69 protein-coding genes, 1 pseudogene and 2 other annotated features (2 of these 72 cut by a window edge) are annotated in these 56,992 nt (G+C 35.7%); of the genes and pseudogenes, 64 read left to right on the forward strand and 6 right to left on the reverse strand.

The features are described 5' to 3' along the window. From BR44_RS07520 to BR44_RS07565, 11 genes and pseudogenes are all read left to right on the forward strand, one after another. A protein-coding gene (locus BR44_RS07520) for a dCTP deaminase/dUTPase family protein (RefSeq protein WP_034551648.1) crosses the window boundary here: on the forward strand, positions 1–154 show its end. The gene continues 380 nt to the left of window position 1, outside the view; 154 of the gene's 534 nt are visible here — the last part of the coding sequence; its start codon lies beyond the left edge, outside the window; its stop codon occupies positions 152–154. Between the two features lie 258 nt (positions 155–412). Continuing rightward, positions 413–1,783: a DNA repair protein RadA gene (gene radA, locus BR44_RS07525; protein ID WP_034551649.1), complete on the forward strand. Its 1,371-nt coding sequence runs from the start codon at positions 413–415 to the stop codon at positions 1,781–1,783. A gap of 88 nt (positions 1,784–1,871) precedes the next feature. Next, on the forward strand, positions 1,872–2,981 hold the full coding sequence (locus BR44_RS07530) for a PIN/TRAM domain-containing protein (protein WP_034551651.1): 1,110 nt from the start codon (positions 1,872–1,874) through the stop codon (positions 2,979–2,981). 10 nt (positions 2,982–2,991) lie between these two features. After that, positions 2,992–3,663 (forward strand): annotated as a pseudogene (ispD, locus tag BR44_RS11715) (2-C-methyl-D-erythritol 4-phosphate cytidylyltransferase); the annotation flags it as partial. A gap of 42 nt (positions 3,664–3,705) precedes the next feature. Beyond that, entirely contained in the window at positions 3,706–4,194 is a 489-nt protein-coding gene (gene ispF / locus BR44_RS11720) for a 2-C-methyl-D-erythritol 2,4-cyclodiphosphate synthase (RefSeq protein ID WP_211249894.1), read from the forward strand. A gap of 10 nt (positions 4,195–4,204) precedes the next feature. Next, a complete protein-coding gene (gene gltX, locus BR44_RS07540) occupies positions 4,205–5,674 on the forward strand; it encodes a glutamate--tRNA ligase (protein ID WP_034551653.1) in 1,470 nt (489 codons plus the stop codon). A gap of 29 nt (positions 5,675–5,703) precedes the next feature. Next, positions 5,704–5,938, forward strand: a binding site (T-box leader). 61 nt (positions 5,939–5,999) lie between these two features. After that, entirely contained in the window at positions 6,000–6,521 is a 522-nt protein-coding gene (gene epsC, locus BR44_RS07545) for a serine O-acetyltransferase EpsC (protein WP_156954919.1), read from the forward strand. A 42-nt stretch (positions 6,522–6,563) separates the two neighbouring features. Then, positions 6,564–7,970, forward strand: coding sequence for a cysteine--tRNA ligase (cysS, locus tag BR44_RS07550; RefSeq protein ID WP_034551654.1), 1,407 nt, complete (start codon positions 6,564–6,566; stop codon positions 7,968–7,970). Continuing rightward, a complete protein-coding gene (locus BR44_RS07555) occupies positions 7,933–8,391 on the forward strand; it encodes a Mini-ribonuclease 3 (RefSeq protein ID WP_051912602.1) in 459 nt (152 codons plus the stop codon). The genes cysS and BR44_RS07555 overlap by 38 nt, the downstream gene beginning before the upstream one ends. Positions 8,392–8,479: 88 nt before the next feature. After that, positions 8,480–9,232 carry a 23S rRNA (guanosine(2251)-2'-O)-methyltransferase RlmB gene (rlmB, locus tag BR44_RS07560; RefSeq protein WP_034553111.1) on the forward strand — a complete coding sequence of 251 codons (753 nt, stop codon included), beginning with the start codon at positions 8,480–8,482 and terminating at the stop codon, positions 9,230–9,232. Positions 9,233–9,268: 36 nt separating this feature from the next. After that, entirely contained in the window at positions 9,269–9,793 is a 525-nt protein-coding gene (locus BR44_RS07565; protein WP_034551656.1) for an NYN domain-containing protein, read from the forward strand. A 151-nt stretch (positions 9,794–9,944) separates the two neighbouring features. Here the strand turns inward: BR44_RS07565 and BR44_RS07570 are convergent, their stop codons facing one another. Next, positions 9,945–11,096, reverse strand: coding sequence for a site-specific integrase (locus tag BR44_RS07570; RefSeq protein WP_034551658.1), 1,152 nt, complete (start codon positions 11,094–11,096; stop codon positions 9,945–9,947). 57 nt (positions 11,097–11,153) lie between these two features. Beyond that, complete coding sequence (locus BR44_RS11135; protein ID WP_051912605.1) at positions 11,154–11,705, reverse strand: helix-turn-helix domain-containing protein; 552 nt, start codon at positions 11,703–11,705, stop codon at positions 11,154–11,156. A gap of 233 nt (positions 11,706–11,938) precedes the next feature. On the opposite strand from BR44_RS11135, the gene BR44_RS07580 reads away from it, so the two are divergent. The 18 genes from BR44_RS07580 to BR44_RS07660 all read left to right on the forward strand — a co-directional run bounded on the left by BR44_RS07580 (position 11,939) and on the right by BR44_RS07660 (position 22,436). Then, entirely contained in the window at positions 11,939–12,211 is a 273-nt protein-coding gene (locus tag BR44_RS07580) for a hypothetical protein (protein ID WP_034551661.1), read from the forward strand. A 116-nt stretch (positions 12,212–12,327) separates the two neighbouring features. Beyond that, a complete protein-coding gene (locus tag BR44_RS07585) occupies positions 12,328–12,648 on the forward strand; it encodes a hypothetical protein (protein WP_034551663.1) in 321 nt (106 codons plus the stop codon). Between the two features lie 109 nt (positions 12,649–12,757). Beyond that, complete coding sequence (locus BR44_RS11525; RefSeq protein WP_156954921.1) at positions 12,758–12,925, forward strand: hypothetical protein; 168 nt, start codon at positions 12,758–12,760, stop codon at positions 12,923–12,925. Further along, positions 12,922–13,110, forward strand: coding sequence for a hypothetical protein (locus tag BR44_RS07590; RefSeq protein ID WP_034551665.1), 189 nt, complete (start codon positions 12,922–12,924; stop codon positions 13,108–13,110). The genes BR44_RS11525 and BR44_RS07590 overlap by 4 nt, the downstream gene beginning before the upstream one ends. Further along, entirely contained in the window at positions 13,107–13,946 is an 840-nt protein-coding gene (locus tag BR44_RS07595) for a bifunctional DNA primase/polymerase (RefSeq protein WP_034551667.1), read from the forward strand. Before BR44_RS07590 ends, BR44_RS07595 begins: the two co-directional genes overlap by 4 nt. Next, the gene (locus BR44_RS07600; protein WP_051912607.1) at positions 13,943–15,481 is read left to right on the forward strand and encodes a DNA primase family protein; all 1,539 of its coding nucleotides are present in this window, start codon (positions 13,943–13,945) and stop codon (positions 15,479–15,481) included. Before BR44_RS07595 ends, BR44_RS07600 begins: the two co-directional genes overlap by 4 nt. A 306-nt stretch (positions 15,482–15,787) precedes the next feature. Continuing rightward, positions 15,788–16,120 (forward strand): hypothetical protein, encoded by a 333-nt coding sequence (locus tag BR44_RS07605; RefSeq protein WP_034551669.1) that lies wholly within the window; start codon positions 15,788–15,790, stop codon positions 16,118–16,120. Between the two features lie 5 nt (positions 16,121–16,125). After that, positions 16,126–16,380, forward strand: a complete 255-nt coding sequence (locus BR44_RS07610; RefSeq protein WP_034551670.1) for a hypothetical protein — start codon at positions 16,126–16,128, stop codon at positions 16,378–16,380. A 21-nt stretch (positions 16,381–16,401) separates the two neighbouring features. After that, on the forward strand, positions 16,402–16,872 hold the full coding sequence (locus tag BR44_RS07615) for a hypothetical protein (protein WP_034551671.1): 471 nt from the start codon (positions 16,402–16,404) through the stop codon (positions 16,870–16,872). A gap of 4 nt (positions 16,873–16,876) precedes the next feature. Next, a complete protein-coding gene (locus tag BR44_RS07620; protein WP_034551672.1) occupies positions 16,877–17,191 on the forward strand; it encodes a hypothetical protein in 315 nt (104 codons plus the stop codon). Between the two features lie 60 nt (positions 17,192–17,251). Next, positions 17,252–17,773, forward strand: coding sequence for a hypothetical protein (locus BR44_RS07625; protein ID WP_034551673.1), 522 nt, complete (start codon positions 17,252–17,254; stop codon positions 17,771–17,773). A gap of 22 nt (positions 17,774–17,795) precedes the next feature. Then, the gene (locus BR44_RS07630) at positions 17,796–18,083 is read left to right on the forward strand and encodes a hypothetical protein (RefSeq protein WP_034551674.1); all 288 of its coding nucleotides are present in this window, start codon (positions 17,796–17,798) and stop codon (positions 18,081–18,083) included. 307 nt (positions 18,084–18,390) lie between these two features. Continuing rightward, positions 18,391–19,560 (forward strand): phage major capsid protein, encoded by a 1,170-nt coding sequence (locus BR44_RS07635; protein ID WP_034551675.1) that lies wholly within the window; start codon positions 18,391–18,393, stop codon positions 19,558–19,560. 152 nt (positions 19,561–19,712) lie between these two features. Further along, a complete protein-coding gene (locus tag BR44_RS07640) occupies positions 19,713–20,267 on the forward strand; it encodes a hypothetical protein (protein WP_034551676.1) in 555 nt (184 codons plus the stop codon). Between the two features lie 39 nt (positions 20,268–20,306). Further along, positions 20,307–20,606, forward strand: coding sequence for a hypothetical protein (locus BR44_RS07645; RefSeq protein ID WP_034551677.1), 300 nt, complete (start codon positions 20,307–20,309; stop codon positions 20,604–20,606). Further along, on the forward strand, positions 20,606–21,067 hold the full coding sequence (locus BR44_RS07650) for a protein-export chaperone SecB (RefSeq protein ID WP_034551678.1): 462 nt from the start codon (positions 20,606–20,608) through the stop codon (positions 21,065–21,067). The genes BR44_RS07645 and BR44_RS07650 overlap by 1 nt, the downstream gene beginning before the upstream one ends. A gap of 143 nt (positions 21,068–21,210) precedes the next feature. Continuing rightward, positions 21,211–21,489 carry a hypothetical protein gene (locus tag BR44_RS07655; protein WP_034551679.1) on the forward strand — a complete coding sequence of 93 codons (279 nt, stop codon included), beginning with the start codon at positions 21,211–21,213 and terminating at the stop codon, positions 21,487–21,489. A 350-nt stretch (positions 21,490–21,839) separates the two neighbouring features. After that, a complete protein-coding gene (locus tag BR44_RS07660; RefSeq protein ID WP_034551680.1) occupies positions 21,840–22,436 on the forward strand; it encodes a sigma factor in 597 nt (198 codons plus the stop codon). Between the two features lie 184 nt (positions 22,437–22,620). Here BR44_RS07660 and BR44_RS07665 read toward each other — a convergent pair whose 3' ends face one another. From BR44_RS07665 to BR44_RS07675, 3 genes are all read right to left on the reverse strand, one after another. Beyond that, entirely contained in the window at positions 22,621–23,601 is a 981-nt protein-coding gene (locus tag BR44_RS07665) for a polyprenyl synthetase family protein (protein ID WP_034551681.1), read from the reverse strand. A gap of 42 nt (positions 23,602–23,643) precedes the next feature. Continuing rightward, a complete protein-coding gene (locus tag BR44_RS07670) occupies positions 23,644–24,183 on the reverse strand; it encodes a Gx transporter family protein (RefSeq protein ID WP_034551682.1) in 540 nt (179 codons plus the stop codon). Positions 24,184–24,266: 83 nt separating this feature from the next. After that, entirely contained in the window at positions 24,267–26,132 is a 1,866-nt protein-coding gene (locus BR44_RS07675) for an NAD(P)/FAD-dependent oxidoreductase (protein ID WP_034551683.1), read from the reverse strand. A gap of 635 nt (positions 26,133–26,767) precedes the next feature. Here BR44_RS07675 and BR44_RS07680 point away from each other — a divergent pair. The 14 genes from BR44_RS07680 (at position 26,768) to BR44_RS07740 (ending at position 42,845) form a co-directional block, all read left to right on the forward strand. After that, on the forward strand, positions 26,768–27,826 hold the full coding sequence (locus tag BR44_RS07680) for an FAD:protein FMN transferase (RefSeq protein WP_034551684.1): 1,059 nt from the start codon (positions 26,768–26,770) through the stop codon (positions 27,824–27,826). A 55-nt stretch (positions 27,827–27,881) separates the two neighbouring features. Continuing rightward, positions 27,882–28,826 carry a 1,4-dihydroxy-2-naphthoate polyprenyltransferase gene (menA, locus tag BR44_RS07685; protein WP_034551685.1) on the forward strand — a complete coding sequence of 315 codons (945 nt, stop codon included), beginning with the start codon at positions 27,882–27,884 and terminating at the stop codon, positions 28,824–28,826. 110 nt (positions 28,827–28,936) lie between these two features. Then, positions 28,937–29,089 (forward strand): 50S ribosomal protein L33, encoded by a 153-nt coding sequence (rpmG, locus tag BR44_RS11320; protein ID WP_084676114.1) that lies wholly within the window; start codon positions 28,937–28,939, stop codon positions 29,087–29,089. 35 nt (positions 29,090–29,124) lie between these two features. After that, positions 29,125–29,304 (forward strand): preprotein translocase subunit SecE, encoded by a 180-nt coding sequence (gene secE / locus BR44_RS07690; protein WP_034551686.1) that lies wholly within the window; start codon positions 29,125–29,127, stop codon positions 29,302–29,304. Positions 29,305–29,474: 170 nt separating this feature from the next. Beyond that, a complete protein-coding gene (gene nusG, locus BR44_RS07695; protein ID WP_034551687.1) occupies positions 29,475–30,023 on the forward strand; it encodes a transcription termination/antitermination protein NusG in 549 nt (182 codons plus the stop codon). Between the two features lie 242 nt (positions 30,024–30,265). Then, a complete protein-coding gene (locus BR44_RS07700) occupies positions 30,266–30,715 on the forward strand; it encodes a hypothetical protein (RefSeq protein WP_034551688.1) in 450 nt (149 codons plus the stop codon). A gap of 139 nt (positions 30,716–30,854) precedes the next feature. Continuing rightward, entirely contained in the window at positions 30,855–31,280 is a 426-nt protein-coding gene (gene rplK, locus BR44_RS07705) for a 50S ribosomal protein L11 (RefSeq protein ID WP_034551689.1), read from the forward strand. A gap of 97 nt (positions 31,281–31,377) precedes the next feature. Further along, positions 31,378–32,070 (forward strand): 50S ribosomal protein L1, encoded by a 693-nt coding sequence (rplA, locus tag BR44_RS07710; RefSeq protein WP_034551690.1) that lies wholly within the window; start codon positions 31,378–31,380, stop codon positions 32,068–32,070. 47 nt (positions 32,071–32,117) lie between these two features. After that, positions 32,118–32,245, forward strand: a sequence feature (ribosomal protein L10 leader region). A 58-nt stretch (positions 32,246–32,303) separates the two neighbouring features. After that, positions 32,304–32,807 carry a 50S ribosomal protein L10 gene (gene rplJ, locus BR44_RS07715; protein WP_034551691.1) on the forward strand — a complete coding sequence of 168 codons (504 nt, stop codon included), beginning with the start codon at positions 32,304–32,306 and terminating at the stop codon, positions 32,805–32,807. Between the two features lie 74 nt (positions 32,808–32,881). Beyond that, positions 32,882–33,247, forward strand: a complete 366-nt coding sequence (rplL, locus tag BR44_RS07720; protein ID WP_034551692.1) for a 50S ribosomal protein L7/L12 — start codon at positions 32,882–32,884, stop codon at positions 33,245–33,247. A gap of 89 nt (positions 33,248–33,336) precedes the next feature. Continuing rightward, positions 33,337–33,942: a class I SAM-dependent methyltransferase gene (locus tag BR44_RS07725; protein ID WP_034551693.1), complete on the forward strand. Its 606-nt coding sequence runs from the start codon at positions 33,337–33,339 to the stop codon at positions 33,940–33,942. Between the two features lie 311 nt (positions 33,943–34,253). Then, complete coding sequence (rpoB, locus tag BR44_RS07730; RefSeq protein ID WP_156954922.1) at positions 34,254–37,826, forward strand: DNA-directed RNA polymerase subunit beta; 3,573 nt, start codon at positions 34,254–34,256, stop codon at positions 37,824–37,826. A gap of 223 nt (positions 37,827–38,049) precedes the next feature. Next, positions 38,050–41,655, forward strand: coding sequence for a DNA-directed RNA polymerase subunit beta' (gene rpoC, locus BR44_RS07735; RefSeq protein WP_034551696.1), 3,606 nt, complete (start codon positions 38,050–38,052; stop codon positions 41,653–41,655). A gap of 239 nt (positions 41,656–41,894) precedes the next feature. Next, positions 41,895–42,845: an NADP-dependent oxidoreductase gene (locus tag BR44_RS07740; protein WP_051912609.1), complete on the forward strand. Its 951-nt coding sequence runs from the start codon at positions 41,895–41,897 to the stop codon at positions 42,843–42,845. Between the two features lie 64 nt (positions 42,846–42,909). On the opposite strand, the gene BR44_RS07745 is transcribed toward BR44_RS07740, so the two are convergent. After that, positions 42,910–43,668: a prepilin peptidase gene (locus BR44_RS07745; RefSeq protein ID WP_051912611.1), complete on the reverse strand. Its 759-nt coding sequence runs from the start codon at positions 43,666–43,668 to the stop codon at positions 42,910–42,912. 307 nt (positions 43,669–43,975) lie between these two features. Between BR44_RS07745 and rpsL the strand changes: the two genes are divergently transcribed. From rpsL to rpsH, 21 genes are all read left to right on the forward strand, one after another. Then, entirely contained in the window at positions 43,976–44,389 is a 414-nt protein-coding gene (gene rpsL, locus BR44_RS07750; RefSeq protein WP_034551698.1) for a 30S ribosomal protein S12, read from the forward strand. 63 nt (positions 44,390–44,452) lie between these two features. Further along, positions 44,453–44,923 (forward strand): 30S ribosomal protein S7, encoded by a 471-nt coding sequence (gene rpsG / locus BR44_RS07755; RefSeq protein WP_034551699.1) that lies wholly within the window; start codon positions 44,453–44,455, stop codon positions 44,921–44,923. 113 nt (positions 44,924–45,036) lie between these two features. Further along, on the forward strand, positions 45,037–47,121 hold the full coding sequence (gene fusA, locus BR44_RS07760; protein WP_034551700.1) for an elongation factor G: 2,085 nt from the start codon (positions 45,037–45,039) through the stop codon (positions 47,119–47,121). A 130-nt stretch (positions 47,122–47,251) separates the two neighbouring features. Then, positions 47,252–48,442, forward strand: a complete 1,191-nt coding sequence (gene tuf / locus BR44_RS07765; protein ID WP_034551702.1) for an elongation factor Tu — start codon at positions 47,252–47,254, stop codon at positions 48,440–48,442. 279 nt (positions 48,443–48,721) lie between these two features. Next, on the forward strand, positions 48,722–49,744 hold the full coding sequence (locus BR44_RS07770; RefSeq protein ID WP_034551703.1) for a branched-chain amino acid aminotransferase: 1,023 nt from the start codon (positions 48,722–48,724) through the stop codon (positions 49,742–49,744). 416 nt (positions 49,745–50,160) lie between these two features. Beyond that, positions 50,161–50,469, forward strand: a complete 309-nt coding sequence (gene rpsJ / locus BR44_RS07775) for a 30S ribosomal protein S10 (protein ID WP_034551705.1) — start codon at positions 50,161–50,163, stop codon at positions 50,467–50,469. Positions 50,470–50,497: 28 nt separating this feature from the next. Then, a complete protein-coding gene (gene rplC, locus BR44_RS07780; protein WP_034551706.1) occupies positions 50,498–51,133 on the forward strand; it encodes a 50S ribosomal protein L3 in 636 nt (211 codons plus the stop codon). Positions 51,134–51,158: 25 nt separating this feature from the next. Beyond that, the gene (gene rplD / locus BR44_RS07785; RefSeq protein ID WP_034551708.1) at positions 51,159–51,782 is read left to right on the forward strand and encodes a 50S ribosomal protein L4; all 624 of its coding nucleotides are present in this window, start codon (positions 51,159–51,161) and stop codon (positions 51,780–51,782) included. After that, on the forward strand, positions 51,782–52,066 hold the full coding sequence (gene rplW, locus BR44_RS07790; protein ID WP_034551709.1) for a 50S ribosomal protein L23: 285 nt from the start codon (positions 51,782–51,784) through the stop codon (positions 52,064–52,066). Before rplD ends, rplW begins: the two co-directional genes overlap by 1 nt. Positions 52,067–52,102: 36 nt before the next feature. Continuing rightward, positions 52,103–52,936, forward strand: a complete 834-nt coding sequence (gene rplB / locus BR44_RS07795) for a 50S ribosomal protein L2 (RefSeq protein ID WP_034551711.1) — start codon at positions 52,103–52,105, stop codon at positions 52,934–52,936. 53 nt (positions 52,937–52,989) lie between these two features. Next, on the forward strand, positions 52,990–53,268 hold the full coding sequence (gene rpsS / locus BR44_RS07800) for a 30S ribosomal protein S19 (RefSeq protein WP_034551713.1): 279 nt from the start codon (positions 52,990–52,992) through the stop codon (positions 53,266–53,268). Positions 53,269–53,289: 21 nt separating this feature from the next. Continuing rightward, entirely contained in the window at positions 53,290–53,646 is a 357-nt protein-coding gene (rplV, locus tag BR44_RS07805) for a 50S ribosomal protein L22 (RefSeq protein WP_034551714.1), read from the forward strand. Positions 53,647–53,649: 3 nt separating this feature from the next. After that, positions 53,650–54,306: a 30S ribosomal protein S3 gene (gene rpsC, locus BR44_RS07810; protein ID WP_034551716.1), complete on the forward strand. Its 657-nt coding sequence runs from the start codon at positions 53,650–53,652 to the stop codon at positions 54,304–54,306. Between the two features lie 2 nt (positions 54,307–54,308). After that, positions 54,309–54,743, forward strand: a complete 435-nt coding sequence (gene rplP, locus BR44_RS07815; RefSeq protein WP_034551717.1) for a 50S ribosomal protein L16 — start codon at positions 54,309–54,311, stop codon at positions 54,741–54,743. Continuing rightward, positions 54,733–54,927 carry a 50S ribosomal protein L29 gene (rpmC, locus tag BR44_RS07820; protein WP_034551718.1) on the forward strand — a complete coding sequence of 65 codons (195 nt, stop codon included), beginning with the start codon at positions 54,733–54,735 and terminating at the stop codon, positions 54,925–54,927. The genes rplP and rpmC overlap by 11 nt, the downstream gene beginning before the upstream one ends. 27 nt (positions 54,928–54,954) lie before the next feature. Then, positions 54,955–55,221: a 30S ribosomal protein S17 gene (gene rpsQ / locus BR44_RS07825; RefSeq protein WP_034551719.1), complete on the forward strand. Its 267-nt coding sequence runs from the start codon at positions 54,955–54,957 to the stop codon at positions 55,219–55,221. Between the two features lie 52 nt (positions 55,222–55,273). After that, positions 55,274–55,642 (forward strand): 50S ribosomal protein L14, encoded by a 369-nt coding sequence (gene rplN, locus BR44_RS07830; RefSeq protein WP_034551720.1) that lies wholly within the window; start codon positions 55,274–55,276, stop codon positions 55,640–55,642. A 36-nt stretch (positions 55,643–55,678) separates the two neighbouring features. Next, complete coding sequence (gene rplX, locus BR44_RS07835) at positions 55,679–55,990, forward strand: 50S ribosomal protein L24 (RefSeq protein WP_034551721.1); 312 nt, start codon at positions 55,679–55,681, stop codon at positions 55,988–55,990. A gap of 26 nt (positions 55,991–56,016) precedes the next feature. Next, a complete protein-coding gene (rplE, locus tag BR44_RS07840; protein ID WP_034551722.1) occupies positions 56,017–56,556 on the forward strand; it encodes a 50S ribosomal protein L5 in 540 nt (179 codons plus the stop codon). An 18-nt stretch (positions 56,557–56,574) separates the two neighbouring features. Continuing rightward, positions 56,575–56,760 (forward strand): type Z 30S ribosomal protein S14, encoded by a 186-nt coding sequence (locus tag BR44_RS07845; protein ID WP_034551723.1) that lies wholly within the window; start codon positions 56,575–56,577, stop codon positions 56,758–56,760. A 32-nt stretch (positions 56,761–56,792) separates the two neighbouring features. After that, positions 56,793–56,992, forward strand: the 5' portion of a protein-coding gene (gene rpsH / locus BR44_RS07850) for a 30S ribosomal protein S8 (protein ID WP_034551724.1). Its footprint extends 199 nt past the window's final position; the window shows 200 of its 399 coding nt (coding positions 1–200); its start codon is at positions 56,793–56,795; its stop codon lies off the right edge, out of view.

The raw sequence follows: 56,992 nt of genomic DNA on the forward strand, positions 1-56,992 counted from the left end.
TTATTTCCAATTTATTAATTATGGTATCAAAGATCATGTGATCAAAAAGGGTGATAGGATTGGACAAGGAATATTCTTACCGTTTTTGAAAGCTGATAATGAAAGGACTACTGGGGAAAATCGTCTAGGTGGGTTTGGTTCTTCTGGGAAGTAAAGAGTAAGATGTGTAATGAGACTGTAGATAAACTGAGAATATGGCATTCTTAACTTATCGACAGTTTTTTTAAGAATAAACTAAACACTATAAAACTAATTAAAAAATTTCTGTTCAAATGGCGTAAATTTATAGTAAAACAAGATAGATAATAAATAAGGTAGTACAGTTAATAAAAGGCTTTTAAACCTATTATTGTTATTTTTGTGGTAAAATATACTTGCAATCTATGTAAAAAACGAAGGGAAGGTTCGATTGGTGGCAAAAAAAATATCAACAAAGTTTGTTTGCCAAGCTTGTGGATACGAATCTCCGAAATGGATGGGACGTTGCCCAAACTGTGGTGCGTGGAACCAAATGGAAGAAGAAATTATTGCAGATAAAAATAACCGTAGAAGTCGTGTGAGTATGACTGGGAAATCTGCTAAAGCTCAAACCATCCAAGAAATTACCGTTTCAAAAATACCGAGAGTAAAAACTAAATTAGCTGAATTAAACCGCGTATTAGGCGGGGGAGTAGTACCAGGATCCTTAATTTTAATTGGAGGAGACCCCGGAATTGGTAAATCAACCTTATTGTTACAGGTTTCTGCTCAGTTAAATGATACTGGTGGCAAGGTATTATATGTGTCAGGAGAAGAAAGTGCGAGCCAACTTAAGATGAGTGCTAATCGATTAGGGGTTAAAGGGGATAATTTTTATATTTATCCTGAAACAGACATGGCAGCTATTCGTCAAACGATTGAAGAAATAAAACCGGATTTTGTTGTTATCGATTCTATCCAAACGATGAGCCAGCCAGATGTTTCAAGTGTCGTCGGAAGTGTTAGCCAAGTACGAGAAAGTACAGCAGATTTAATGAAAATAGCTAAGACTAACAATATTGCTATCTTTATCGTAGGGCATGTGACGAAAGAAGGTTCCATTGCTGGGCCTAAAATGTTAGAACACATGGTAGATACGGTTCTTTATTTTGAAGGAGACCGACACCATACTTTTCGTATTCTAAGAGCAGTCAAAAACCGATTTGGTTCAACGAATGAAATTGGGATTTTTGAAATGCGTAATGGTGGATTAGTAGAGGTCCTTAACCCTTCAGAGATGTTTCTTGAAGAACGTTTAGCTGGGGCAACAGGATCAGCTGTTGTGGCTGCAATGGAAGGAACGAGGCCAATACTTGCCGAAATCCAGTCTCTAATCACACCAACTGTTTTTGGAAATGCCAAACGAACTGTAAGTGGGTTAGATCATAATCGAGTATCATTAATTATGGCTGTTTTAGAAAAAAGAGCTGGCTTATTGTTGCAAAATCAAGATGCTTATTTAAAAGCAGCCGGTGGAGTGAAATTAGACGAACCAGCTATCGACTTGGCAATTGCGATGAGCATCACCTCTAGTTACCAAGAAAAAGAGACACGTCCAAAAGATTGTTTTATTGGAGAAATAGGGTTGACTGGAGAAGTAAGAAGAGTCAGTCGCATCGACCAACGAGTTCAAGAGGCTGCTAAATTAGGATTCATTCGAATTTTCATTCCCAAAAATAATATTGGCGGGTGGGCATTTCCTAAGGATATTGAAATTATAGGGGTGTCAACCATCACTGATAGCATTAGAAAAGCTTTTGGGTAACTATCAATATAAGAGATCAAATAGAGGGTGTAGCCTCTGTTTTAGAACCAAATCAGAGGTGCAGGACTATTGAAAAAGGAGGATTATTTTGGCTAAAAAAATTATTATGGGAGTCTTTGTGCTAGTTGGTGGAAGTATAGGAGCAAGCTTGTTACCAATGGTATGGGATATCTTTAGTGTTTCAAATCAGTTTATGAATTATGGCTTTGTGAATATTGTGATTGGTGCTATTATATTTTTATTAATTTCTCTTCCTACCACAAAGTACATTGAACAAGGTATTAAGAAAATAGAAGTATTGCTAAGCCAGCAAAGTGTGACTTATTTACTATTTGGTAGCATGGGAACCATTATCGGTATGGTTTTGGCTTGGTTGGGAAGTCTCTTTTTGATTGGTTTATCATTACCAGTTATCAGTAACATCTTGCCAATAATCATAATGGTCGTTTTTGCGTACCTTGGTTTTCGTATTGGAACGACTAGACGAGAAGAATGGAAAAAAATGTTTCAAATAAAAGCTAAAAAAACTACAGAAGAAGAAAATCAATTATTAGAAAGAAAATCAGATGAAACCTTTAGAAAGTACAAAATTTTGGATACTAGCGTAATTATTGATGGCAGAATTTATGATATCGCTAAAACAGGTTTCGTTGAAGGTGTTTTATTAATTCCTAACTTTGTTCTTCAAGAATTGCAGTATATTGCGGACTCTTCAGATAGCCTTAAACGTGTAAGGGGAAGAAGAGGATTGGATATCTTAAATGCACTACAAAAAGAAAATGATATGGATGTTGAAATGTACGATGGCGATTTTGAAGATATTACAGAAGTTGATTCGAAATTAATTAAACTTGCAAAACTTTTAGATGGAGTTGTCGTTACAAATGACTATAATTTAAATAAAGTTAGTGAATTTCAAAATGTTCCAGTCCTAAATATCAATGAACTAGCTAATGCGGTGAAACCTGTAGTGATTCCAGGGGAACAAATGACGGTTATGGTTGTTAAAATAGGAACAGAACGTAATCAGGGAGTAGCTTATTTGGATGATGGCACAATGATTGTAGTAGAAGATGGACAATACTTCATGAATAAAACAATTACTGTTGTTGTAACAAGTGCTCTTCAAACAGCTGCTGGCCGTATGATTTTTGCAAAACCAGTACATTCTCAAAAAGGAATCAAAGAAAAAGAATAGGAGCCTTGTGATGAACAAAGACTATGAGCTGATTTTATTGGCGGCCGGTCATGGAAAGCGCATGGGAACTTCGGAAAATAAAGTTTTACTGCCATTATTAGAGAAACCATTGATCGTCTATTCTTTAAGAACTTTTTTAAACGATAATAACTGCTGCCATATTATTATCGTGGCAAAAAAAGACGAAATACCTTTGCTAAAAAAATTAGTTAAAAAAGAAACAACGACCACAACTATTCTTATTACGATTGTGGAAGGTGGGGTTGAACGGCAAGATAGTGTGAGTTGTGGACTGAAAAAGTTAAAAAATCTAAACGGCTTTGTTATGATTCACGATGGGGCCCGACCTTTTGTGGATAGTCGTTCAATCAAAGCCTTAAATGACGTTGTCCATCAGACAAAAGCTGCTGTTTTAGGCGTTCCTGTAAAAGATACGATTAAAAAAGTTGAAAAAAAAATAGTGACAGAAACACTGCCACGCTCTGAGTTATGGCAAGTTCAAACACCTCAAGCGTTCAGTAGTGCTTTAATACTTAAAGCGCATCAAACAGCAAAGGCAGAAGGTTTCTTGGGAACAGATGATGCTTCACTAATTGAGCGTCTCGGTAAACAGGTCGTGATGGTACCAAGCAGTTATGATAATATTAAAATAACAACACCTGAAGATATGATTATGGGAGAAGCAATATTAAAACATCAGCAAAAAGAACAAAAGGAGGACAAGATGCAAAGAGTTGGTCAAGGGTATGATGTTCATCAACTAGTAGAAGGGCGACCTTGTATACTAGGTGGTATAAAAATACCTTTTGAAAAAGGTCTTTCTGGTCATTCTGATGCAGATGTTTTAATCCATGCGATTATTGATGCCCTGCTTGGAGCTGCGGGAAAAGGGGATATAGGACATTTATTTCCTGATACTAATCCAGTTTTTAAAGAAGTAAATTCTAGAGAATTACTAAAACAAGTTAGCGAACTATTAAGGGTTGAAAAATTTGCTATCATCAATATAGATGCGACAATTTTAGCAGAAAAACCAAAAATGCAACCGTATTTAAAAGAAATGCAGAAAAATCTAGCATTTGATTGTCAAATAGATGCAGAACGTGTTAACGTAAAAGCGACGACATCCGAGAAAATGGGTTTTGTCGGGCGTCAAGAAGGTATCGCAGCAATGGCTATTTGTCTACTTGAAAAAAATACTATTCAGAAATGAGGAAATAATCATGACAAAAAAAGTTCGTGTACGCTATGCACCAAGTCCAACAGGTAATTTACACATCGGGAATGCTCGGACAGCTTTGTTTAATTATTTATTTGCCAAACATAACAATGGAGACTTTATTATAAGAATTGAAGATACTGACCAAAAGCGCAATATCGAAAATGGTGAAAAAAGCCAATTGGAAAATTTGAAATGGTTAGGTATGGATTGGGATGAAAGTCCTGATAAACCCGGCAAATATGGTCCATATAGACAATCTGAAAGACGATCTACTTATGATCCACTGGTTGAACAATTATTATTAGGCAGTCGCGCTTACAAATGTTACTGTTCTGAAGAAGAATTAGAAGCAGAACGCGATGCACAACGTGCTCGTGGAGAAATGCCTCATTATAGTGGGAGCTGTGCTAACTTATCTTCAAAAGAGCAACAAGCTAAAGAGACTGAAGGGATCGAACCTGTTATCCGTTTCAGAGTTTCACCAGAAAATACTTATAGCTTCGAAGATATGGTGAAAGGTACGATTACTTTTGAAGCAAGTAGTGTAGGTGGAGATTTTGTTATTGCTAAACGTGATGGTATGCCAACATACAATTTCGCAGTAGCAGTAGACGATCATTATATGGAAATTACGCATGTATTACGTGGCGATGATCACATTGCTAATACGCCAAAACAATTGATGATTTATGAAGCATTTGGTTGGAAGGCGCCAACTTTTGGACACATGACGTTAATTGTTAATAGTGAAACAGGAAAGAAATTAAGTAAACGTGATGAAAGTATCCTACAATTTATTGAACAGTACCGTGATTTGGGCTATTTACCAGCAGCAATGTTTAACTTTATTGCTTTACTTGGTTGGTCACCAGTTGGCGAAGACGAAATCTTTGATCAAGAAAACTTTATAAAAATGTTTAATCCAGACCGTTTGAGCAAATCACCAGCAGCATTTGATCCTAAAAAACTAGATTGGATCAACAATCAATACATGAAACAAACTGATTTAGAAACAGTAACGAAGTTAGCTATGCCTCATTTAATCAAAGCAGGTTATGTAGAAGAAAACCTGTCAGCTGACAAGAAAGAATGGGTTCAAAGAGTCATTGGGCTGTACCATGAACAAATGAGTTATGGTGCTGAAATCACAACATTGGCTAGCTTATTCTTTACAGAAACGCCAGAATTGGACGAAGCAGCAAAAGAAATATTAGCTGGAGAAACCGTTCCTGAAGTTCTTAATGCATTTGATAAAGTCATGACGGAACTAGAAACATTTGATGCGGTTAGTATTAAAGCCGGAATTAAATCCATTCAAAAGGAAACAGGAATCAAAGGGAAAAATCTCTTCATGCCAATCAGAGTAGCAGTGACTGGACAAGTTCACGGACCTGAGTTACCTGAAACAATTGAATTGCTTGGTCGCGAAAAAACTAAAGCACATTTACAGACAGCTATTTCCCATTTATAAATAGCAAGATTAGTAAAAATAATTGAATAAAAAAAACTGTGACGAGAAAGAGTAACGTTTAAAAAATCTAAAGAGAGTCTGTGGTGGTGTAAACAGACATTTTTTTAAACGTGAAGTGCCTCTCTGAGTTGTGATATTGAAAGAAGAGTAGGTATCAACCGGTAGCAACCGTTAATTTGTCTAAAATAATTCTGTAAATAATCTGATTTTATTTATAGAGATAGAAATTAAAAAAAGTGGAACAACGCTAACAGCGTCTTTTATAAAAATAAAAGGCGCTGTTTTATTTTCAGATGTAATTTACTCGAACGAGTGGAGGGATATAGTGAAACGAATGAGAGAAGATCTTAAAACAATCAAACAAAAAGATCTTTCTGTTAAAAGTACACTTGAAATCATTTTAACTTATCCTAGCTTCTATGCCATTCTATCCCATCGTGTAGCTCATAAATTATACTTGAATCATTTCTATTTGATTGCTCGCATAATTGCTAATTTTTCCCGGTTTTTAACTGGAATTGAAATTCATCCAGGAGCTGTTATTGGCAGAAGATTGTTTATTGATCACGGGATGGGTGTGGTAGTGGGAGAAACAGCTACTATAGGCGATGATGTAGTCATGTTTCATGGCGTGACGTTAGGCGGAACAGGCAAGGATGAAGGTAAAAGGCACCCGACTATCGGAAACAATGTCTTATTGTCTGCTCATGTCCAAGTAATTGGGCCAATCACTATCGGTGATGATACTAAAATTGGTGCTTCAGCTGTAGTGTTAAAATCTATTCCAGCAGGAGTAACAGCAGTCGGGATACCAGCTGAGATAGTACGGATACACAACAAAAAATAAGATTAAATGACTTATGGTCGTTCTAAAGTGAGGAGCTTAACGGTGATAAAAATATATAATACCCTAACAAGAGAAAAAGAGATTTTTACTCCAATAGAACCCGGGAAAGTAAAAATGTATGTTTGTGGTCCAACAGTGTATAATTACATTCACATTGGCAATGCTCGTAGCACAGTTGCATTTGATACGGTAAGACGATATTTAGAATACCGAAATTATGAAGTGAATTTTGTCTCTAATTTTACGGATGTAGATGACAAAATTATTCGTGCGGCTAAAGAACTTAACATGACGGCTCCGGAAGTGGCTGATCGGTTTATTGAGGCTTATTATAATGACACGAAAGCATTAGGTGTTGGAAAAGCAACAGCTAATCCACGTGTCATGGAAAACATTCCCGAAATAGTAGATTTTATAAAAGTTCTAATTGAAAAAGGATACGCTTATGCCGTTGACGGAGATGTGTATTATAGAACGCGAAAATTCAAAAAATATGGGCAATTAAGTGGTATTTCTATTGATGAATTAGAAGTGGGAGCTAGCAACCGAACAGAATCTAGTGAGAATGAAAAGAAGGAAGATCCTTTAGATTTTGCTTTATGGAAAGCGATCAAGGCAGATGAAATTAATTGGAAATCACCGTGGGGCCCAGGCCGACCAGGTTGGCATATTGAATGTTCAGTAATGGCAACTAAATACCTAGGAGACACCATTGATATCCATGCTGGAGGACAAGATTTATCTTTTCCACATCATGAAAATGAAATAGCCCAAAGTGAGGCTAAGACAGGCCAAACATTTGCTAATTATTGGATGCATAATGGATTTGTGACAATGGATAATGAAAAAATGAGTAAATCTCTTGGGAATTTTGTCTTAGTACATGATATGATTGAGAAAGTTGACCCACAAATTCTACGATTCTTCATGGCTACTACACAATACAGACGACCTATCAGTTACAATGAAGCAACGATTGAAGATGCTAAGACAAACTTAAATAAATTAAGAAGAGCATATGAAAATAGTTCTTACCGTTTAACCGATGCGTTAGAAGAATTACCTGACGACTCAAATTATTTAAATCAACTGACAACTTTAAAAAATCAGTTCATCGAAGAAATGGATGATGATTTTAATTCAGCTAATGGCATTACGGTCATTTATGAAATAGCAAAAATAATGAATATCTATAATGAACAGAATAAAGTTTCAGGAAAAGTTTTAACAGCGATGCTTTCTCAATTTAAAGAATTGATGCAAATTTTTGGAATCACTTTTGATACGAAAGAATTAGAGGATGCTAAAATTGAAGAATTAATCGAAGAAAGAAATGCTGCACGATTGAATAAGAATTTTAAAAGAAGCGATGAAATTAGAGATCAATTAAAGACGGAAGGAATTATTTTAGATGATACCCCACAAGGAACAAGATGGCGAAGAGAATAATAAAGAAATAGTAGAAAAAGATTGGTCGCTTTTGAATGGACTAGCGTTAGCGTATGTAGGAGATGCGATTTATGAAATATATATCCGCGAGCACTTAGTTCAAATTGGGTATACACGGCCGAATCAATTGCATAAAACAGCCACTAAGTATGTCTCAGCTAAAGCACAAAATATGTTGATGCATGAGATGTTAGAAGAGGAAAATCTCTTAACCGAAAAAGAAATAGAGATGTATAAACGTGGTAGAAATGCCAAAAGCCATACTACAGCAAAAAATGCAGATATTATAACTTATCGTACCTCAACAGGATTTGAAGCGCTGATGGGTTACTTGCATTTATCAAAGCAAACAAAACGAATGGAAGAGTTAATCAGCTGGTGTATTAACACTATGGAGGTAAAAAATAATGTCCAAAGATAAGCATGCATTTAACAAACAAAAACCGAATCAAAAAAGACAGCCTAAATCTGATAGAGATCGAAGAGATGAGACTTCTCCTGCTGAACTAGTGGATAAAGAAGAACAACAACAAGACTTAGTTGCCGGTCGACTTCCAGCAATAGAAGTATTAAAATCCGAACGAGATATCAATAAAGTATTTATTCAAGAAGGTTTAAGTGGATCTAAAATGAATGAAATTCAACAACTGTCAAAAAAAAGAAATATTCAAATTTCATATGTACCTAAAACGAAATTAGATCGATTAGTAGAAGGCGTAACCCATCAAGGGGTGGTAATTGCTGCTGCTGCTTTCCAATATGCAACCATCGATGACTTATTTGATGTTGCTGCTGCAAAAGGAGAGGATCCATTTTTCATTATTTTAGATGGAGTAGAAGATCCACATAATCTCGGTTCAATTATGCGTACCGCTGATGCGAGTGGCGCACATGGGATTATTATTCCCAAAAGACGAGCTGTTGGTCTAACAGCAACAGTTGCTAAGGCTTCAACTGGAGCAATAGAACATGTTCCTGTAGCACGCGTAACTAATTTAACTCAAACAATCAACGACTTAAAAGAACGAGGAATTTGGTTCTATGGAACGGATATGGAAGGCCAAGATTACCGCAGATGGGAAACAAGCATGCCGTTAGCATTGGTAATCGGAAACGAAGGAAAAGGGATTACTCGATTGGTGAAAGAACAAATGGATGGGATGTTAACTATTCCTATGACAGGTCACGTCCAGAGTTTAAACGCCAGCGTTGCTGCTAGTTTATTGATGTATGAAGTCTTCAGAGGACGGCACAAAATTTAAATGAGAAAATAATGAGGGAGGGGGGGGCTAAATTTCATGAAAAAAGAATTGTTAATTATTGACGGATATAATATGATAGGTTCGTGGCCAGAATTAGTGAAATTAAAAGATAAAGATGAGATGGAAGACGCTAGAGAATTGCTGCTTCATGAACTATCAAATTATCAACAATATGCGGGAATTGAAATCCGTGTGATATTTGATGCCCAACTTGTCCCTGGAATCCAAAAGTCGTATAAAAAATATACATTAACCGTTGTTTTCACGAAAGAAGGAGAAACAGCGGATAGTTATATTGAACGTATAATTGGAGAAGAGAATTTATTGGTTACTCAAGTCACGGTTGCAACGAGCGATCTCGCAGAACAGTGGTTGGTCTTTCAAAAAGGAGCCTTGCGTAAGTCTGCTAATGAATTATACAAAGATTTACAATTGGCTAAAAAAGCTATTACTTCAGATGCAAAAGAATACCATTTTCAACAATATCGGCGCAATTCTCCATGGAACCGCCTTCAACTAGATGAACTGGAAAAATTGAGAGATGATTTGACTAAAAGATAAATGAGGGTGTCTCATTTTTTTAGAAACTTTCGAGAATAGTAGACTCAAGTATATATTTTAGTCAAAGACATCAATCATTGTTACTAAGCCTTTTTCACGCCATGTGTGGGCTTATTTTTTATGCTTGAATACGTAATTGAATACGTAAAATTTAAAAATTCATATACGAAGCGAATTTCTCAACGGTTTCTTCTTTTGCTTTTTCAGTAATATGAGCGTAAATATTTAATGTAGTTTGCACGTCTGAATGGCCTAATCGTTCTTGCACTTCTTTGATACTTGCTCCAGCTTCAAACAAAAGAACGCAACTTGTGTGCCTTATGCCATGAGTTGTTATTTTTTTTAGATCATAAGCTTTGATGACTTTATTTATTTGGTTAGTGGTATCAGTGGACTGGATATAGTCATTATTTTTTGTAGTGAACATAGGCTGTTTACTGTGGTTAGTATTGAAGCCTAACTTCAAATAATCAGTCGCTTGTTGACTTTTCCACTCTCTTAATACATTCATAGTCACATTATCGAGTAACAGCACACGCACGCTTGTTTTAGTCTTAGGTGGCTGAACAATGAGCTTCTTGTTTTCTCCTCTAGTTAAAGCTTTAGAAATAGATACAGTATTGTTTTTAAAGTCTATGTCGCTCCAAAGCAAGGCCAGTGCCTCACCTTTACGCATTCCAGAAAATGCCAGCAATCGAAAGAAAGTATACCATCTGCCATATAGTTCTTTTTTAGCACATTCAAGAAATAGCTGTAATTCATCTTTAGTATAAAAGTTATCAACTTTAGTCTTATTAAAATCTTCTTTACGTCTAGGAGTTGTTATGCGCTGCATGGGGTTAAACTCAACCATGCCAATATTCATAGCGTACTCTAATACTCTACTTACATAGTTTTTTAAACTACCATATTTAGTAAGTCGCTTGCTCCAATCATTCACAGTGGTTTGACAAAATTTAACAGTTATCTTATCCACTTTATGAGAACCGAAAGCGGGCAAAATATGGTTAATAAATAATTCTTTAGTTTTAACAAACGTGCTTTCTCTAACAGTATTCTTATAGGCTGAATCAAGCCAAAGTTGATAGACCTCTTCAAATGTATCAATAGAAACCTTTTTAAAGCCATTCTTTTCAATCTCGACCTCTAATCTTGCTAGAGTGAGCTTAGCTTCTTTGTAGCTAATAAAACCTCTTCTAGTAGTTCTTTTCTGTTTGCCAGTCATTGGATCAGTACCTAAATAAGTGTTAAACATCCAGGCGGTTGAACCGTCTTTTTTTGTGTATTTTTTTATTGTTGCCATGTTTTTTTCTCCTTTTATGTGGGTGCATATAAAGGATATAAAGTTTTTTAAATAATTTTAAATATTATCAATAATAAAGTTAATACGTTTATTTAGCTGTTCTTTGATTTCTTCCTTACTATATAAAGATATTTCTGAATCGTTTAGGCTATAAGCATTTAACAATGAAACTGTTGCAGCTAAAAAACGAATTAGTTTAGGATCTTCACTTCCTTTAGTTTCGTGAATTCTAGAATACAAAAGAGCTTCATCAAGTAAAGATATTGATTCTTTGTAATAAGTTTCATTAGAAGGGTTATTTAAAAAATATAATAAACTTTCTCTATAATTTTCTGATTGATTCTTAGCTACTTCTTTATTATTTTTAGTTAATTTTTCTTTATCAGCTTCTGTAAGATTATTCCAATTTACAACACTACCTTCTACTAAAAAACTTATCGTAACGTTTAGATTCTCGCTAATCTTTTTTATAGTTTCAATACTAGGGTTTCTTTTGTTCGATTCTAACTCGCTCATATATGATTTTGATATCCCTAAAACTTTTGCTAATTCTTTTTGAGTCATACCACGATTTTTTCTTAAAGTTTTGATATTATCGCCAACTGACATTATTTATCACCTCTTTTTATTATAACTATAATTAGAGTATAATATATCGATTCACTAATGTCGAATGTTTTCTAATGATATCAAAACTAATCAATAAAATTATTCACTAACGTCGAACAATCTTGTTGACTTCATTTAACACCTGTGAGATAATGAAATTAAGAAGTCGACGATAGCGATTATTTTTTTGATCTTCTTAATCGACAATAGCGAATTAAAAGGAGGTGAAGAGAATGGAAAATCAAGTTTTTGGAATGTTTTCTAAAGAACTAGAAAAACAAATTATAGATACTGTAACTAAAGTAATTATGAGCACTGCAGCAGATACTAAAGTAAACAGTGGTAAACGGTACTTTAAGAAAAAAGATTTCTGTACGGAGGTATGTATTAGCTATAACACACTTTCTGCATGGATTGATAATGGTTTAAAAGTTATACAAATTGATGGAATCTCTTTAATAGACATGCAAGACGCAGTTCAGTTTTTAAACAAGCATAAGATATAAAAAATGGTGTGGGTGCACCGCTAAAGAAGTATAAATTAAAGTAGAAGAATTCAAAAAGATTGATGCACAAAGGTAATCATTAATAAAAATAAAATATAAAAAGGGGAAATATAAAAATGAAAAATGAAAACGTGAGTATTGAAAGCCTGAGTATTCAATTATTAGATTTAGTTACGGAAGTAGAAAAAATTAAGACAGGTATCTTTTTCGTAAATGATGTTGTTGAGGGTTTAGACACACAAAACGATAATTTCAAGAAATCAAATTCATTAATTGATCTAAACATTTTGCAGCATGAAGTTTCTAGAATTTTGCCGCATATTGTTTCTTTTACGGCAAACGCAATTGTTGATTCAGAGAAAACTATTGGTAAGTTATGTAAGATTTCTGATGAAGTTGAGGACTTAGAAAGAGAACAAAAAAACAGCCTTGAGTGAGTTCATAGCTCAATCAAAGCAGAGTAAAAAAGTTGGTATTTAGTTATCTAATCTATGACTAACTATAACACAAAACCAACCTAAAAGCTACAGTAAAGGGGTTTTGACGATGGAAATGCTAAAAATAATAACAGGCCAACACAAAGAAGACACAAAAAACGTTGTCACTTTATTAAACCAGATGACAAAAACAATTAACTACCATAACATTTTGCTAGAGAAAGAACATTTAGAAACAGAAAGAACCTTGAAAGTAAAAGAGGTGGTAAATAGATGAGTGCAGCTATACAGACTATTGAAGATTTTAGAATCCTAATGAAAGAAGAAAAAGAATTATATGATCGTTTAAACGCAATCAATGAAGAAATTGCTTCTTTCAATAATAAAATTATTTTACGCAATGAAAAAACAACAGATGAAATTGTAAAAATCATGAGAAAAAAAACGGGGTGCTTTAGTTGAATGAAGAAATTAACCTGTTGAATGAAGCACTAGCAATAGCAAAATTAGGTTTCCCTGTTTTCCCATTGAGTTCTCGAAGCAAAATTCCAGTTGCAAAATCTAAAGGTTTTAAGGAATCCACGACAAATGAAGAAGAAATTTATAACATGTTTACAGAAAACGAGCAAGCAAACATAGGTTTATCAATGGCGGGTATTAACTACTTTGTACTGGATATAGATACGCATGGAAAAAACAAGCGTGAGGGCATAGAATCGCTTGAGAAGTTACTGGGTGACAATATAAGCGATTTGCAAAACGTAGTAAGCTCAAAAACAGCGAATGGCGGCTTACATTTATTCTTTTCATATCCAGATAATTATGAGGTTAAACAACGCATAGGCTTTAGAAAATCATTAGATGTTATAAAAAACTTCGTAGTTGCTCCAGGCAGCGTTGTAAAAAGAAAAGATGGATCGTTTGGAACGTATGAAATAGAAAATGGCAACTTATCAGAAATAACCGAAGCTCCAGAATGGCTACTTGATTTAATAACAGCCAAAGAACAGCCAATACAGTCTGAAATGGCTTATACAAACGATTTTAAGGGTTCAAACGAATACAAAGGTAAGTTAGTCCTATTGATAGAAGAAGTAGTACAAGGCGTTGAAAATGGAACTAGAAATCATTTTTTCGCAAGGGCGTTTGGAACGTTAATCAAGGCAAACATGAATCCTACCATTGCAGTTAATTTATGCAGGGATTGGAACGAAAACTACTGTAATCCTCCTTTAACAGATAAAGAATTATCAGACGTACTAAAAAGCATAACGAAAAGGGAGGGAGCTAAGAAATGAAAGAGGAAGAAGAAGATTTATTTAAAGACATAGCAAACGATGTTGAAAATATGAAAAAGACTAAAAAGAAAAAAGAAGTTAAAAAAACTCCGAAAACTCCAGAAGATTTAAAAAACTTATTAATAGATTTAGGCGATAAAGGAAGAGAATCAAAAGAGTATACGGTAGGAAAAGGTGAGAACGCAGAAACTAAGTACCCAAGGCTTATGCCTTTAGAAGTTGCATATGTCTTGAATGATATTTTCTTCTTTTGTTTGTTCAATATGGAGGAAGGTACAAGACTAGCAATATATATGAGGTTTGAAGGTATTTATACGCAAAACGAAACCATGATTAAACGATATATATCTTACGTTGAGCCTACTTTTACAGAAAGACAAGCCGAAGATGTAATTTACAAGATAGCTAATATCTCAGAGGTAAAAGAAAAAACTAATTCAAGGTATTTAATACCAGTAAATAATGGCGTGTTCAACTTAGAAACCAAGAAACTAGAAAAATTCACATCAGATTATGTTTTTACTTCAAAGATTGCTACAGATTACAACGATAAAGCTACTCTACCAATTTTCGAGGGTTGGAACGTTGAACAATGGCTTAAAGATTTATCTAACGGAGAAGAAGATTTAAACACACTCTTATGGCAGGTTATCAGCTCGGCAATGAACGGTAATTTTTCAAGAAAAAAATCAATATGGTTATACGGAGAGGGAAATACGGGTAAAGGAACTTTTCAAGAATTAATAACAAACATGGTAGGTAGAAATAATATCGCTACATTGAAAGTGAACCAGTTTTCGGAACGTTTTGCCCTGCCTTTACTAGAGGGTAAGACGTGCGTAATTGGAGATGATGTACCCGCTCACGTTTATATTGATGATTCTAGTAACTTCAACAGTACGGTCACAGGCGACCCTGTAAGAATTGAGCAAAAGAACAAAGCAGCATATTCAACAGTTTTTAATATGACTGTTATCCAGTCTACTAATGGTTTGCCACGGGTTCATAATACGACCGAGGGAACATATAAACGATTTTTAATTGTTCAATTTAAGCAGGCATTTAAGGGAGAGGGAGATAATTGGAGCATTAAGAACGATTATATAAAAAGAAAAGACGTGCTTGAATATGTACTTCAGAAAGCTATTAATATAGACTTTGAAAAATTTATTCTTCCTGCCAGTTCTGAACAACTTATGAACCAATACAAAATAGACAACGATCCAATTAGAGATTTCAAGGTTTCAGTTTTCGACCAATTTACAAGCACACGCATACCACTGTATCTACTTTACCAATATTATTTAGATTTTTGTGAAGAAAACAAGTACAAGTATATGACTTCAAGAAACTTTATAAACTCACTTGAAAGGGTGCTTGATACCGATTGGGAGAAGAAGAAATCTAAGGTTGGTAACTTCTTCAATGAAAAGTATCTTCCGTTACAAATGGAAAAAAACACAAAGATAGAAGCACCAGAAAAGGATAAAACGTATGCCTGCCTTGTAAATACGAGGATTGAGCTAGCTAGTTAAAAAGTTACCCAGTTACTGAACGGTTACCGAAAAAACAAGGGTAAAGTAACCGACTAACGTTGTTAAACCAACGATAATAAGCATAAGTTACTGAGTTACTGTAATATACTACTTCTTTAATAATATAATATAAAACTAATTAATTACTATATATAAAAGAAAGTGGTTTTGTTCGGTAACTCGGTAACTTTACTTGCTAACGTTGGTATTAAAGAGTTTTGAGCAACGAATACAGTAAAAACTCGGTAACTTCACGGTAACTTTTAGCAACGTAAGGTAACTGAAAAACGAAAAGGAGCTAAAACGATGACAAAAAAAGCATTTAGATCAGCACAAGCACACGACTACAACAACGCTAAAAAACAATGGATTGAGCTAGTTAAGATACTAGAAGCGAATTACTCAATTAAAGAAAAAGGTAGTCAAGAAATATTCTTGAACATACCAAACGAAAGAAAAGCAGATATAGAAATATTGTTAAGTAGCCGAATAAGTACAACTAATTATCGTGTTCAATTATGGTATTTAGACTTACCAGAAAACCGTAAGCAATTAGAAGTTGCTCAACTGAATACGCTGCAAGATGTTATAGCTCACGTTGACGAGTTACTGAATGTAATCAAACACAAAGGGGAGTAAAACAGTTGGCTAAAACAGAAATGGATCAATGGATAGATTTGGGAAATCAGACTAAGCGAGTACAAGAAGAACTGTTCATATTAATGGAGCAAATGAACGGTATTAAGTTGCCGCAACCATTCTTTAGGCATGTAAATACTTCACTAATCGCAGTGGATAAAATCAAATCGCAGGGTGAAAAAAGAATGTTTAAAGAATATCCAACTTTAGGCAACGAAGCTTTTAACGTCTTTTACAATGGTAAGTGGCTAGATTTCTAATAACTAAAAGAGGTGGAACGGGTGGCGGTTAAAGATGTGATAGGCAGTTATTTCTCCTTAGATGACCGAATAAGCAAGACGAAGAACAGAATCAGAAACAGTCGAATAAACTTCTATAATCGTTCATTAACAACAAGACTAGGCATGATAGATGACCAATTAACAACAGTCGGTTGTGACATAGAAACAGAGGTAACAAATCATGTTTCAGCAACGCAAATAGCCGAACAACATATAAGAGTGTTGAGGCTCAAAAAACACTACTTCAATGCCTTTTGGAACATGTTAGATACAAGTAGCAAGGAATATTACATTGACCGCTACAAGCATGATATGGACGTATCTAACAATGAATTGGACGAGCTTATCCTAGATGAAGTTAAAGAAATCGAACAAGCAATAAGGTATCAAAAGAAGCACTATGAGGGCGAAGAACCAACAAACAAGGAAAAGAAAGACTATGAAACGATGTTGGAGCTATTGGAGGCATAAAGTAATGAATAAAATAAGTAAACATAGCTTAATGAAGTGGCGAGCTAGAGCCGATAGAATGGAAGACCTAGACAAAAGGTTTTTAAAAGATCTATATACGAGCTTAAAACAGCTTACCGAAGATGAAAGAGAACTCTTAATGGAAAAGTATTACTATCCAGATGAACCAATTAATGATAAAGAAATGGCGGAGAAAACAGGCTTAACACTCATTCAATATCGAGTAAAACGGTCAAAAATAGAAGCAAAACTTACTGTAAGCAATCGCATTGCGGAACATGAGAAGCGTTACAACGTTAAATTTGAAGATAGTGGCTAGCTTAGTGCAGCGGTAACAGGTGAACGATACAAAAATACAAACTAAAAGGGGAACGATCAGATGAAAACAGAAAACAAAGCAATCATTATCAAAGGAATTGTTATTCCAGACTACAAAGAACCTAAAGGAGAAAGCTATTATAGTTTAATCGCACGACAAAGCAACGAGATTGCACATCTAAACGCTCAACGTTCGACAGCTCAAGAAGAAATAAACAAAATTGAAGAAGAAAAAACCGTATTAAACTTAAAACAAACTGGTAAAAGTGACCGTGCAGAAAGATATGAATTCAAACGCAAGAAGAAAGAACTAGAAAAACAGATAAAATCACTAGAAGAAGTTGCTTATATGGATGTTCAAAAGGATATTGATACGATTTTAAACAGTCCAGAACTAGAACTATTGGAAGACAAAGCAAAAAAAGAATACCTGAAACTCCACAAACAAGCAGAAATATATAACAAAGAGTTAGATAAAGCATATGCGAAAACTAAGAAAGATATTAACAGATTCTTAGCAGGCATAGATTCAGATAGCTATTACAGAATGGCAGCAGTAAGACACAACAGACTAAAAAACTAATAAGAGAATAGGGGAAAAACAAATGATACTAGATAAAGATAATGAGATACAACTTCAAGGGCGGTTCGTAGATAGCGTATACGAGGGAGACTATACACACAGTTTGTTATTCAGGGAAGATAAACTAGGTTGGATCTCTATGACAATCGTTAAAGAAACAGATGAGTATAAGAGTTTAAAATTTAATCAAAGATGCAAGGTGAAAGCTTTACTAACTAGCAAGGTAAATTATGTAGACGAAGAAATAAAATGTACTAACTTACTTTATTTAAAAAGTTATGAAGAAGTTTTATATCCAGTAAATAAATAAGTAGAAATAAATAAATAAGTAACAAGAATGTAGTCACACGAAGCCGCCCAGGGTCAGCGTTCAGAAATAGCAACTATCAAAGCCGGCGGGATTAGATTTTAACAAGTTTTGGATTTGTTACAAAAAGTTTTTTTGGACTTTTTAATCAGACTAGAAAAAGCAGTAAAGGAGTTGGTTCTATTGGTCTAGACCATTGTTAGACGTAATGAACAAACAGGCAAAAAGAACCAATCAATCCATGATTAAGAGGTGGCAATCGCTACTTATAGACAGTTAAAACAACTAAAAAAAGGGGATAAAAAAAACCATGGCTAATAAAACGATAATCGCAACAAAGTTAAAATTGAAAGAAAACAGGTTAAAAGAAATCAAGAAACAAATTGCTCCATTGAGTAAAGAATATACTGATCTATCTAGTGTGATTAATGAAATTGAGGACGAAAAAGAAAAGGAAGAAATGCAAAAAATATTAAATGATTTAAAAGTTAGTTTAGAAGAAAAGAAAGACGAGGAAAAGAAAGTAAATAAAGAAATTCAAGACTTGAAAGACGAGCTAGAAGATATTGAAGAAGCTGAAGAAGAAAAATCTGACAATAAAACTACTAAAGGAGATAATAAAATGAAAAAAAGTACACAACGTAGCATTAAAAGATTTGTTCAATCAAGAGGACTAGAAACAGGTACTCTTGAAACTGAAAACAAAGGCGTAGTAATTCCTAACGAAGCTATCACAGCACGCACGCAACAAGTTGACAAGTTAGACCTAACTAAGCACGTTCGCATTGTAAAAACAAATACACCAAGCGGTTCGTATGGCGTGTTAAAGAAGTCTAACCAAAAATTAACAGCAGTAACGGAACTAGCAACTAAAGAACTACCAACGCCCGAAATTATTAATATGGAATACGATATTAAAACATATAGAGGGCAAGTACCCGTATCAATGGAAATGGTAGAAGACGCTGATTTTGATGTTACTGAATTATTAACGGAACATTTGAATGAGTTAGATATTAACACAAAAAATAGTGAGATTATTGCTAAGATGAAAACAGCACCTAAAAAGGCTGTTACTGGTTTGGCAGGTATCAAAGAAATGCTTAATAAAGATGTTTCTACCATGTATAATGCAAAAGCTTATGTATCAACTTCTCTATTTGATGAATTGGATCTATTAAAAGATACTAGTGGCCGCTTCTTATTACAAGATGATATAACAGTTAAAACAGGTAAACGTGTCAACGGGAAAGAAGTTGTAGTTATTCCAGATGAACAAATTGGCGTATCTAGTGGCGATTTAGTTGGTTTCTTCGGAGATTTACACGAGTTTGTGACATTGTTTGACCGTAAGAAAGATGTTGTCCAGTGGGTTGATAACTTTGTTCATGGTCAAGTGTTAAACGGTTCAGTACGCTTTGATACACAGGCGGCAGATACCGAAGCAGGGTTCTATGTAACGTATACCGCAGCGGTTTAAACGATCGTTTAATAAGAATAGCCTTTAATCATTAAACTGGTTAAGGGTTTGTTTTTTTCAAGCGACATGTTGACTACTCTAAAAAAAAGATTGACTTGAGTGTAATAGAAATGTATAATTTGTTCATTGTAATGAAATGGAGAAATTAGGTTATGAAAAATTATGTAGGTTTTCACGGAACTAGTGAGACTATAGCCGAAGAAATTATAATTAATAGTTTTTTAATAGACCATATAAGCGATAGACTTCCTTGTGATTTAGGAAAAGGCGTATATATATTTGAAAATAGTGAAAAATATAATTGTCAAGCGAAAGAGCAAGCAATGAAATATGTTAAGAAGTATAAAAATGGTTATAAAAACCCTACTGTTTTAAAAGTAGACTGCCATGTAGACAGTGACAAAGAACTAGATATGAATTTGAGTGCAAATAAAAAAGTTTTTCATAATTTTATGAATGAAAATGCTGGTGAAATAGCTGAAGAACGGAAAGCTTTAATACAAGATGGAGCATATAAAAGAGGTAACTTAGATGGTTTAGTTATCGAGTTGATTCTTGAACATTACAATAAAGTAGTAGATTTAGTAATTAAAGATACTTACACTAGTTTTAATGATATACCTGGATATAAAGTTTCTAATTTTGATAACGCTAGCGAAATATGCATTCGTAATACTGATATAATACAAAATATATGCGTAATATAACTAAATATGATAACATACATATTAAGAGAGGTGAAGATCATGAGCATTATGCTAGGTGATTTCATAAGCGAAGATAATATTAAACTATCAAGAGAAGAGATAAGGAACGCACTTAATGAAATTTATTCTGTTGAAATTGCCAACAATATTGACAAAGTAAGAGATTCATTTTATAGATTTTCTGAATTAAGTGGAGAAATTCCTTCTAATACACAAGAATATAAAATAAAAGAAGATTTTAAAATCGATACCGTAAAAATAAAAAAAGAAATAAAAAATTATAAAGGTTCAGAAGAAGTGATAAAGACCTATTCTTCTTTGAATAAAAAGGTGGCATAATGGCAACTATTGAATTTAAAGACTATATAATAGATAAAATGCAATATCAAGAAAATGATAATTATGACCATGAAAGTGATTCTTTAGATGTAGGTGTTGAATTTAGTGCAAGTGTAGCATATGAAAAAAATAAAGGTATAGTTATTTTAATGGTTGCTTTGGGCGATGAAAGTAACGTTCAGTGTCCGTTTACAGTCTATACTAGTATAAAAGGTATCTTTGAATATGAGTTAGAGAATGAGGAAGAAGAAAGCGAGAAAGACGATCTTAGAGAATTAATGTCGACAAATGCTATAGCGATACTTTATCCATACTTAAGAAGTGTGGTTTCTGATATCACGCTCAGAGCTAATAACTATCCTGTTTTCGTTTTACCGGTTGTGAATGTTGTTGAAATGATGAAAAAAGAAAATTCAATCAATATAATAGATTTAGATGCTTTAGAAAACAAGGATGAGTAAATCATACCTTGTTTTTTTGTCGAAAACTAACGTTGTAAAGAAAAATACTTAAACAAGTAAACATAACAAAATGAAATGATAGCGATTGCATTTTCCGTAAAAAATATAGTATAATAATAGTTATATAGAGGGGGTGAATTGAAATGACTGAAGCTAAAAAATATTATAGTGTTAGAATAGAACTTTCTAACGGCAATAAAATTCTTAAGACTGACATAAGAGCTTTCACCGCAGATGATGCCTGGGAACGATATTATGATCCGGAAACTATTGAAACTTTATCAGTAATAGATGATAAAGATATATATCGTTTACTTACTAAGTCACACATTGTTCAAGTTGTAGTTAAGGAAACAGAATCGCCAGATTTAAGAAAAGAAGTGAAAAGTAAAAATGTTGCTGCGTTAAGTAAATTGATTTAAACTAATGGCCTCTTTTGAGTTCTTTTTTATGTAAACTATTTATAGGAGCATAAGTATAAGGTATAAGGTATAGACGAAAAAACTGGAATGAGCTTAAAAAGCGTCTGACAGACATGGTTGAACTATTTATTTATAATATGCACCCACTAGTTTTTGTAATTGAATACGTAATTGAATACGTAAAAATTTAAACCTATTGATTCTTAAATAGTAGAATATCACTATAAACGTTGATTTAACAATATTATGAACTCCTTTGATTCTAACTGAAAAGCTATTCTTGAGAATAGTAGACTCAAAAAAAGTTGTTTTTTGAATTTAACAGTTACTTATCTAAAGGAGGAAACTAGATGTTAGAGAACGATGGCCTTTTTACACAAATGAGCGATAATGAAATAATAGAAGTAATAAAAAATGGGGATGATGCTCCTTTCGACATCATTTTTAAGCGCTACCATGCGCTGTCTGTTAAGATAACGAAAGATTTTTATTTAAAAAGCTTTGAATCAGAAGATTTTTTACAAGAAGCTAGAATAGTTTTTAATAAAACTATTCATACCTTTAATAGTGAAAAAGGTCACACGTTCGGTAATTTTTACAAGTTAAATCTGAAACATCATATATATAGCCTTGTTCGAAAAGATATGGCAAAGAAAAGAATGATTGAGAAAAATGCTGAATCACTAGAAGAAATGTTAGAGAGTAAGCAAGGCATGCAGTACATACTACAAGGAAAGGATCAACTGCCCACTATTGAAATACTTCAAGTTCGAGAAAGACTTGCCGACTATCAAGCTACTTTGTCAGATTTTGAACAACGTGTATTCTTGGACTTTATTCACAATGAAGAAGTTGAAGCCATATCAGCCAAATTACATTGTGATATTCTACAAGTTAAAAATGCACTAGATCGTTGCAAACGGAAACTAAAACAATTACTCGAATAAAAAGGATGTTCATTAAAATTTGAAAGCGCATACTTCGGAAAAGATAAATGATTTAGCTTGAAAATGAAAAAATCGTCTACTATTCTTGCAAGTTTTTAAATAGGAAGGACCTTATAAAAAGATAAGCATCTTTTTATAAGGTCCTTCCTACATTTATTTTATCAATACGACTGTTTGCTGTTATCTAAACATGACGGTCTAATAAGGATAAAGTAATCTTTTTTATGTGTTCTTTTTCTTGTTGTTCAGGCAACTGTTCTATTCGTTTCATTGCTTTTTGCGTATATTTTCTAGCTAATTGCTTTGCTTTTTCTAAACCATCTAATTCGATAACTAACTGTTGAACTTCTTTAGCATCTTCTCCAGTCATATGTGCTTCTTTATCAACAAGTTCTCTTAATCGTTTGTTATTCTCTTGAAGTGCAAAAATTAAAGGAGCGGTATAGATACCTTGACGAACATCTTCTAAAACGGGTTTACCAAAGACATTAAGAGTTTGAGAATAATCTAAGATATCATCAGTAATCTGAAAGGCCATACCAATATGACTACCGATATAATACCCATTTCTAGAAAAAAATTCTGTTTGCCCGCCATTTAGAGCACCTGAATAACAAGCAAGTGCGAATAATTGAGCTGTTTTTCCAGAAATTTGAGTTAAATAACCGCGGATGGACATATTTTTATTGTAACGTAAATGCATTTGATCTAGCTCACCCATTAGAATACGCTCCATGCCTCGAGTATTAATTTCAATATGTTCTTGAGTATCAGCATAAGTAGATAAAAGACGAAAACAAACTGTAAAAAGGTAATCGCCGGCATAAACAGCTACATCTTTGCCATATTTAGATTGGAGACTAGGTGTTCCTCGTCTCAGAGGGGAGTCATCAATGACATCATCATGAATTAACGTAGCTGTGTGCAATAATTCAACAGCAGCTGCAAGTGCAAGAGTTCGATCCACATGTTGGGTGTTACCAAATTTAGAGAAAAGTAGTGTATATGCTGGGCGGATCATTTTTCCACCGGCATAAATGCTATCCAAAAGTGCTGCTTCAATTTCTTTGTTGCGTAAACGAATTTGTTTAGCCATTACTTGCGTGACCGATTCTAATTCTGTTTGCAATTCTAAATAAGGTTCCCAGAAAGAATGTACAGACATCATCAATAACTCCTTTCTATGTTTGAGTGAATGAGTCATTTTTTAATCACTAATTTTATCATAATATTGAACTTTAAAATCTCTAAGCGTTCGAACATGTTCCATCAAATAATTAGCCGCAATTCCAATAGCCATACCAGATAAAATGCCCATAAAGGATAGGATAGGTAAATATAACATAACAGTCCAAGTTTGAGAAATCCAACTGGCGACGGCTAATTGTCCAACATTGTGTAAGATACCTCCTATGGCACTGATACCGATAATACTGACATATTTTGGTCCTAATTGTTTGACTAATAGCATGCCAAAATAACTTAATAAAGCACCAGTACAACTATATAAAAAAGTAGAGAGAGTGCCTCCTAATAAGGTTGTCATAATTAGCCGGATCCAAACGACAGTAAAACTATCTTTGAAAGGAAGAGTGAATAGTGCGATGATAGTAATTAAGTTTGCGATTCCTAATTTTGCCCCAGGAGCAAAAGCAAATGGAAAAGGAATACCCCGCTCAACTAAACCTAAAATAACCGCTTGCGCAGCTAGCAAGGCTATATAAACAACTTTTTGATTTTTTGTCATCGTAGAATCCTTCCCCCTTTCTTTTTTTAATTTAAAAAGAGTGAAAGCAGATGTAAACTGCACCCACTCTATTTGTGTAAAACCTATGCTTTTTTATTATACAATGAAGCCGGTGTTCCATACCACCATTTCCCAGCTATTTTTTGAATCCATGGAATAATATAGTAATCTAACCCAAATGCACGACCGGAACCGTTCATTAATGCAAGGGCAACGAAAATAAACCAAATGTTAACCCAGTAAAACATTCCTGATAAAGTAAAACTTGCAACTAAAACAACGGTTAAAGCACTTAACAACCAAACAAATAATCCTGCAATAAGAGCTAGACCGATTGCAATTTCAAGAAGAGTCATTACTTTTTGGAAAATTAAAGCGACTTCAGGTGTAGGAATCATAATTTTCATGATACTTTGAAACCAATAAGGTGCTCTTGTAAAAATCATCATAGGTTCTTCGCCATAGGCATAACTTAAGCCGAATATTGGTTTGGCTGCTTCAGCAGCCCCGCTGTCAACAGCTTGGGAAGCGCCAGCAGTAGCGTCTTGTAACCATGAAAAAGGTAAAGCGACTTTATTTCCAAACCAACTATCGGTGCCGAACAAACCAAAAGCTTTTTTGATTCCTTCAAAAAGCCACATACTGCCATAAAAGATTCGTAGAGGTACACTCCAAAGGACATTTCCATAGCGTGATAAATGACCACGGAAAATATTGCGTCGGTCTTTAATATGAAAGAATTCATGGAAAATGTATTGTGTAGCATAATAACCAGAACGAATGCCGAAGAAATAATACAAGTTAACTAAATGCTTCATTAAAATAGCAAAGAATCCACTTAAATGAATGGCTCCTCCTAGATGTGCAACCCCATATGTTGAACCAATTGAAACCATAAAGCCCTGATAATTACCAGAATAGACTTTCTTTTCAGTCTTTTCAATATCGGCAATAATATTATCAGCAGCGGTATGACCAGTTTGTTCAGCAGCTTGAACAATTTGCGGTGTTGGTGTATCTTTAAATTCCTCGTAATACACTAAATCACCAACAACATAGACTTTTTCTAATCCTTTAGCTTCCATAAACTCATTGGCAACTAAACGGCCCGCTCCAGCAGTTTCCATTTCAAATTTTTCAGTATCGGTATTCGCTTTTACGCCAGCAGTCCAAATTAATGTATGCGTAGGTATCTTCTCATCAGACTTTAAAACGATATGGTCTGATTCGACAGCAATGATCGGAGAATTTTTTAGCAATTGAATCCTTTTTTTAGCCATGTATCTTTCTGCTTTATCTGCATCTTTGCGTGTGATCATATTTAAGATAGTTGGAGCAGCTTCAACGACCATCAAGTTCATTTCGGATGGATCAATTTTATTGTCTTTAGCCAATCTTTTTTTCCAATCTAATAATTCACCGATCATTTCAATTCCTGTAAAACCAGAACCACAAACAACGAAGGTCAACATGGCTTTACGTTTAGCCACGTCTCTTTCAACAGCAGCAAGCGCAACTGTTTGTTCTATATGATGTCTAATATCTAAAGCATCGTCTAGTGACCATAAGGTAAATGCATTTTCTTTTACTCCAGGAGTTCCAAAGTCATTTGGTTCTCCACCCATGCCTAAAACAAGGTAATCAAAAGGAAATGAACCATTTTCTGTTAATACCAATCTCTTGTCATGATCAATTTCAGTTACATTATCTGTAACTAAAGCGACATTCTTTAATCGGCAAAATAAACGTTGTAAATCAAATCTGATAGCATCCTCTTCTACTCTACCGCCGGCTACTTCATGCAATTCGGTCATATAAGTTTGATAAGAATGGCGGTCAATCAGAGTGATTTTCACCTCAGGATTTTTTTTAAAACGTTTCGCCAGTTTTTTTGTAGTAGCGATGCCGGCAAATCCCGCACCAACAACAACAATGTTTTTTGAAGTCATATTTTCCACTCCTTATTAGTATAATAATGATTAAGTAAATAAAAAATAAATCTTTATAAATAGATCCAACATATATAATTAGATTAAGCAGAAATTGAGTAACATGAATTAGTTAAACAATTCACAACCTATACAAAAGTAAGTATACTAAAAAACAAGCTAATTGTCTACATTCATTTGCCTTGAAATGTTGGTAAAACAGCCTTAAAATGATGGGGAAACGGCCTTGAAATGGTGAGATAACAAAGGATATAGGTTGTTGATTTTCTTGTGAAAATGTAGACAATTAAAAATTGGTCAGTTATACTAGTCTCAGGTATTCTTTCGCTTTGTAAATAAGTCGCCTATGCAAAAAAAGGCAGACTGAAAAAATAGGGTGGTAAGTCAGGATGAAAATTAAAAACGGGTTTGAATTATCATCTGTTATTTTTTCATCAGTAATCGTTTTAGCTGCTAAAGCAGACAAAATGGAAATAATTATGGTGGACAACAAAGTAGAAGAAGAATAGAAATGTATAAATTTAATGAAATAAAAACAACAAGGTCTTAGCTTGAATTCTGAGACCTTGTTGAAAGGGTATACTTGCTTTAATCAGGAATTTTGATAGTATGATTTGAACAAAGGAGAGAAAGAAATGGAGACTAAAAACAATTGGAAGATTTTTTTTCTTTTATTTAGTATGCTGCTCTTTATTTCTGGTTGCAGCGAGGAAAAAGAAACAACCGGGCTAGTAGATGAACCATATAGTAGGACAGAATTTTTGATGGGAACAGTAGTAAATGTGAAAATTTACGACGAGGGGAAACAAGAAGTATTAACGAGAGTCTTTAATCGAATTGAAGAACTATCTGGAAAGATTACAGTCAATGATGGTAAATCTGAAGTCGAAAAAATAAATGAACAAGCAGGCATCAAACCGCTAGAAGTATCTGATGATGTTTATTCCTTGTTGAAAGCTGCATACGGATATAGCAGTGAGAGTGAAGGAAGCTTTGATATGACTGTCGGACCATTGACTAATCTATGGCACATTGGCTTCGATGATGCCAAAAAACCAACACAATCCGAAATCGATGATTCTTTAACTTTAGTAGATTACTCAAAAGTAGAGTTAGATGATGAGAAACAAACGATTTTCTTAACAGAAAAAAATATGCGATTAGATTTAGGTGCAATTGCAAAAGGGTATATTACAGATGAAGCAGTGAGAATCTTGAAATCTAACGGAGTAGTTACTGCAATTGTTGATCTAGGAGGCAATATATTTGTCTTAGGAAATAGCCCCCGTGCTAAAGGAGCTGCATGGAATGTTGGGATTCAAAATCCTTTCGAAACACATGGAGAAATTATAGGTTCGATTCCAATCAACAATAAAACAATTGTAACATCAGGCATCTATGAAAGATTCATTGAGGTAGATGGAGTGAAGTACCATCATTTACTAAACCCTAAAACAGGTTGTCCTTTTGATAACGATTTAGCGGGAGTCAGTATTGTGGCAGACAAATCGGTTGATGGTGATGGGTTATCAACTGTCGTTTTTTCTAAAGGGCTAGAAGGTGGTTTGGACTTTATTAATCAAAGAGAAGATGTAGAAGCTATTTTTGTTACGAAAGACAGATATATCTATTTGTCTGAAGGATTGAAAAATGGTTTTAGGTTGAATAATGATGAATTCAATTTGAAGAATTAAAAATGGATCAAGCATTTGGTGTTATTAAATTATATGTAAAAGAAGGAGTACTCAATTGACGCTAACTGTTTTTTTAAAACTTGTTGAGATACAGACAAAAATTGCTAGTTTATTTCCTTTTTTATTAGGAGCTCTATTTTCTCGTACTTATTTCAAGTCATTTAATATAGGAAATACATTTATATTTTTTGTGGCAATGTTGTTAGTTGATATGACTACAACAGCCATCAATAATTTGATGGATTATCAAAAAGCTAAAGATGAAACGTACAAAAAACAAGTCAACATTATTGGGCAACAAAATATTTCCGAAAAAACAGTTACCCAGTTGATAGTTGTTATGCTAAGCGTTTCTTCACTATTAGGTTTATGGCTAGTTTTTCAAACAACAATCTTGTTGCTTATTATGGGAGGGGCTTGCTTTATTGTCGGGATTTTCTATACATTTGGTCCAGTTCCAATTTCGAGAATGCCATTGGGAGAAATACTTTCAGGGTTAGTTATGGGTTTCGGTATTTTTTTCATTACCGTTTACGTAAATGTGGAATCAGAGACACTGCTAAACTTGGTTTTTCAAGGGACCACATTTCTTCTAACAGGAGACTATCTCGCCATTATAACAATAGCTTTTGTTTCACTACCAACGGTCTTTTTGATTGCGAATATTATGTTAGCCAATAACATTTGTGACTTGGATCAGGACGTTAGCAACCATCGTTTTACTTTGCCTTTTTATATAGGGAAAAAATACGCCATTTTATTGTTTGATTCATTAACGTATGCTTCTTATGTAATTATCATTTTAGCAGTGTTGTTCAAGTTGATGCATCCGATATTACTTTTACTTATGTTTACCTTTATTCCTATCCAGAAAAATCTCCAAGAATTTAATGTGCAGCAGCTAAAAGAAAAAACTTTTTCTTTAGCTATTAAGAATATCACTATTTTTAGTGGAACAGAAACTCTATTATTAGCTGTTAGTTTAATGCTCAATAATTAGATGGAACAGACTTCTATTATCTAAAAAAAAAAGAATAATTGACACTTTAGCAAAGTGATGTTAAATTTAATTAGATTTCACTCGCTAAAATAGAAAGTACAGGTGAAAAAATGACCATTAAAAAATCTGCTCTAGCGTGTTCGATATGCGGATCTAGAAACTATTCTAAAAAGGTAAATAGTGCTGGACGTACGGAACGACTAGAAGTAAAGAAATTTTGTAAATATTGCAATCAGCATACAATACATCGCGAAACGAAATAAAAACTAGTTTAATTGAACTGTTCGGAGGGAATAGCATGAGTAAGATAAAAGATTTTTTCGTTGGCGTAAGCCATGAAATGAAAGCTGTCACTTGGCCGACAAGTAAAGAATTAAAAAGAAACACAATTATTGTGTTTGGAGTTTGTCTGTTATTTACGATTTTCTTTATAGTTGTTGATTTCGGAATCAATTCTGTTCTTGATTTTATTTTATAAAACTATCAAAACTACTAGCGAGTTGACATGAAAGATGGTATACTATCCACAAATAACCGACGCACCAAAACCTTCTTAATCTTAACGAAGGTTTTTTTGTATGGCATAAATCAAAAACAACTACTAACATTAAAAATAAATGGTACAAAAAATAGATAGGAGAGATTAAAGTGGAACAAGTTGAAATTGAAAAACACTGGTATGTCTTACACACATATTCAGGGTACGAAAATAAAGTGAAACAAAACATTGAATCACGTGCGAATAGCATGAGGATGGAAGATTATATTTTCCGTGTTGTCATACCTGAAGAAGAAGAAACAGAAAAGAAAAATGGTAAAGATAAAGTAACAATGAAAAAAACTTTCCCTGGTTATGTATTAGTGGAAATGATTATGTCGGATGATTCTTGGTATGTTGTCCGTAATACGCCAGGAGTAACAGGCTTTGTCGGTTCTCATGGCGCTGGAAGTAAGCCTGCCCCACTATTAAAAGAAGAGATTGAAGTTATCTTACGTCGTTTAGGTATCAGCTCTCGCCATAAAGAAGTTGAATTCGAAATAGGCGAATCGGTTACAATTATTGAAGGTGCTTTTAGTGGGATGATTGGTAAAATCACTGAAATTGAACAAGAAAAAGCTAAATTAAAAGTAAATGTAGAGATGTTTGGTCGCGAGACAAGTACAGAACTTGATTTCGAGCAAGCGGATAAACTTTAAGACTACTTGAAGCCTTTTGTGAAAGATGATAAAACCATGATGGATTGGTTTTCTTCTAATTTTACAAAAGGTTTTTTTATTTAATTAGCTGATAATACTTGTAACTTCATTCATGAGAAGGTTAACAAGGTGCTGATTGGAATTGAAAAAGTGAATAGATATCTTCTTTTTTCTCTTTAAGATCTTTGTATAGAAGAAGATAAACTAAAGGATAAAAAGATGACGTAGAAGTGGAGGTCTTTATGAAAGCACTAATTTTATGGCTAGCTAGCTTGGTTAATGAAATACATGATCAAATAGCTTTACGATTTGGTATCCAGATGACAGATAAAGAGTTGCATTTTTGGGTAATTGGGTTGATTGGTATTGTGTTCTTTCTATTAGCTTATATAGTGTTTAAATGGATTGATCAGTTTAAATTTAAAACAACGATAGTGGCATTTATTTACACATTCACTCTGATGGTTGTTTTAGTTTTTGCGATTGAAATTCAACAAGCCATCACTAACCGTGGGAATATGGAGTTTGCTGACGCGGCGATGGGGTTGTGGGGATTCATCGTTTTCTTTTTTATCTATAGTATAGTAGCTGGCATTATCCATGGGGTAGTTCAGTTAGTAAAAAGATTGAAAAATAAAAGGAGTAAACCCCGCCTGGAAGAACCCTCACAGAGATTCCGTTCTAAAAAATAAAATACTTTAAATTAATACTTGTTGTATAGCATTAAAAATGCTATAGTCAACTAGTACGTTTTTACGTATGAAGATATGTGGGAGGGGAAATCTTAGCCCCATTAACCACATCGCGGACTCATTCAAGGAGGTATGTCTCGTGGCCAAAAAAGTTGTCAAATTAGTTAAATTGCAGATTCCTGCAGGAAAAGCAAGTCCAGCTCCCCCAGTAGGTCCAGCTTTAGGTCAAGCGCAAGTGAACATCATGGGATTCTGTAAAGAATTCAATGCACGTACGCAAGATTTAGGTGGATTACTGACACCAGTTGTTATTTCTGTATATGAAGATCGTTCATTTACTTTTATTACAAAAACACCGCCTGCGGCTGTTTTGCTTAAAAAAGCTGCTGGTATTGATAAAGCATCCGGTGAACCAAACAAGAAAAAAGTTGCAGCTGTTACAAGTGCACAAGTAAAAGAAATTGCTGAAACAAAAATGCCTGACCTAAATGCTGCAACGATTGAAGCTGCTATGCAAATGGTAGAAGGTACTGCACGAAGCATGGGAATTACTGTCGAAGGTTAATCCCGAAACTCGCTTCTCAGTGTCTCTCGTCTACAATAAGATGAGGATCAAGTGGGAGGTAAAACCGTTATAACCACAATCAAGGAGGAAATAAAACATGGCTAAAAAAGGTAAACAATATTTAGCAGCTTTAGAAAAAGTAGACGCTGATAAGCTTTATACTGTAGAAGAAGCTGTAGCTTTGATAAAAGAAACTAGTTTTGCTAAATTTGATGAAACGATTGAAGTAGCATATAGACTTGGTGTAGACCCTAAGAAAGCTGACCAACAAATTCGTGGGGCAGTTGTTCTTCCAAACGGAACAGGTAAAACACAAAAAGTTTTAGTTTTTGCTAAAGGCGACAAAGCAAAAGAAGCAGAAGCAGCTGGAGCAGACTACGTCGGCGAAGCTGAATTAGTACAAAAAATCAATGGTGGATGGTTTGATTTTGACGTTGTTGTAGCAACACCAGACATGATGGCTGAAGTTGGCCGTTTAGGACGCGTTTTAGGACCCAAAGGTTTAATGCCTAACCCTAAAACAGGGACTGTTACTATGGATGTTACGAAAGCAATCAATGAAATTAAAGCTGGTAAAGTTACTTACCGTGTAGACAAAGCAGGAAACGTTCATGCTCCTATCGGAAAAGTATCATTTGATACAGCTAAATTAATTGAAAACTTTGGAACAATCAACGACACAATGCTTAAAGTAAAACCTTCAACTGCTAAAGGTCAATATATCAAAAATATATCAATCACTAGCACATTTGGACCTGGCGTTAAAGTTGACGCTAATACATTTGCATAAAAAATAATAAATGTCTTGACCTAGACGATTTGTCTTGTTAAAATCGTCTAAGTTAAGTACTATTACCGAAGACAGTAGGTGGCCTTGTGCCTTAATTTCCTGCCGAGGATGATATGTGAAAGCATACAACACTCCCTCTATGTCTACGGTGACATGGAGTTTTTGCGTTATAGAGACTTTTTAAGTTGAATATACGAAAAGATTCCATCAATCGATCGGGAGGTGAAAAATTAATGAGTCAAGCAGCAATCACAGAAAAACAATTGCTAGTTGAAACAGCGAAAACACAATTCCAAAACGCAGCGTCAGTTGTAGTAATGGATTACCGTGGTTTAACTGTTCAAGAAGCGACTGAATTACGTAAACAATTACGTGATGCAGGTATTGTGATGCAAGTAATCAAGAATTCTGTTTTGAGCCGTGCAGCAGAAGCAGCAGGTTTAGAAGGAATGAATGATGTTTTCAAGGGACCTACAGCTATTGCTTTTAGTAATGAAGATATAATTGCACCTGCAAAAATTATTGCAAATTTTGCTAAAGAAGCACCAGCTTTAGAAATTAAAGGTGGCGTAATCGAAGGTAAAGTATCATCAGTAGAAGAAATGAACTCTCTTGCAACATTACCGAATCGCGATGGTTTACTATCAATGTTACTATCTGTACTTCAAGCTCCAATTCGCAATACTGCTCTTATTATCAAAGCAGTTGCAGAATCAAAAGAAGAAGAAGTAGCTTAATAAAAAAATCGCTCTTCTAGCAATTTGAAAAGATAACCAACAAAAAAAATTAACCAATATGGAGGAATATAACAATGTCATTAAACATTGAACAAATCATTGCTGATTTGAAAGAATCAACAGTATTAGAATTAAACGACTTAGTAAAAGCTATTGAAGAAGAATTTGGCGTAACTGCAGCAGCTCCTGTAGCTGCTGCTGGTGGAGCAGAATCTGCTGCTGCTGAACAAACAGAATTCACAGTTGAATTAACAGCTGTTGGAGACGCAAAAATTAAAGTAATCAAAGCAGTTCGCGAAGCAACTGGTTTAGGTTTGAAAGAAGCTAAATCTTTAGTTGACGGAGCACCTGCAGCAATTAAAGAAGATATTTCTAAAGAAGACGCTGAAGCAATGAAAGAAGCTCTTGAAGCTGCTGGCGCAACTGTAACAGTTAAATAATTCAACAATTTATGTTGGAAACTTTCGAGACACGCAGTTTGCTGCGTGTCTTTTTTAATCATAAAGGTAAAATGAGGGGGTTTTTTAAAATGGCAGATCATTATTTTACAAATAAGCCGCATACTGAAAGCGAGCAGTCAGCTTGGACCTATACATTGCGAGGGTTTACATTTAAATTTGTAACAGATTTAGGCGTCTTTTCTAAAAAAACAGTTGATTTTGGTTCGCGTTTATTAATTGAAACGATTGATTTTGATAAAATGGTAGAAGGGGATATTCTGGATGTAGGTTGTGGATACGGACCGATTGGACTCTCGTTAGCTAAAGCAGCTAATGAACGAATGGTCGAAATGGTTGATGTCAACGAACGAGCTCTAGGATTAGCCAAACAAAATGCATCTAATAATCGAATTAGTAATGCAAAGATTCATCCTTCTAATATTTATCAACAGGTAGAAGGCGAATCTTATGCAGCAATCGTCAGCAATCCTCCTATTCGTGCAGGGAAAAAAGTCGTACATGAGATATTAACGGGTTCTTTTGCTCGGTTAAAAGCACAAGGAACGTTGACTATTGTTATACAGAAAAAGCAAGGGGCACCTAGTGCAAAAGAAAAAATGAAAGAAACATTTGGTAATGTAGAGGTATTAACAAAAGATAAAGGGTATTGGATTATCCAAAGCACAAAGAATTAAAAAATAGAAAACAAGGCAATTTAAATTTCGTCTTGACTGTTTGAATTATATGATGTAAAATAACCTAATGCAATCAGTGTGTAGATTAGAATAAGAGTGTTCTGAAATATTGTCCAGGACAAGCTTTTAACGAAAACAAAAGAAAATGTGATTTTTATTTTAAAGTTCACGACTCTTTTGGTTTTTTTTTGTCAAAAAATAGGTTAATTTATGCGATGTTACACAATTTTAACGTTTGACATTAAAATGTAATATAAGCGGATTTACTGCTTTTGATTTTCTACAAAGCACATTCAAAACAATTTTAAGGGGTGAATAGGTTGGCAGGCCACTTAGTAAATTACGGAAAACACCGTACACGTAAAAGTTTTGCGCGAATCAGCGAAGTTTTAGAACTTCCAAATTTGATTGAAATTCAAACCAATTCCTACCAATGGTTCTTAGATGAAGGCTTACGCGAGATGTTTAAAGACATTTCTCCAATAGAAGACTTCGCAGGAAACCTTTCATTAGAGTTCTTGGACTATCAATTACAAGAGTCAAAATATACAGTTGAAGAAGCTCGTTCTCATGATGCTAATTACTCAGCGCCTATTTATGTAAAATTACGTCTAATTAACAAAGTAACAGGAGAAGTTAAAGATCAAGAAGTCTTCTTCGGCGACTTCCCATTGATGACAGATATGGGTACTTTTGTTATCAACGGAGCTGAACGAGTCATTGTTTCTCAATTAGTTCGTTCACCAGGTGTTTACTTTAATAGTAAATTAGATAAAAATGGTAAAGAAAATTTTGGAACGACCTTGATTCCAAACCGTGGAGCATGGTTAGAGTATGAAACAGATGCAAAAGATATTTCTTATGTCCGCATCGACCGTACTCGTAAAATTCCTTTATCTGTTTTAGTTCGTGCATTAGGCTTTGGTTCAGATGACCAAATTCTTGAAATCTTTGGTGCTAACGAAAGTCTTCGTTTAACAATAGAAAAAGATTTGCACAAAAATGCAAGTGACTCACGTACGGAAGAAGCCTTAAAAGACGTGTATGAGCGTCTACGTCCAGGTGAACCAAAAACAGCAGATAGCTCAAGAAGTTTATTAACTGCTCGTTTCTTTGATCCAAAACGTTATGACTTAGCTAATGTAGGTCGTTACAAAGTAAATAAAAAGTTAAATTTAAAAACGCGTCTATTCAATTTGACATTAGCTGAAACGCTAATTGATCCTGAAACGGGTGAAATATTAATCGAGCAAGGAACGCTTTTAGATCGTGATCATATGGATATTTTAGATCCTTATCTTGATGCGGGTTTAAACAGTGTAACTTACTATCCATCAGAAGACGCTGTAGTAAAAGATCCGATTTTATTACAAGTTGTAAAAGTAGTTTCTCCAAAAGATCCTGAGCGCGTGGTTAATGTCATTGGGAACAGTGTAATTTCAACAGAGATAAAAAATGCTACACCTGCTGATATTATTGCTTCAATGAACTACTTCTTCAATTTACAAGAAGGAATCGGCCACGTAGATGATATTGACCATTTAGGTAATCGTCGTATTCGTTCAGTTGGTGAATTATTACAAAACCAATACCGTATTGGTTTGTCTCGTATGGAGCGTGTGGTTCGCGAGAGAATGTCTATTCAAGATATGGCAACTGTCACACCACAACAATTAATTAATATTCGTCCAGTAGTGGCAGCAATTAAAGAGTTCTTCGGTTCTTCTCAGTTGTCACAATTTATGGATCAAACTAATCCATTAGGCGAGTTAACACACAAACGTCGTTTATCAGCCCTAGGACCCGGTGGTTTAACTAGAGACCGTGCCGGTTATGAAGTTCGAGACGTACATTACTCGCATTATGGCCGTATGTGTCCGATTGAAACTCCAGAAGGACCAAACATCGGTTTGATTAACAGTTTATCAAGTTACGCTAAAATAAATAAATTTGGTTTTATTGAAACACCTTACCGTCGTGTAGATCGCGAAACTGGTAAAGTAACAAATAAGATTGATTATTTAACAGCGGATGAAGAGGATGCTTATGTAGTAGCCCAAGCAAATGCAAAATTAAATGAAGATGGCACATTTGCGAATGAAATTGTTCTTGCCCGTTATGTTGAAGAAAATTTGGAAGTTCCTATTAGCCGAGTGGACTATATGGATGTATCACCTAAGCAAGTAGTAGCAGTCGCAACAGCTTGTATTCCTTTCTTGGAAAATGATGATAGTAACCGTGCTTTAATGGGCGCTAACATGCAACGTCAAGCTGTTCCGCTGGTTAATCCGCAAGCTCCTTTAGTCGGAACAGGTATGGAATACGTAGCTGCAAAAGATTCAGGTGCTGCAATTATCTGTCAAAATGACGGAATTGTTGAATACGTAGACGCTAAAGAAATTCGCATTCGCCAAAGCAATGGTGCCTTAGACAAATACGCTGTTACAAAATTCCGTCGTTCAAATGCCGGAACTTGTTACAACCAACGTCCAATTGTTGCTAAAGGAGATCGTGCAGATAAAGGCGAAATATTGGCAGATGGTTCTTCAATGGAGAATGGAGAAATGGCATTAGGCCAAAATCCACTAGTAGCCTTCATGACATGGGAAGGTTACAACTATGAAGATGCTATCATCATGAGTGAACGTTTGGTTAAAGATGATGTCTACACTTCTATCCATATTGAAGAATATGAATCAGAAGCTCGTGACACAAAACTTGGGCCTGAAGAAATTACTCGTGAACTTCCAAACGTTGGAGAAGATGCATTAAAAGATTTAGATGAAATGGGTATCATTCGTATTGGTGCTGAAGTGCGCGATGGCGATTTATTAGTTGGTAAAGTAACACCTAAGGGCGTAACTGAACTATCTGCTGAAGAACGCCTATTGCATGCTATTTTTGGAGAAAAAGCTCGTGAAGTACGGGATACTTCTTTACGTGTACCACACGGTGGTGGAGGAACAGTTCATGATGTGAAGATATTTACACGTGAAGCTGGCGATGAATTATCTCCAGGTGTAAACATGCTTGCACGAGTATACATTGTTCAAAAACGTAAAATTAATGAAGGGGATAAAATGGCTGGCCGTCATGGTAACAAAGGGGTTGTCTCTTTAATCATGCCAGAAGAAGATATGCCATTTATGCCTGATGGAACACCAGTAGATATCATGCTGAACCCATTAGGAGTTCCTTCACGGATGAATATTGGACAAGTATTAGAGTTGCATATAGGAATGGCGGCTCGTCAATTGGGTATTCATATTGCTACTCCAGTATTCGATGGAGCAAACGATACAGATGTCTGGGAAACGGTTAAAGAAGCAGGGATGGCCTCAGATGCTAAAACTGTTTTATATGATGGAAGAACAGGACAACCATTTGATAACCGTATTTCTGTTGGTGTTATGTACATGATTAAGTTAGCCCACATGGTTGATGATAAATTACATGCTCGTTCAACAGGACCTTATTCATTAGTTACACAACAACCATTGGGTGGTAAAGCTCAATTTGGTGGACAACGTTTTGGTGAGATGGAAGTTTGGGCACTTGAGGCGTATGGGGCAGCTTATACATTACAAGAAATTCTTACGTACAAATCAGATGATGTTGTTGGACGTGTGAAAACGTATGAAGCTATTGTTAAAGGGGAACCTATTCCAAAACCAGGAGTTCCTGAATCATTCCGTGTACTAGTTAAAGAATTACAAGCTTTAGGGTTAGATATGAAAGTATTGAACGCTGATGACGAGGAAATTGAACTACGTGACATGGATGATGACGATGACATCGTAAATATTGATGCATTAAGCAAATACGCTGAAGAACAAGAAAAAGTTCGCGCAGAAGCAGCCGAACAAGAACGATTAAAAGACTAAGAGGCTGAGAACAACGGTTGCTTCGAAAAGAAAATAGGAAAAGTTGAAGACATCTATGATTTCAAACACTTTTATCATTTTCTCGAGAAGCAGTTGTTCGAAGCTCAATTAAGAAAAGAGAAAACGAGTCCTTAATTAGGGCTCGGTTTCTATTGATTTAAAAGAACCAGAAAAAAGAGAGCAAGATAGGGCAGCTCGAAAAAAATAAAGGGAGGTAGGCCCCTTGATAGACGTTAATAATTTTGAAAGCATGCAAATAGGCTTGGCCTCTCCAGATAAGATCCGTAGTTGGTCTTATGGAGAAGTAAAAAAACCAGAAACCATTAACTATCGTACATTGAAACCTGAACGTGATGGATTATTCTGCGAACGTATTTTCGGACCTTCAAAAGACTGGGAATGTGCTTGTGGGAAATACAAACGTATTCGTTATAAAGGTATTGTGTGTGATCGCTGTGGTGTTGAAGTTACACGTTCAAAAGTACGTCGTGAGCGTATGGGACATATCGAATTAGCAGCACCAGTTACTCACATTTGGTATTTCAAAGGGATTCCAAGTCGTATGGGACTTGTTTTAGACATGAGCCCACGTGCACTTGAAGAAGTTATTTATTTTGCTTCTTACGTAGTCACTGAACCTGGGAATACTCCAATGGAAAGAAAACAGTTGCTAACTGAAAGAGAATACCGTGAACGCCGTGAACAATACGGCAATGAATTCCAAGCTGCAATGGGAGCAGAAGCCATTAAGCAGTTATTAAATGATGTAAATGTTGAAAAAGAAGTTGCTGAGCTGAAAGAACAATTAAAAACTGCACAAGGGCAAAAACGAACACGTGCTATTCGTCGATTAGATATTTTAGAAGCGTTTCGTAATTCAGGAAATCATCCTTCATGGATGGTTATGGATGTTATTCCAATTATTCCGCCAGAAATTCGTCCAATGGTTCAATTAGAAGGTGGACGCTTTGCAACAAGTGATTTGAATGACTTGTACCGCAGGGTTATCAACCGTAATAACCGTTTAAAACGTCTATTAGATTTAATGGCTCCCAATATTATTGTTCAAAATGAAAAACGGATGCTACAAGAAGCCGTTGATGCTTTAATCGATAATGGTCGTCGTGGTCGTCCTGTTACTGGTCCGGGAAACCGTCCATTAAAATCATTGTCTCACATGCTTAAAGGGAAACAAGGACGTTTCCGTCAAAACTTATTAGGAAAACGTGTCGACTATTCTGGTCGTTCAGTTATCGTAGTTGGACCAACTTTAAAAATGTACCAATGTGGGTTGCCTAAAGAAATGGCTATCGAATTATTCAAACCATTTGTTATGCGTGAATTAGTTGCCCGCGATATTGCTAGCAATATTAAGAATGCTAAACGTAAGATTGACCGTCAAGATGATGCTATCTGGCCTGTTTTGGAAGAAGTCATCCGTGAACATCCGGTTCTATTAAACCGTGCACCTACACTGCATAGATTAGGTATTCAAGCATTTGAACCTATCTTAGTTGAAGGTAAAGCTATCCGTCTCCATCCGTTAGTTTGTGAAGCGTATAATGCCGATTTCGATGGTGACCAAATGGCTGTCCACGTACCACTAAGTGACGAGGCACAAGCTGAAGCACGTATGTTGATGCTTGCTGCTCAAAATATTTTAAACCCTAAAGATGGTAAGCCAGTCGTTACGCCATCACAAGATATGGTTTTAGGTAACTATTATTTAACGATGGAAGAAGAAGATCGCGAAGGCGAAGGGATGACATTCAGTAGTTTGAACGAAGCTTTAATCGCTTACCAAAGTGGGTATGTACATTTGCATTCACGAGTTGGTATTCGTTCGATAGATATTCCTGGTAAACCATTTACTGAATGGCAAAAAGATAAAATGTTAATTACAACAGTTGGTAAATTAATTTTTAATGAAATTATGCCAAATGAATTCCCTTATTTGAATGAGCCAACACAAAGCAACCTTGAAATTGCAACACCAGATAATTATTTTGTTGAAGCAGGAACGGATATTCTAGCTCATATTAAAGAGCAAGAATTAATCAAACCATTCAAGAAAAAAAATCTAGGGAATATCATTGCTGAAGTCTTCAAACGATTTAAAATTGCAGAAACTTCAAAAATGTTAGATAAGATGAAAGATTTAGGGTATAAATACTCTACTATTGCCGGAATTACTGTAGGTATTTCTGATATTGTTGTTTTAGAAGAAAAACAACAAATATTAGATGAAGCCCATACTCAAGTAAATAACATAACAAAACAATTTCGTCGTGGTTTGATCACGGATGAAGAACGTTATGAACGTGTTATTGCTGTTTGGAACGCTACAAAAGATCGGATTCAAAACAGACTGATGGAAAGTTTGGATGATCGTAACCCAATCTTCATGATGAGTGACTCTGGTGCCCGTGGTAACATTTCTAACTTTACCCAGCTTGCTGGTATGCGTGGATTGATGGCTGCACCGAATGGTCAAATCATGGAATTGCCGATTACATCTAACTTCCGTGAAGGACTTTCCGTTTTAGAAATGTTTATCTCTACTCATGGAGCTCGTAAAGGAATGACCGATACAGCTCTGAAAACTGCTGACTCAGGTTACTTGACTCGTCGTTTAGTAGACGTGGCGCAAGATGTTATCATTCGTGAAACAGATTGTGGAACTGACGGTGGACTTGAAATTATGGCAATTAAAGAAGGTAATGAGGTCATTGAACCTCTTGAAGAACGCTTATTGGGTCGTTACACTCGTAAAACAGTTCTTAACCCTAATGATGGGTCAGTTATCATCAAGAACAATGAAATCATTACAGAAGATATTGCTAAACAAATTATCGATGTTGGAATTGAATCTATCACGATTCGTTCAGTCTTCACATGTAATACTAAACACGGCGTATGTAAGCATTGTTATGGTCGTAACTTAGCGACTGGTTCTGAAGTTGAAGTTGGTGAAGCAGTTGGGACAATCGCTGCTCAATCAATTGGTGAGCCAGGAACTCAATTGACTATGCGTACATTCCATACAGGTGGAGTTGCTGGGGCTGATATTACTCAAGGGCTGCCTCGTATCCAAGAGATATTTGAAGCTCGTCATCCTAAAGGACAATCGGTTATTACCGAAGTGACAGGGGAAGTCATCTCAATTGATGAAAACCCTGCTGACCGTACTAAAGAAGTTACTATTAAAGGTGAAACAGATACTCGGAGCTATCAAGTTCCATTTATGTCTCGCATGAAAGTTGCTGAAGGAGATAAAATTGAACGCGGTACTCGTTTGATTGAAGGATCAATTGACCCTAAACAATTATTGAGCATAAGCGATGTTATATCTGTTGAAAATTACCTGTTACGTGAAGTTCAGAAAGTATACCGTATGCAAGGGGTAGAAATTGGAGACAAACATATTGAAGTAATGGTTCGTCAAATGTTGCGCAAAGTTCGGATTATGGATCCAGGCGAAACAGATGTTTTACCAGGTACTTTAATTGATATTCACGACTTTACAGAAGAAAATGCTAAGACTTTGATGGCAGGTGGCATACCAGCTACAGCTCGTCCAGTCTTATTGGGAATTACAAAAGCTTCATTGGAAACAAACAGTTTCCTTTCAGCTGCATCATTCCAAGAAACGACTCGTGTCCTAACAGATGCTGCAATCCGCGGCAAACGTGATCCGTTATTAGGATTGAAAGAAAATGTTATCATCGGTAAGATTATTCCAGCTGGTACTGGAATGGCTAAATACCGTAAGATGGAACCTAAAGGCGTTGGCGTTGTAAGCGAAAATGTTTACAGTATAAATGACTAAATAGGACCAAATAGTTAAAGTAAGTTAAGAGAGAAAACCGTTCAACTGATTCTAGTAATTAGTTGAACGGTTTTTTTGTATTATTCATTAAAGTGTCATTATTTTTAAGGATTAACAAGATATGATATGCTATTTGTATAGATAAAAATAGTGATTAAAAGATAAGAAAAATTATAGACTGATTGAATGATTCTTTAATGCCATAACTAGTTAGTTTAATCCAACTAAAAGAAAGAGGGATGAAGAAAATGAAAGCCATTCGTGTTTATGAATTTGGAGATACTGAGCAACTAAAGTATGAAGAAATTGACATTCCGGTACCTAAAGATGAGGAAGTACTCATAAAAGTTTACTATGCTGGTGTCTTACCGATTGATTTTAAAATTCGTCAAGGTAAATTTGGTAAAAGAAAGTTTCCCTATACACCAGGGATAGCTGCTTCGGGAGTTATTGAAGAAATAGGAAAAGATGTAGTCGGGTTTAAAGTTGGTGAAGCCGTTTTTGGCAGAACCAAAAGAGGTGCTTATAAAGAATATGCGACTATCCCAATAAAAAACTTAAATCATAAGCCAAAACAACTCACTTTTGAAGATGCTGCTACTATTACAGCAGGAGCAGAGGCCGCATGGGAGGCTTTGTTCTCAAAAGGGGAATTGAAAGAAGGACAACGAGTGCTCATTCATGGTGCATCAGGAGGAGTTGGACAATTCGCTGTTCAATTGGCTAAATGGAAAGGCTCGGAAGTTATTGGAACAGCATCTAGTAAGAATCAGACTTTTTTAAAGAAACTAGGTGTAGATCAAGCAATCGACTACACAGCAAAAAGTTTTGAAAAAGAGGTAGCAAAAGTTGATCTGGTAGTTGATTTAATAGGTGGAGATACACAAAACAAATCCTGGTCAGTGATTAAACCAGGAGGTAAACTAGTTAGTTTAATTGATATTGATGAAACAGCTGCGGAAGATTATCCTCTGGTAACAGCAATTTTCAGTCAAGCTAGTCCTACGTTGGAAGAGCTGGATAAACTTTCAGATTTAATGGCTAACGGAACCATTAAATCTGGAATTGGAGCTATATTTCCTTTAAATCAAGTTCGTGAAGCCACTAAAAAATGTGAAACTAGACATGGAAGAGGCCGGATACTATTAAAAATTAGTGGTCATGAAAAGAGCCGAATAAATGTATTTTAACTCAGTCCACAACAGAAAGAGCTGAATAATTAGTTCAGCTTTTTCTGTATTTACTATTAATTCATTAAAGAAAAGAATAAAGGATAGTTAAAAAATTCGTTCCGTATAGTGCAACAAGAAAAGCACCTAAAAAAATAAAAGGCGCAAAGGGAAATGGAGTTTGTCGTGATTTTTTTTTAAAATAAAAAAAGATTAAACCAGTTACTAGACTTACCAAACAGGCAATAAATAAGACCAATAAAGTTAACTCAAAACCAAAAAATAAACCTAAAACACCAAAAAGTTTCACATCCCCCCCTCCTATCCCTTGGCTAGTAAAGCAATAGAAAGCATAAAATAATAAGAAGAAACTAATGCCACTTATAAAGTAGTAATATAAAGGTAGAGGGTGAAACCACAATCGAACAATTATGGTTGATGAAAAAAATAAAAGCATTAAAGAATCAGGCAATAGGAAATAATATAAATCACTGATAAAAAAGATAATGCCAAAAGCAATTAAAAAAAAGAGCAATAGAATTTCTTTGGGTTGATTTATAAATTGAAAAAAAACTAAAACAAAAAGTAATCCGGTTAAAGCTTCGGTGAAAGGATATAAAAAGGAAAATGTTGTATGACAATGACGACAATGACCTTTTTGTATAACATAAGAAAAGAAGGGAATCAGTTCAAGAGTTCCAAGATAATGAAAGCAATTAGAGCAAGTTGACCTTGGATGAACAATGGAATGGCCAATTGGAATTCTTAATCCAATAACCATGAAAAAAGAACCGAAACAAGCTCCAATCATCCAAATAGAAAAAACAAGCAATATATGAATCATATTTTATTTCCTCTCTTTAACAGTATAGTGTATCAATTAAAATATACGTTGTTGCCTTCAAAGAAATTTAAAAATTTAAAATAAAAAAAGTTGAAACATTTATTGACAAAGAAAAAATGACGTGGTATGATTCACAAGGTGCTTTTGTATACAGATTCCTATCTATCGGTCGTTCTGACTGGTACAATAGCCAAACGTTCCATAAACAAAGCTGGTTGCGATTTGCAGCACTATTTTTTTGCTGAAAAAAGAACCACCTGGATGTGTGGACTAGAAAAGATAAATACAGGAAAGGAGGAAATTACCAATGCCTACTATTAATCAATTAGTTCGTAGCCCTCGTAAATCTAAAGTCGGAAAATCAGAATCTCCTGCTTTAAATAGAGGATACAACAGTAAAAGAAAAAAACAAACAACAGTAAATTCACCTCAAAAACGTGGTGTATGTACTCGTGTGGGAACTATGACTCCTAAAAAACCTAACTCAGCGTTACGTAAATATGCACGTGTTCGTTTGTCTAACTTAATTGAAGTAACAGCATATATCCCAGGAGAAGGTCACAACTTGCAAGAACATAGTGTTGTACTTATCCGTGGAGGACGTGTTAAAGATTTACCAGGAGTTCGTTATCATATTGTTCGTGGTGCTTTAGATACATCCGGTGTTGCCGATCGTAAACAAAGTCGTTCTAAATACGGTACTAAGAGACCTAAAAAATAAGCTTTTTTAAACTAATATGAAATCTAAAAAAACTAAAAATCATTTTTGAAAGGAGGAATTTGGATGCCTCGTAAAGGTCCTATTACTAAACGTGATGTTTTACCTGATCCGATTTATAATTCTAAATTAGCTACTCGTTTAATTAACCGTTTAATGGTTGATGGAAAACGTGGGAAAGCTGCTACAATTCTTTATAATGCGCTAGAAGTAGTTAAAGAACAAACTGGCAACGATCCTATTGAAGTATTTGAACAAGCAATGAAAAACATCATGCCTGTTATCGAAGTTAAAGCTCGTCGTGTTGGGGGTTCTAACTACCAAGTACCCGTTGAAGTTCGTCCAGAACGTCGTACTGCTCTAGCATTACGTTGGTTAGTAAACTATTCACGTCTACGTGGAGAAGATACTATGGAACAACGTCTAGCTAAAGAAATCATGGATGCAGCAAACAATTCAGGTGCTGCAGTTAAAAAACGTGAAGAAACACATAAAGTAGCTGAAGCTAACAAAGCTTTCGCTCATTACCGCTGGTAAAATTTTCCCGAAAAAGGCTTGGTTCTTGTTTTTTGAAGACCATGCCTTTATTGGGAAAGATGTGTTTTTTTTAATATAAAGAAAATTTAAAGAAAAAGGGGTGTTAGTGCAAAATGGCAAAAAGAGAATTTACTCTAGAAAATACCCGTAATATTGGAATCATGGCTCATATCGATGCTGGTAAGACAACAACGACTGAACGTGTTCTTTATTATACTGGCCGTATCCACAAAATTGGAGAGACCCATGAAGGGGCTTCCCAAATGGACTGGATGGCACAAGAACAAGAGCGTGGAATTACGATCACTTCTGCGGCAACAACTGCTGCTTGGGCTGGACATCGCGTTAACATTATCGATACTCCGGGTCACGTTGACTTCACTGTTGAGGTTGAACGTTCACTTCGCGTATTAGATGGTGCTGTTGCATTACTTGATGCTCAATCAGGTGTTGAACCTCAAACTGAAACAGTTTGGCGTCAAGCAACAACTTATGGCGTGCCACGTATCGTTTTCGTTAATAAAATGGATAAAACTGGGGCTGACTTCTTATATTCTGTAGGAACGATTCATGACCGTTTACAAGCTAACGCTCATCCAATCCAATTACCTATTGGTGCTGAAGATAACTTCACAGGCATTATTGACTTAGTGAAAATGAAAGCTGAAATCTATGAAGATGATTTGGGAGTTAATATTCGTGAGGAAGAAATTCCTGCTGAATACCTAGAGTTAGCTGAAGAATGGCATATGAAACTAGTTGAAGCTGTTGCTGAAACTGATGAAGACTTAATGGAAAGATATCTTGAAGGGGAAGAAATCTCTCAAGAAGAATTGAAAAAAGCTATCCGTATTGCAACGATAAAAGTTGATTTTTATCCAGTTCTTTGTGGATCAGCATTCAAAAACAAAGGTGTTCAATTAATGCTTGATGCAGTTATTGATTACCTACCATCACCACTTGATGTTGAGGCTATCGAAGGTGTGTTAGTAGAGAATGAAGACCGCGTGTTACGTCATGCAGATGACAGCGAACCTTTCTCAGCTCTTGCATTTAAAGTTATGACAGATCCATTCGTTGGACGTTTAACTTTCTTCCGTGTATACTCTGGTACTTTACAAGCGGGTTCATATGTTCAAAACTCATCTAAAGGGAAACGTGAACGTGTAGGCCGTATCTTACAGATGCATGCTAACTCACGTAGCGAGATTCCTGAAGTGTTTGCTGGCGATATCGCTGCAGCTGTTGGATTGAAAAATACAACAACTGGTGACACTTTGTGTGATGAAAAAGATCAAGTTATCTTAGAATCAATGGAGTTCCCAGAACCTGTTATTCAAGTAGCTATCGAACCTAAATCAAAAGCCGACCAAGATAAAATGGGTGTTGCGTTACAAAAACTTGCTGAAGAAGATCCAACTTTCCGTGCTGAAACTGACCATGAAACTGGCGAAACAATTATTGCTGGGATGGGTGAGTTACACTTGGATATCATCGTTGATCGTATGAGACGTGAATTCAATGTTGAAGCTACTGTAGGAGCTCCACAAGTTTCTTATCGTGAAACATTCCGTGGATCTACTAAAGCTGAAGGTAAATTCGTTCGTCAATCTGGTGGTAAAGGTCAATACGGTCACGTATGGATTGAATTCTCACCAAATGATGAAGGAAAAGGTTTTGAGTTTGAAGATGCAATCGTCGGTGGTGTTGTTCCTCGTGAATACATCCCAGCAGTTAAAGCAGGATTAGAAGCTTCATTAGATAACGGTGTTCTTGCTGGTTATCCATTAGTGGATATTAAAGCTAAACTTTATGATGGTTCATACCATGACGTCGACTCAAATGAAACAGCCTTTAAAGTTGCTGCTTCAATGGCGCTTAAAAATGCTTCTAAAAAAGCAAGCCCAGTAATTCTAGAACCAATGATGGCTGTTGAAATTACAGTTCCTGAAGAGTATTTAGGAGATGTAATGGGACATATTTCTGCACGTCGTGGACGTATCGAAGGTTCTGAAGCACGTGGAAACACAACAATCGTTAAAGGTACAATTCCTTTGGCTGAGATGTTTGGTTATGCTACAGCTTTACGTTCTTCAACTCAAGGTCGTGGAACTTTCTCAATGACATTTGATCATTATGAAGATGTTCCTAAATCTATTTCTGAAGAAATTATCAAGAAAAATGGTGGAGCAGCGTAAGCTGTTCTTCCAATCGTTAAGTATTGCTTTTATTAGTAATAATAGGTATACTTTTTACGACTGATGGGATAAATTCAATGTTTTTCTCATCAAAAAAATTAAAACTCAATTCGAGGAGGAAATTACTAAAATGGCAAAAGAAAAATATGATCGTTCAAAACCACACGTTAACATTGGTACTATCGGACACGTTGACCATGGTAAAACAACTTTAACAGCTGCTATTACAACAGTATTAGCTAAAAGAGGATTTAAAAGTACGGCTACAGACTACGCTTCTATCGATGGTGCTCCAGAAGAGCGCGAACGTGGAATCACGATTTCAACATCTCACGTTGAATACGAAACTGAAACTCGTCACTACGCTCACGTAGACTGCCCAGGCCATGCTGACTATGTTAAAAACATGATCACTGGTGCTGCACAAATGGACGGAGCTATCTTAGTAGTATCTGCTGCTGATGGCCCAATGCCTCAAACTCGTGAACATATTCTATTGTCTCGCCAAGTTGGTGTTCCATATATCGTTGTTTTCTTAAACAAAGTTGATATGGTTGATGACGAAGAATTACTAGAATTAGTTGAAATGGAAGTTCGTGATTTGTTATCAGACTACGATTTCCCAGGAGACGACACTCCAGTTATTTCTGGTTCAGCTCTTAAAGCTTTAGAAGGCGTTGAAGAATACGAAGAAAAAATCATGGACTTGATGGAAGCTGTAGATACTTACATTCCAACTCCAGAACGTGATACTGACAAACCATTCATGATGCCAGTTGAGGACGTATTCTCAATTACTGGACGTGGAACAGTTGCTACAGGTCGTGTAGAAACTGGACAAATCAAAGTCGGTGAAGAAGTTGAAATCATCGGAATCCACGAAGCAACAACTAAATCAACCGTAACTGGTGTTGAAATGTTCCGTAAATTGTTAGATTTTGCTCAAGCAGGAGATAACATTGGTGCATTATTACGAGGAGTTGCTCGTGAAGACATCCAACGTGGACAAGTATTAGCTAAACCAGGCTCAATCACTCCACACACAAAATTTACAGGTGAAGTTTATATCTTATCTAAAGAAGAGGGTGGACGTCACACTCCATTCTTCGCAAACTACCGCCCACAATTTTATTTCCGTACAACTGACGTAACTGGTGTTGTTGAGTTACCAGAAGGTACTGAAATGGTTATGCCAGGAGACAACGTTACAATCTCTGTTGACTTGATTGCGCCTATCGCTATCGATCCAGGTACTAAATTCACGATCCGTGAAGGTGGACGTACTGTTGGAGCCGGCGTTGTAGCTTCTATCGAAAAATAATTAATTAATTTTAAAAGCTAGAAGGACTCTGTCAAAGAACAGAGCGTGTTCAGATGAAAAAAGATCGCATCGTTTTCGATGCGGTCTTTTTATATTGTTTTGTATAGCAAATGAAAAAATACAGATAAAGCAACTACATACGCATGTATTTTCATGTAATATAACTAAATAAGATAAGAGCATGAACAAAAAAATAAAATTAAATAACTGAATTTTTGGATAATATTTATTTATAAACATGTTATACTGAAAAGCATCAGAAGATGAGGAGTATGTATAATGAAAAAACCTATAGAATTAGACTGGGCTAACCTAGGATTTAATTACATTAAAACAGATTACCGCTATATCTCATATTGGGATAAAGGAGAATGGGATGACGGCACATTAACCGAGGATAATACTGTCCATATTAGCGAAGGCTCAACTGCCCTACATTATGGTCAAACCGTATTTGAAGGTATGAAAGCTTATCGAGCAAAAGATGGCAGTATTAATTTATTCCGTCCAGAAGAAAATGCTGAACGGATGCAACGCAGTTGTAGAAGGCTTATGATGCCTGTGATTCCAACAGATATATTTATCGAAGCAGTAAAAAAAGTTGTAAAAGCAAATGAAGCGTACATTCCTCCGTATGGTACTGGAGGTTCATTGTATCTTAGGCCCTATATGATTGGTATTGGAGACAATATTGGTGTGAAACCTGCTTCAAATTATTTGTTTTCAATTTTTTGTATGCCGGTAGGAGCTTATTTTAAAAATGGTTTAGTGCCAACAAATTTTTTGGTTTCTGATTATGATCGAGCCGCAGGGAATGGCACAGGATCCTCTAAAGTAGGTGGAAATTATGGTGGGAGTTTACTCCCAGGTAGCGAAGCGCACAAAAGAAACTTTGGTGACGCAATTTATCTTGATCCTATTACTCATACTAAAATAGAAGAAGTAGGAGCAGCTAATTTTTTTGGAATCACAAAAGATAATCAATTTGTCACTCCTATTTCACCATCAATTTTACCAAGTATTACAAAATATTCACTGCTATACTTGGCTAAAGAACGGTTAGGTTTAGAAGTGAAAGAAGAAGACGTCTTTGTTGATCGATTAGACCGTTTTGCAGAAGCGGGAGCTTGCGGTACAGCAGCGGTTATTACTCCTATCGGTGGAATACAATACAAGGATAACTTTCATACCTTCTATAGTGAAACAGAAACTGGACCCATTACAAAAAAATTGTATAAAGAATTGACAGGTATCCAATATGGTGAAGTTAAAGCACCAAAAGGGTGGATCATAAAAGTATAAAATAATAGAATTATAAATAAAAAATGTAAAATTTAGGATTGTTTAAGTAGACAAACATAGCAGAGTAAGTTACGATAAGAGGCGTTGGCAAAAACTTATCGTAACTTTTCATATTAAAAGAAACTTTCTTTCTTCTATAGTAGTATAAAGAATTACCGATAAAAAGATGTTTTTGGTAGAAACATCAAAAGAATAATAAAATAATTAAAAAAAGTCTTGAAATTAAAAGATACATCTTGTATAATTGGACAGGTGCAGATTTCAATCGAGAAATCGTACTGGGTATTTTGAAAGAAAACCAATGGCTATGAAACGAGAGGTTGCGACACACCCGGCCGCTTTGCCACGGCGAGTGTATCGGAAAATTTTCGTGGAGCAAAGTCTAATTTCTAAGACTAGGCGAAGGAGGGAAAATGATGGCAAAACAAAAAATTCGTATCCGTTTAAAAGCGTATGAACATCGCATTTTAGATCAATCAGCGGAGAAAATTGTAGAAACAGCAAAAAGAACTGGTGCTAGCGTGTCTGGACCAATTCCGTTACCGACAGAAAGAAGTCTTTACACTGTGATTCGTGCGACTCACAAATATAAAGATTCTCGTGAGCAATTTGAAATGCTTACACATAAACGTGTAATTGATATCATCAATCCAACACCTAAAACTGTTGATGCGTTAACAAAACTTGATCTACCATCAGGCGTAGATATCGAAATCAAACTTTAATAAAAATATAAAAAATGGAGGTGTACTCATGACCAAAGGAATCTTAGGCAAAAAAGTAGGGATGACACAAGTGTTTACTGAATCAGGCGAATTAATCCCTGTAACAGTTATCGAAGCAACACCAAACGTTGTTTTACAAGTTAAAACAATGGAAAATGATGGATACGAAGCAGTTCAATTGGGTTACCAAGACAAACGCGAAGTATTATCAAACAAACCTGCAAAAGGACATGTAGCAAAAGCAAATACTGCTCCTAAGCGCTTCATTCGTGAATTTGACGATGTCGAGCTTAGTGAATACGAAGTGGGTAAAGAAATTCGTGTTGATAGTTTCAAAGCTGGAGACATCGTTAACGTTACGGGGACAACAAAAGGTAAAGGATTCCAAGGCGTTATCAAACGTCACGGACATAGTCGTGGACCAATGTCTCACGGATCCCGTCACCACCGTCGTCCTGGTTCATTGGGTGACGCTAACGCAGCGCGCGTATTTAAACAAACATTATTACCTGGACGCATGGGTGGAAACCGTATAACAATTCAAAATCTTGAAGTTGTACGTGTAGACGCAGAAAAAAATGTTATCCTTATTAAAGGAAATGTACCAGGAGCTAAAAAATCCTTAATCCAAATTAAATCTGCTTTTGAAAAAGTAGCTAAATAATTAACTAAGAGAGGAGGAACAAGGAATGCCAAAATTAGCATTATACAAACAAGATGGTACTCAAAATGGTGAAGTTACTTTAAACGACGCTATCTTCGGTATCGAACCAAACGAAAACGTTGTGTTTGATGCAATCATCATGCAACGTGCTTCATTAAGACAAGGAAATCATGCAGTTAAAAACCGTAGCGCAGTCTCCGGTGGTGGACGTAAACCATGGCGTCAAAAAGGAACTGGTCGTGCCCGTGCTGGGTCAACTAGATCTCCAATCTGGCGTGGTGGTGGAATTGTCTTCGGACCAACTCCACGTTCATACAGCTACAAACTTCCTAAAAAAGTTCGTCGTTTAGCTATTAAATCTGTTCTTTCTACTAAAGTAATTGATCAAGATTTAATCGTTGTTGACGCATTGAACTTTGATGCACCAAAAACTAAAGAGTTTGCACAAGTGTTAAAAAATCTAAACGTTGATACAAAAGTATTAGTAGTTGTTGAAGACGGTAATGATTTCACAATGTTATCAGCACGTAATCTTCCAGGTGTTACAGTAGTAGCAACTGACAACATTAGTGTATTGGATGTTGTATCTCATAACAAAATGATTTTGACACAAACTGCTCTTACTAAGGTAGAGGAGGTTCTTCAATAATGGATGCACAAGACGTAATCAAGCGCCCGGTTATCACTGAAGCTTCAATGGTAGCCCAAGAGAGCAAAAAATTTACTTTTGAAGTAGATGTTCGCGCTAGTAAAACAGAAGTAAAAAAAGCAGTTGAAGAAATTTTCGAAGTTAAAGTTAAAAATGTAAACATCATGAACGTACGTGGGAAATTAAAACGTATGGGTAAACATGCTGGTTATACAAAAAAACGTCGTAAAGCAATTGTAACATTAACAACTGATTCTAAAGAAATCCAATTTTTCGAAGCGTAATTAAAGCTTTGGAATAATATTCAGGAGGGAAAACACGTGGCGATTAGAAAGTATAAACCTACTACAAACGGTCGTCGTAATATGACTGGTTCAGATTTCGCTGAGATCACTTCAACAACACCTGAAAAGACTTTGTTGGAGTCGAAAAAAAGAAATGCTGGTCGTAACAACGATGGTAAAATTACTGTCCGTCACCGCGGTGGTGGCCATAAACGCAATTACCGTGTGATTGACTTTAAACGTAACAAAGATGGTGTCATGGGAATTGTTAAAACAATCGAATACGATCCAAACCGTTCTGCAAACATTGCATTAGTGCAATACACAGATGGAATTAAAACGTATATCATAGCACCAAAAGGAATTGAAGTTGGACAACATCTTTATTCTGGTGAAGAAGCAGATATCAAGATTGGTAATGCTTTGCCTTTAGCAAACATCCCAGTTGGTACTATTATTCATAACATCGAATTAAAACCTGGAAAAGGTGGACAACTAGTACGTTCAGCCGGAACTAATGCACAAGTGTTAGGCAAAGAAGGCAAATACGTTTTAGTTCGCTTAAACTCAGGCGAAGTTCGCATGATCTTATCAACTTGTCGTGCAACTATTGGTTCAGTGGGTAATGAACAACATGAATTAATCAACATTGGTAAAGCTGGACGTTCACGTTGGTTAGGCAAACGCTCAACTGTACGTGGGTCAGTAATGAACCCGAACGATCACCCTCATGGTGGTGGTGAAGGTAAAGCTCCAATTGGACATGCCGGTCCATTAACTCCATGGGGCAAACCTGCTCTTGGATTTAAAACACGTAATAAAAAAGCTCAATCAGATAAATTTATTGTTCGTAGACGTAAGAAAAAATAATTTGAGTAAATCAGCTTAAGCTGATTTACCACTAGTGGAAAGGAGGTCCAAACATGGGTCGTAGTCTTAAAAAAGGACCTTTTGTAGATGATCACTTGATGAAAAAAATGGACGCATTAGCTAAAAGCGAAAAGAAATCAGTTGTAAAAACTTGGTCTCGTCGTTCAACAATTTTCCCAAGTTTCGTAGGATACACTATTGCTGTCTATGATGGACGCAAACACGTTCCTGTATATGTACAAGAAGACATGGTCGGACACAAATTAGGCGAATTCGCACCAACAAGAACATACCGCGGTCACGCTGTGGATGATAAAAGAACTAGACGTTAATATCGAGGGGAGGATATACTCATGCAAGAACAAATTACAGCAGCTAAAGCTACAGCAAATACTGTTCGTATTGCACCTCGTAAAGTTCGTTTAGTTATCGATCTTATTAGAGGGAAAAGTGTTGGAGAAGCAATTTCAATTTTGAAATTCACTCCACGCGGAGCATCACCAGTAGTTGAAAAAGTGCTTATGTCAGCTATAGCTAATGCAGAACACAACTACGATTTAGATATAGAAAACTTGGTAGTTAGCGAAGCTTACGTTAACGAAGGCGCAACAATGAAACGTTTCCGTCCTCGTGCTAAAGGTTCAGCGGCACCTATCTTGAAACGCACAAGCCATATTACAGTAGTGGTATCAGAGAAAAAGGAGGGGTAATCTGTGGGTCAAAAAATTAATCCAACGGGCCTACGTATAGGCATAATCCGTGATTGGGATGCTAAATGGTATGCAGAAAAAGAATATGCTAACTATTTACATGAAGATCTACGTATCCGTGAATACATTGCTAAAAAACTTAGCGAAGCTTCAATTTCTCAAATTGAAATCGAACGTGCTGCTAATCGTGTAAATGTTTCACTTCATACTGCTAAGCCAGGCATGGTTATCGGTAAAGGTGGTTCTGAAGTTGATTCTCTACGCAAAAAACTAAATGAGCTTACAGGCAAACGTGTCCACATCAATATTGTGGAAATTAAAAACCCTGATTTAGATGCTAAATTAGTTGCCGAAGGCATTGCCCGTCAACTAGAAAGCCGTGTTGCTTTCCGTCGTGCTCAAAAACAAGCAATTCAACGTACAATGCGTTCAGGCGCTAAAGGAATCAAAACAATGGTTTCAGGTCGTTTAAATGGTGCAGATATCGCTCGTAGCGAAACTCACGCTGAAGGATCAGTTCCATTACACACATTGCGTGCCGATATCGACTACGCATGGGAAGAAGCAGATACTACTTATGGTAAATTAGGCATTAAAGTCTGGATTTACCGTGGAGAAATTCTTCCAACAAAAAAGAACGTTGAGAAAGGAGGGAAATAATCATGTTAGTACCTAAACGCGTGAAATTCCGTCGTGAATTTAGAGGTAAAATGCGTGGCGAAGCTAAAGGTGGGAAAGAAGTAACTTTTGGAGACTACGGCTTACAAGCTTTGGATTCACAATGGATTACTAACCGCCAGATCGAAGCAGCACGTATAGCAATGACACGTTATATGAAACGTGGTGGGAAAGTATGGATTAAAATTTTCCCTCATAAATCATACACATCTAAAGCAATCGGAGTACGTATGGGTTCCGGTAAAGGAGCTCCTGAAGGATGGGTAGCACCAGTTAAACGTGGAAAAATCATGTTTGAAGTTGGCGGCGTATCTGAAGAAGTAGCTCGTGAGGCATTACGTTTAGCTTCTCACAAATTACCCGTAAAAACGAAAATTGTAAAACGTATAGAAATTGGTGGTGAATCGAATGAAGGCTAATGAACTTAAAGAGTTATCCACTGCTGAAATGGTTGAAAAAGAGAAAGAATACAAATCTGAACTATTCAACCTGCGATTCCAATTAGCAACAGGTCAATTAGAAAATACTTCTCGTTTAAGTGAAGTTCGCAAATCGATTGCACGCATTAAAACTGCGTTACGTCAAGCTGAGTTACAAAAATAGTTGACTGGCAAAGGAGGTTACCAAGTAATGAATGAAGAACGTAATCAACGTAAAGTTTATCAAGGCCGTGTTGTCTCAGACAAAATGGATAAGACAATTGTTGTCGTAACAGAAACTCAAAAGAGACACAGTAAATATGGTAAACGTGTTAAATATTCTAAAAGATACAAAGCTCATGATGAAAATAATGTAGCCAAAATTGGCGATATCGTAAAAATCATGGAAACTCGTCCATTATCTGCTACTAAACATTTCCGTTTATTAGAAGTTGTACAAGAATCAGTTATTATCTAATTGACTTTAAAGATAAGAAGTCAGTTTTTAGATCCGAAAGGAGGATACTATTGTGATCCAATCAGAATCTCGTTTAAAAGTTGCAGATAATTCAGGAGCACGTGAAGTGCTAGCTATTAAAGTACTTGGCGGTTCAGGCCGTAAGACTGCTAATATTGGTGACGTAATCGTTTGTACCGTGAAGAACGCTACACCAGGCGGCGTTGTCAAAAAAGGCGAAGTTGTTAAAGCTGTTATTGTTCGTACCAAAACTGGCGCACGTCGCTCAGATGGTTCTTACATCAAATTTGACGAAAATGCTTGTGTAATCATTCGTGACGATAAAAGTCCGCGTGGAACACGTATCTTTGGACCTGTTGCACGTGAATTACGTGAGAACAATTTCATGAAAATTATTTCATTAGCACCAGAAGTACTATAATAACCAACCATCCACTATAAGGAGGTGCAAGAAAACATGTACATCAAATCAGGCGATAAAGTTAAAGTGATTACTGGTAAAGATAAAGGAAAAGAAGGCGTAATTTTGAAATCTTTCCCTAAAAAAGACCAAGTAATTGTTGAAGGAATCAACATGGTGAAAAAACACCAAAAACCAAGTCAATTGAATCCACAAGGTGGTATTCTTGAAATTGAAGCTCCAGTTCACGTTTCAAACGTTATGCTAATTGACGCTTCAACTGGCGAGCCAACCCGCGTTGGTTATAAAGTTGAAGAAGGTAAAAAAGTACGTATTTCTAAAAAAACTGGTGAAGTTTTAGATAAATAAACTATAAGGAAGGAGGGACAATCCGAATGAACCGCCTTAAAGAAAAATACTTGAATGAAATTACACCATCAATGATGGAAAAATTTGAATATAAATCAATTATGGAAACGCCAAAAGTTGATAAAATTATTATCAACATGGGTGTCGGTGATGCCGTATCAAATGCTAAAAACCTAGATAAAGCTGTTGATGAATTAACTGCTATTTCTGGACAAAAACCAATGATTACTAAAGCTAAAAAATCAATCGCTGCTTTCCGTTTACGTGAAGGAATGCCGATTGGTACAAAAGTTACTCTACGTGGAGAAAGAATGTACGATTTCTTAGACAAATTAGTTACTGTTTCTCTTCCTCGTGTACGTGACTTCCATGGCGTAAGCAAAAAAGCTTTCGACGGACGTGGGAACTACACTTTAGGAGTTAAAGAACAATTAATCTTCTTAGAAGTTGACTACGATAAAGTAGACAAAGTCCGCGGAATGGATATTGTTATTGTAACTACTGCTAAAACAGATGAAGAATCACGCGAACTTTTAACACAACTTGGAATGCCATTCCAAAAATAAAAAAAGGAGGCGAACTACGTGGCTAAAAAATCAATGATTGCTAAGAACAAACGTCCTGCAAAATACTCAACTCAAGAGTACACTCGTTGCGAACGTTGTGGACGTCCACACTCAGTTTATCGTAAATTTAGACTTTGCCGTATTTGCTTCCGTGAACTTGCCTATAAAGGACAAATTCCCGGCGTGAAGAAAGCAAGCTGGTAAGACGATACTTGCATAAAGGAGGCTAAAAACAAATGGTCATGACAGATCCAATAGCAGATTTTCTAACACGCATTCGTAATGCCAATATGGTACGTCACGAATCACTAGAATTACCTGCTTCAAAAATCAAAAAAGAAATTGCTGAAATCTTAAAACGTGAAGGTTTCATTAAAAATGTTGAATATATGGCAGATGACAAACAAGGTGTTATCCGCGTTTTCTTAAAATACGG

The sequence above is a fragment of the Carnobacterium funditum DSM 5970 genome, assembly GCF_000744185.1.
GTDB classification, from domain to species: Bacteria; Bacillota; Bacilli; order Lactobacillales; family Carnobacteriaceae; genus Carnobacterium_A; species Carnobacterium_A funditum.

What these genes read in the sequence shown, in the direction of transcription:
- ispF (WP_211249894.1), top strand. Translation starts at nt 3,706, where the DNA reads ATGCAAAGAGTTGGTCAAGGGTATGATGTTCATCAACTAGTAGAAGGG.
- gltX (WP_034551653.1), top strand. Translation starts at nt 4,205, where the DNA reads ATGACAAAAAAAGTTCGTGTACGCTATGCACCAAGTCCAACAGGTAAT.
- BR44_RS07555 (WP_051912602.1), top strand. Translation starts at nt 7,933, where the DNA reads ATGATACCCCACAAGGAACAAGATGGCGAAGAGAATAATAAAGAAATA.
- BR44_RS07565 (WP_034551656.1), top strand. Translation starts at nt 9,269, where the DNA reads ATGAAAAAAGAATTGTTAATTATTGACGGATATAATATGATAGGTTCG.
- BR44_RS07570 (WP_034551658.1), bottom strand. Translation starts at nt 11,096, where the DNA reads ATGGCAACAATAAAAAAATACACAAAAAAAGACGGTTCAACCGCCTGG.
- BR44_RS11135 (WP_051912605.1), bottom strand. Translation starts at nt 11,705, where the DNA reads ATGTCAGTTGGCGATAATATCAAAACTTTAAGAAAAAATCGTGGTATG.
- BR44_RS07580 (WP_034551661.1), top strand. Translation starts at nt 11,939, where the DNA reads ATGGAAAATCAAGTTTTTGGAATGTTTTCTAAAGAACTAGAAAAACAA.
- BR44_RS07585 (WP_034551663.1), top strand. Translation starts at nt 12,328, where the DNA reads ATGAAAAATGAAAACGTGAGTATTGAAAGCCTGAGTATTCAATTATTA.
- BR44_RS11525 (WP_156954921.1), top strand. Translation starts at nt 12,758, where the DNA reads ATGGAAATGCTAAAAATAATAACAGGCCAACACAAAGAAGACACAAAA.
- BR44_RS07590 (WP_034551665.1), top strand. Translation starts at nt 12,922, where the DNA reads ATGAGTGCAGCTATACAGACTATTGAAGATTTTAGAATCCTAATGAAA.
- BR44_RS07600 (WP_051912607.1), top strand. Translation starts at nt 13,943, where the DNA reads ATGAAAGAGGAAGAAGAAGATTTATTTAAAGACATAGCAAACGATGTT.
- BR44_RS07605 (WP_034551669.1), top strand. Translation starts at nt 15,788, where the DNA reads ATGACAAAAAAAGCATTTAGATCAGCACAAGCACACGACTACAACAAC.
- BR44_RS07620 (WP_034551672.1), top strand. Translation starts at nt 16,877, where the DNA reads ATGAATAAAATAAGTAAACATAGCTTAATGAAGTGGCGAGCTAGAGCC.
- BR44_RS07625 (WP_034551673.1), top strand. Translation starts at nt 17,252, where the DNA reads ATGAAAACAGAAAACAAAGCAATCATTATCAAAGGAATTGTTATTCCA.
- BR44_RS07630 (WP_034551674.1), top strand. Translation starts at nt 17,796, where the DNA reads ATGATACTAGATAAAGATAATGAGATACAACTTCAAGGGCGGTTCGTA.
- BR44_RS07635 (WP_034551675.1), top strand. Translation starts at nt 18,391, where the DNA reads ATGGCTAATAAAACGATAATCGCAACAAAGTTAAAATTGAAAGAAAAC.
- BR44_RS07640 (WP_034551676.1), top strand. Translation starts at nt 19,713, where the DNA reads ATGAAAAATTATGTAGGTTTTCACGGAACTAGTGAGACTATAGCCGAA.
- BR44_RS07645 (WP_034551677.1), top strand. Translation starts at nt 20,307, where the DNA reads ATGAGCATTATGCTAGGTGATTTCATAAGCGAAGATAATATTAAACTA.
- BR44_RS07650 (WP_034551678.1), top strand. Translation starts at nt 20,606, where the DNA reads ATGGCAACTATTGAATTTAAAGACTATATAATAGATAAAATGCAATAT.
- BR44_RS07655 (WP_034551679.1), top strand. Translation starts at nt 21,211, where the DNA reads ATGACTGAAGCTAAAAAATATTATAGTGTTAGAATAGAACTTTCTAAC.
- BR44_RS07660 (WP_034551680.1), top strand. Translation starts at nt 21,840, where the DNA reads ATGTTAGAGAACGATGGCCTTTTTACACAAATGAGCGATAATGAAATA.
- BR44_RS07665 (WP_034551681.1), bottom strand. Translation starts at nt 23,601, where the DNA reads ATGTCTGTACATTCTTTCTGGGAACCTTATTTAGAATTGCAAACAGAA.
- BR44_RS07670 (WP_034551682.1), bottom strand. Translation starts at nt 24,183, where the DNA reads ATGACAAAAAATCAAAAAGTTGTTTATATAGCCTTGCTAGCTGCGCAA.
- BR44_RS07675 (WP_034551683.1), bottom strand. Translation starts at nt 26,132, where the DNA reads ATGACTTCAAAAAACATTGTTGTTGTTGGTGCGGGATTTGCCGGCATC.
- BR44_RS07680 (WP_034551684.1), top strand. Translation starts at nt 26,768, where the DNA reads ATGGAGACTAAAAACAATTGGAAGATTTTTTTTCTTTTATTTAGTATG.
- rpmG (WP_084676114.1), top strand. Translation starts at nt 28,937, where the DNA reads ATGACCATTAAAAAATCTGCTCTAGCGTGTTCGATATGCGGATCTAGA.
- secE (WP_034551686.1), top strand. Translation starts at nt 29,125, where the DNA reads ATGAGTAAGATAAAAGATTTTTTCGTTGGCGTAAGCCATGAAATGAAA.
- BR44_RS07700 (WP_034551688.1), top strand. Translation starts at nt 30,266, where the DNA reads ATGAAAGCACTAATTTTATGGCTAGCTAGCTTGGTTAATGAAATACAT.
- rplA (WP_034551690.1), top strand. Translation starts at nt 31,378, where the DNA reads ATGGCTAAAAAAGGTAAACAATATTTAGCAGCTTTAGAAAAAGTAGAC.
- rplJ (WP_034551691.1), top strand. Translation starts at nt 32,304, where the DNA reads ATGAGTCAAGCAGCAATCACAGAAAAACAATTGCTAGTTGAAACAGCG.
- rplL (WP_034551692.1), top strand. Translation starts at nt 32,882, where the DNA reads ATGTCATTAAACATTGAACAAATCATTGCTGATTTGAAAGAATCAACA.
- BR44_RS07725 (WP_034551693.1), top strand. Translation starts at nt 33,337, where the DNA reads ATGGCAGATCATTATTTTACAAATAAGCCGCATACTGAAAGCGAGCAG.
- BR44_RS07740 (WP_051912609.1), top strand. Translation starts at nt 41,895, where the DNA reads ATGAAGAAAATGAAAGCCATTCGTGTTTATGAATTTGGAGATACTGAG.
- BR44_RS07745 (WP_051912611.1), bottom strand. Translation starts at nt 43,668, where the DNA reads ATGATTCATATATTGCTTGTTTTTTCTATTTGGATGATTGGAGCTTGT.
- rpsL (WP_034551698.1), top strand. Translation starts at nt 43,976, where the DNA reads ATGCCTACTATTAATCAATTAGTTCGTAGCCCTCGTAAATCTAAAGTC.
- rpsG (WP_034551699.1), top strand. Translation starts at nt 44,453, where the DNA reads ATGCCTCGTAAAGGTCCTATTACTAAACGTGATGTTTTACCTGATCCG.
- fusA (WP_034551700.1), top strand. Translation starts at nt 45,037, where the DNA reads ATGGCAAAAAGAGAATTTACTCTAGAAAATACCCGTAATATTGGAATC.
- tuf (WP_034551702.1), top strand. Translation starts at nt 47,252, where the DNA reads ATGGCAAAAGAAAAATATGATCGTTCAAAACCACACGTTAACATTGGT.
- BR44_RS07770 (WP_034551703.1), top strand. Translation starts at nt 48,722, where the DNA reads ATGAAAAAACCTATAGAATTAGACTGGGCTAACCTAGGATTTAATTAC.
- rpsJ (WP_034551705.1), top strand. Translation starts at nt 50,161, where the DNA reads ATGGCAAAACAAAAAATTCGTATCCGTTTAAAAGCGTATGAACATCGC.
- rplC (WP_034551706.1), top strand. Translation starts at nt 50,498, where the DNA reads ATGACCAAAGGAATCTTAGGCAAAAAAGTAGGGATGACACAAGTGTTT.
- rplD (WP_034551708.1), top strand. Translation starts at nt 51,159, where the DNA reads ATGCCAAAATTAGCATTATACAAACAAGATGGTACTCAAAATGGTGAA.
- rplW (WP_034551709.1), top strand. Translation starts at nt 51,782, where the DNA reads ATGGATGCACAAGACGTAATCAAGCGCCCGGTTATCACTGAAGCTTCA.
- rpsS (WP_034551713.1), top strand. Translation starts at nt 52,990, where the DNA reads ATGGGTCGTAGTCTTAAAAAAGGACCTTTTGTAGATGATCACTTGATG.
- rplV (WP_034551714.1), top strand. Translation starts at nt 53,290, where the DNA reads ATGCAAGAACAAATTACAGCAGCTAAAGCTACAGCAAATACTGTTCGT.
- rplP (WP_034551717.1), top strand. Translation starts at nt 54,309, where the DNA reads ATGTTAGTACCTAAACGCGTGAAATTCCGTCGTGAATTTAGAGGTAAA.
- rpmC (WP_034551718.1), top strand. Translation starts at nt 54,733, where the DNA reads ATGAAGGCTAATGAACTTAAAGAGTTATCCACTGCTGAAATGGTTGAA.
- rpsQ (WP_034551719.1), top strand. Translation starts at nt 54,955, where the DNA reads ATGAATGAAGAACGTAATCAACGTAAAGTTTATCAAGGCCGTGTTGTC.
- rplX (WP_034551721.1), top strand. Translation starts at nt 55,679, where the DNA reads ATGTACATCAAATCAGGCGATAAAGTTAAAGTGATTACTGGTAAAGAT.
- rplE (WP_034551722.1), top strand. Translation starts at nt 56,017, where the DNA reads ATGAACCGCCTTAAAGAAAAATACTTGAATGAAATTACACCATCAATG.